This is a genomic window from Clostridium sp. BJN0013 (assembly GCF_040939125.1).
In the GTDB taxonomy this organism is placed as follows: Bacteria; Bacillota; Clostridia; order Clostridiales; family Clostridiaceae; genus Clostridium_B.
Window position 1 is genome coordinate 113,334 of sequence record NZ_CP162495.1, and the last position, 57,357, is coordinate 170,690.

The 57,357-nt window shown below is 39.1% G+C and carries 59 protein-coding genes, 2 tRNA genes, 1 other RNA gene, 3 pseudogenes and 1 CRISPR repeat array (1 of these 66 cut by a window edge); of the genes and pseudogenes, 33 read left to right on the forward strand and 32 right to left on the reverse strand.

The window, feature by feature from the left end; genetic code table 11:
* Nucleotides 1-22: transfer RNA gene (locus AB3K27_RS00735), tRNA-Ser, on the forward strand; it begins 67 nt to the left of the window's first position.
* A gap of 234 nt (nt 23-256) precedes the next feature.
* Here AB3K27_RS00735 and AB3K27_RS00740 read toward each other — a convergent pair.
* The 6 genes from AB3K27_RS00740 to AB3K27_RS00765 form a co-directional block, all read right to left on the reverse strand.
* The gene (locus AB3K27_RS00740) at nt 257-1,558 is read right to left on the reverse strand and encodes a tyrosine-type recombinase/integrase (protein ID WP_368489377.1); all 1,302 of its coding nucleotides are present in this window, start codon (nt 1,556-1,558) and stop codon (nt 257-259) included.
* Between the two features lie 3 nt (nt 1,559-1,561).
* The gene (locus AB3K27_RS00745; protein WP_368489378.1) at nt 1,562-1,789 is read right to left on the reverse strand and encodes a DNA-binding protein; all 228 of its coding nucleotides are present in this window, start codon (nt 1,787-1,789) and stop codon (nt 1,562-1,564) included.
* Between the two features lie 408 nt (nt 1,790-2,197).
* Nucleotides 2,198-2,449, reverse strand: coding sequence for a helix-turn-helix domain-containing protein (locus AB3K27_RS00750; protein WP_368489379.1), 252 nt, complete (start codon nt 2,447-2,449; stop codon nt 2,198-2,200).
* A complete protein-coding gene (locus AB3K27_RS00755; RefSeq protein WP_368489380.1) occupies nt 2,442-2,873 on the reverse strand; it encodes an RNA polymerase sigma factor in 432 nt (143 codons plus the stop codon). The genes AB3K27_RS00750 and AB3K27_RS00755 overlap by 8 nt, the downstream gene beginning before the upstream one ends.
* Nucleotides 2,874-3,390: 517 nt before the next feature.
* A complete protein-coding gene (locus tag AB3K27_RS00760; RefSeq protein ID WP_368489381.1) occupies nt 3,391-3,579 on the reverse strand; it encodes a cysteine-rich KTR domain-containing protein in 189 nt (62 codons plus the stop codon).
* Between the two features lie 9 nt (nt 3,580-3,588).
* Nucleotides 3,589-4,038: a MarR family winged helix-turn-helix transcriptional regulator gene (locus AB3K27_RS00765; protein ID WP_368489382.1), complete on the reverse strand. Its 450-nt coding sequence runs from the start codon at nt 4,036-4,038 to the stop codon at nt 3,589-3,591.
* A gap of 85 nt (nt 4,039-4,123) precedes the next feature.
* Between AB3K27_RS00765 and AB3K27_RS00770 the strand changes: the two genes are divergently transcribed.
* The 8 genes from AB3K27_RS00770 to AB3K27_RS00805 all read left to right on the forward strand — a co-directional run bounded on the left by AB3K27_RS00770 (nt 4,124) and on the right by AB3K27_RS00805 (nt 9,558).
* Nucleotides 4,124-4,630, forward strand: coding sequence for an N-acetyltransferase family protein (locus AB3K27_RS00770; RefSeq protein WP_368489383.1), 507 nt, complete (start codon nt 4,124-4,126; stop codon nt 4,628-4,630).
* 150 nt (nt 4,631-4,780) lie between these two features.
* Nucleotides 4,781-5,134, forward strand: a complete 354-nt coding sequence (locus AB3K27_RS00775) for a helix-turn-helix domain-containing protein (protein WP_368489384.1) — start codon at nt 4,781-4,783, stop codon at nt 5,132-5,134.
* Between the two features lie 229 nt (nt 5,135-5,363).
* A complete protein-coding gene (mobC, locus tag AB3K27_RS00780) occupies nt 5,364-5,693 on the forward strand; it encodes a plasmid mobilization relaxosome protein MobC (RefSeq protein ID WP_368489385.1) in 330 nt (109 codons plus the stop codon).
* Nucleotides 5,654-7,006, forward strand: coding sequence for a relaxase/mobilization nuclease domain-containing protein (locus tag AB3K27_RS00785; protein ID WP_368489386.1), 1,353 nt, complete (start codon nt 5,654-5,656; stop codon nt 7,004-7,006). The genes mobC and AB3K27_RS00785 overlap by 40 nt, the downstream gene beginning before the upstream one ends.
* Nucleotides 7,007-7,081: 75 nt before the next feature.
* A complete protein-coding gene (locus AB3K27_RS00790) occupies nt 7,082-7,315 on the forward strand; it encodes a helix-turn-helix domain-containing protein (protein WP_368489387.1) in 234 nt (77 codons plus the stop codon).
* Between the two features lie 4 nt (nt 7,316-7,319).
* Nucleotides 7,320-7,688, forward strand: a complete 369-nt coding sequence (locus tag AB3K27_RS00795; protein WP_368489388.1) for a DUF6050 family protein — start codon at nt 7,320-7,322, stop codon at nt 7,686-7,688.
* 10 nt (nt 7,689-7,698) lie between these two features.
* Complete coding sequence (locus tag AB3K27_RS00800; protein WP_368489389.1) at nt 7,699-8,169, forward strand: DUF6650 family protein; 471 nt, start codon at nt 7,699-7,701, stop codon at nt 8,167-8,169.
* A 93-nt stretch (nt 8,170-8,262) separates the two neighbouring features.
* Nucleotides 8,263-9,558, forward strand: a complete 1,296-nt coding sequence (locus tag AB3K27_RS00805; RefSeq protein WP_368489390.1) for a hypothetical protein — start codon at nt 8,263-8,265, stop codon at nt 9,556-9,558.
* A gap of 174 nt (nt 9,559-9,732) precedes the next feature.
* Here AB3K27_RS00805 and AB3K27_RS00810 read toward each other — a convergent pair whose 3' ends face one another.
* The 22 genes from AB3K27_RS00810 to AB3K27_RS00915 all read right to left on the reverse strand — a co-directional run bounded on the left by AB3K27_RS00810 (nt 9,733) and on the right by AB3K27_RS00915 (nt 31,090).
* The gene (locus tag AB3K27_RS00810) at nt 9,733-10,098 is read right to left on the reverse strand and encodes a cysteine-rich VLP domain-containing protein (protein WP_368489391.1); all 366 of its coding nucleotides are present in this window, start codon (nt 10,096-10,098) and stop codon (nt 9,733-9,735) included.
* Nucleotides 10,095-10,301 (reverse strand): transposon-transfer assisting family protein, encoded by a 207-nt coding sequence (locus AB3K27_RS00815; protein ID WP_368489392.1) that lies wholly within the window; start codon nt 10,299-10,301, stop codon nt 10,095-10,097. The genes AB3K27_RS00810 and AB3K27_RS00815 overlap by 4 nt, the downstream gene beginning before the upstream one ends.
* A gap of 2 nt (nt 10,302-10,303) precedes the next feature.
* Complete coding sequence (locus tag AB3K27_RS00820; protein ID WP_368489393.1) at nt 10,304-13,873, reverse strand: YodL domain-containing protein; 3,570 nt, start codon at nt 13,871-13,873, stop codon at nt 10,304-10,306.
* 125 nt (nt 13,874-13,998) lie between these two features.
* Complete coding sequence (locus AB3K27_RS00825; protein ID WP_368489394.1) at nt 13,999-16,113, reverse strand: DNA topoisomerase 3; 2,115 nt, start codon at nt 16,111-16,113, stop codon at nt 13,999-14,001.
* Nucleotides 16,114-16,197: 84 nt separating this feature from the next.
* Nucleotides 16,198-16,443 carry a hypothetical protein gene (locus tag AB3K27_RS00830; RefSeq protein WP_368489395.1) on the reverse strand — a complete coding sequence of 82 codons (246 nt, stop codon included), beginning with the start codon at nt 16,441-16,443 and terminating at the stop codon, nt 16,198-16,200.
* Nucleotides 16,444-16,463: 20 nt separating this feature from the next.
* Complete coding sequence (locus AB3K27_RS00835; RefSeq protein ID WP_368489396.1) at nt 16,464-16,949, reverse strand: hypothetical protein; 486 nt, start codon at nt 16,947-16,949, stop codon at nt 16,464-16,466.
* A 49-nt stretch (nt 16,950-16,998) separates the two neighbouring features.
* Nucleotides 16,999-17,175: a hypothetical protein gene (locus AB3K27_RS00840; RefSeq protein WP_368489397.1), complete on the reverse strand. Its 177-nt coding sequence runs from the start codon at nt 17,173-17,175 to the stop codon at nt 16,999-17,001.
* Nucleotides 17,172-17,810: a DUF4366 domain-containing protein gene (locus tag AB3K27_RS00845; protein ID WP_368489398.1), complete on the reverse strand. Its 639-nt coding sequence runs from the start codon at nt 17,808-17,810 to the stop codon at nt 17,172-17,174. The genes AB3K27_RS00840 and AB3K27_RS00845 overlap by 4 nt, the downstream gene beginning before the upstream one ends.
* Entirely contained in the window at nt 17,800-18,057 is a 258-nt protein-coding gene (locus AB3K27_RS00850; protein WP_368489399.1) for a DUF4315 family protein, read from the reverse strand. Before AB3K27_RS00850 ends, AB3K27_RS00845 begins: the two co-directional genes overlap by 11 nt.
* A gap of 31 nt (nt 18,058-18,088) precedes the next feature.
* On the reverse strand, nt 18,089-20,146 hold the full coding sequence (locus AB3K27_RS00855; protein WP_368491138.1) for a CD1108 family mobile element protein: 2,058 nt from the start codon (nt 20,144-20,146) through the stop codon (nt 18,089-18,091).
* A 107-nt stretch (nt 20,147-20,253) separates the two neighbouring features.
* On the reverse strand, nt 20,254-21,414 hold the full coding sequence (locus AB3K27_RS00860) for a helix-turn-helix domain-containing protein (RefSeq protein ID WP_368489400.1): 1,161 nt from the start codon (nt 21,412-21,414) through the stop codon (nt 20,254-20,256).
* 74 nt (nt 21,415-21,488) lie between these two features.
* Entirely contained in the window at nt 21,489-22,433 is a 945-nt protein-coding gene (locus AB3K27_RS00865) for a site-specific DNA-methyltransferase (protein ID WP_368489401.1), read from the reverse strand.
* Entirely contained in the window at nt 22,430-24,829 is a 2,400-nt protein-coding gene (locus AB3K27_RS00870; protein WP_368489402.1) for a VirB4-like conjugal transfer ATPase, CD1110 family, read from the reverse strand. The genes AB3K27_RS00865 and AB3K27_RS00870 overlap by 4 nt, the downstream gene beginning before the upstream one ends.
* Nucleotides 24,795-25,181, reverse strand: a complete 387-nt coding sequence (locus AB3K27_RS00875) for a PrgI family protein (RefSeq protein ID WP_368489403.1) — start codon at nt 25,179-25,181, stop codon at nt 24,795-24,797. The genes AB3K27_RS00870 and AB3K27_RS00875 overlap by 35 nt, the downstream gene beginning before the upstream one ends.
* 26 nt (nt 25,182-25,207) lie before the next feature.
* A complete protein-coding gene (locus AB3K27_RS00880) occupies nt 25,208-26,077 on the reverse strand; it encodes a VirB6/TrbL-like conjugal transfer protein, CD1112 family (protein ID WP_368489404.1) in 870 nt (289 codons plus the stop codon).
* 16 nt (nt 26,078-26,093) lie between these two features.
* A complete protein-coding gene (locus AB3K27_RS00885) occupies nt 26,094-26,309 on the reverse strand; it encodes a Maff2 family mobile element protein (RefSeq protein WP_006773673.1) in 216 nt (71 codons plus the stop codon).
* A 194-nt stretch (nt 26,310-26,503) separates the two neighbouring features.
* The gene (locus AB3K27_RS00890) at nt 26,504-28,291 is read right to left on the reverse strand and encodes a VirD4-like conjugal transfer protein, CD1115 family (RefSeq protein WP_368489405.1); all 1,788 of its coding nucleotides are present in this window, start codon (nt 28,289-28,291) and stop codon (nt 26,504-26,506) included.
* On the reverse strand, nt 28,288-28,770 hold the full coding sequence (locus AB3K27_RS00895) for a PcfB family protein (RefSeq protein ID WP_368489406.1): 483 nt from the start codon (nt 28,768-28,770) through the stop codon (nt 28,288-28,290). Before AB3K27_RS00895 ends, AB3K27_RS00890 begins: the two co-directional genes overlap by 4 nt.
* A gap of 41 nt (nt 28,771-28,811) precedes the next feature.
* Nucleotides 28,812-29,024, reverse strand: a complete 213-nt coding sequence (locus AB3K27_RS00900; protein ID WP_368489407.1) for a DUF5348 domain-containing protein — start codon at nt 29,022-29,024, stop codon at nt 28,812-28,814.
* Between the two features lie 14 nt (nt 29,025-29,038).
* A complete protein-coding gene (locus AB3K27_RS00905) occupies nt 29,039-29,941 on the reverse strand; it encodes a DUF6017 domain-containing protein (RefSeq protein ID WP_368489408.1) in 903 nt (300 codons plus the stop codon).
* A gap of 211 nt (nt 29,942-30,152) precedes the next feature.
* Nucleotides 30,153-30,512: a hypothetical protein gene (locus tag AB3K27_RS00910; protein ID WP_368489409.1), complete on the reverse strand. Its 360-nt coding sequence runs from the start codon at nt 30,510-30,512 to the stop codon at nt 30,153-30,155.
* 368 nt (nt 30,513-30,880) lie between these two features.
* Nucleotides 30,881-31,090, reverse strand: a complete 210-nt coding sequence (locus tag AB3K27_RS00915) for a hypothetical protein (RefSeq protein WP_368489410.1) — start codon at nt 31,088-31,090, stop codon at nt 30,881-30,883.
* Between the two features lie 288 nt (nt 31,091-31,378).
* Here AB3K27_RS00915 and AB3K27_RS00920 point away from each other — a divergent pair.
* From AB3K27_RS00920 to AB3K27_RS00950, 7 genes and pseudogenes are all read left to right on the forward strand, one after another.
* A pseudogene (locus AB3K27_RS00920) lies at nt 31,379-31,555 on the forward strand (XkdW family protein); the annotation flags it as partial.
* Nucleotides 31,555-31,710 carry an XkdX family protein gene (locus AB3K27_RS00925; protein WP_368489411.1) on the forward strand — a complete coding sequence of 52 codons (156 nt, stop codon included), beginning with the start codon at nt 31,555-31,557 and terminating at the stop codon, nt 31,708-31,710. The pseudogene AB3K27_RS00920 and the gene AB3K27_RS00925, both read left to right, overlap by 1 nt.
* Nucleotides 31,711-32,026: 316 nt before the next feature.
* Entirely contained in the window at nt 32,027-32,251 is a 225-nt protein-coding gene (locus tag AB3K27_RS00930) for a BhlA/UviB family holin-like peptide (RefSeq protein WP_368489412.1), read from the forward strand.
* A gap of 711 nt (nt 32,252-32,962) precedes the next feature.
* Nucleotides 32,963-33,343: a hypothetical protein gene (locus tag AB3K27_RS00935; protein ID WP_368489413.1), complete on the forward strand. Its 381-nt coding sequence runs from the start codon at nt 32,963-32,965 to the stop codon at nt 33,341-33,343.
* Between the two features lie 188 nt (nt 33,344-33,531).
* The gene (locus AB3K27_RS00940) at nt 33,532-33,675 is read left to right on the forward strand and encodes a hypothetical protein (RefSeq protein WP_368489414.1); all 144 of its coding nucleotides are present in this window, start codon (nt 33,532-33,534) and stop codon (nt 33,673-33,675) included.
* A 52-nt stretch (nt 33,676-33,727) separates the two neighbouring features.
* Complete coding sequence (locus AB3K27_RS00945) at nt 33,728-34,111, forward strand: hypothetical protein (protein WP_368489415.1); 384 nt, start codon at nt 33,728-33,730, stop codon at nt 34,109-34,111.
* Between the two features lie 6 nt (nt 34,112-34,117).
* Entirely contained in the window at nt 34,118-34,246 is a 129-nt protein-coding gene (locus tag AB3K27_RS00950; RefSeq protein WP_368489416.1) for a hypothetical protein, read from the forward strand.
* Between the two features lie 860 nt (nt 34,247-35,106).
* Here the strand turns inward: AB3K27_RS00950 and AB3K27_RS00955 are convergent.
* Nucleotides 35,107-35,286, reverse strand: a complete 180-nt coding sequence (locus tag AB3K27_RS00955) for a hypothetical protein (protein WP_368489417.1) — start codon at nt 35,284-35,286, stop codon at nt 35,107-35,109.
* A gap of 207 nt (nt 35,287-35,493) precedes the next feature.
* Here AB3K27_RS00955 and AB3K27_RS00960 point away from each other — a divergent pair, with 207 nt between their 5' ends.
* Complete coding sequence (locus AB3K27_RS00960; protein WP_368489418.1) at nt 35,494-35,676, forward strand: hypothetical protein; 183 nt, start codon at nt 35,494-35,496, stop codon at nt 35,674-35,676.
* 578 nt (nt 35,677-36,254) lie between these two features.
* Nucleotides 36,255-37,663: a CRISPR direct-repeat array (repeat unit 30 nt; unit sequence GTTGAACCTTAACATGGGATGTATTTAAAT).
* A 40-nt stretch (nt 37,664-37,703) separates the two neighbouring features.
* On the opposite strand, the gene AB3K27_RS00965 is transcribed toward AB3K27_RS00960, so the two are convergent.
* The gene (locus AB3K27_RS00965) at nt 37,704-37,889 is read right to left on the reverse strand and encodes a hypothetical protein (RefSeq protein WP_368489419.1); all 186 of its coding nucleotides are present in this window, start codon (nt 37,887-37,889) and stop codon (nt 37,704-37,706) included.
* 27 nt (nt 37,890-37,916) lie between these two features.
* Nucleotides 37,917-38,462 carry an RBBP9/YdeN family alpha/beta hydrolase gene (locus tag AB3K27_RS00970; protein WP_368489420.1) on the reverse strand — a complete coding sequence of 182 codons (546 nt, stop codon included), beginning with the start codon at nt 38,460-38,462 and terminating at the stop codon, nt 37,917-37,919.
* A gap of 250 nt (nt 38,463-38,712) precedes the next feature.
* Between AB3K27_RS00970 and AB3K27_RS00975 the strand changes: the two genes are divergently transcribed.
* The 7 genes and pseudogenes from AB3K27_RS00975 to AB3K27_RS01005 all read left to right on the forward strand — a co-directional run bounded on the left by AB3K27_RS00975 (nt 38,713) and on the right by AB3K27_RS01005 (nt 45,727).
* Complete coding sequence (locus AB3K27_RS00975; protein ID WP_368489421.1) at nt 38,713-39,084, forward strand: four-helix bundle copper-binding protein; 372 nt, start codon at nt 38,713-38,715, stop codon at nt 39,082-39,084.
* Nucleotides 39,085-39,757: 673 nt separating this feature from the next.
* Nucleotides 39,758-40,941, forward strand: a pseudogene (locus AB3K27_RS00980) (Na+/H+ antiporter NhaC family protein).
* Nucleotides 40,942-41,873: 932 nt separating this feature from the next.
* Nucleotides 41,874-42,167, forward strand: coding sequence for a transposase (locus AB3K27_RS00985; protein WP_368489422.1), 294 nt, complete (start codon nt 41,874-41,876; stop codon nt 42,165-42,167).
* Between the two features lie 11 nt (nt 42,168-42,178).
* Entirely contained in the window at nt 42,179-42,775 is a 597-nt protein-coding gene (locus tag AB3K27_RS00990) for an IS3 family transposase (RefSeq protein ID WP_368491139.1), read from the forward strand.
* 525 nt (nt 42,776-43,300) lie between these two features.
* Nucleotides 43,301-44,782, forward strand: coding sequence for a group II intron reverse transcriptase/maturase (ltrA, locus tag AB3K27_RS00995; protein WP_368488991.1), 1,482 nt, complete (start codon nt 43,301-43,303; stop codon nt 44,780-44,782).
* Nucleotides 44,783-44,930: 148 nt separating this feature from the next.
* Nucleotides 44,931-45,164 carry an IS3 family transposase gene (locus AB3K27_RS01000; RefSeq protein WP_368489423.1) on the forward strand — a complete coding sequence of 78 codons (234 nt, stop codon included), beginning with the start codon at nt 44,931-44,933 and terminating at the stop codon, nt 45,162-45,164.
* 371 nt (nt 45,165-45,535) lie between these two features.
* On the forward strand, nt 45,536-45,727 hold the full coding sequence (locus tag AB3K27_RS01005; protein ID WP_368489424.1) for a hypothetical protein: 192 nt from the start codon (nt 45,536-45,538) through the stop codon (nt 45,725-45,727).
* Nucleotides 45,728-46,023: 296 nt separating this feature from the next.
* Here AB3K27_RS01005 and AB3K27_RS01010 read toward each other — a convergent pair whose 3' ends face one another.
* Nucleotides 46,024-46,428 carry a hypothetical protein gene (locus tag AB3K27_RS01010; RefSeq protein ID WP_368489425.1) on the reverse strand — a complete coding sequence of 135 codons (405 nt, stop codon included), beginning with the start codon at nt 46,426-46,428 and terminating at the stop codon, nt 46,024-46,026.
* A 270-nt stretch (nt 46,429-46,698) separates the two neighbouring features.
* On the opposite strand from AB3K27_RS01010, the gene AB3K27_RS01015 reads away from it, so the two are divergent.
* The 9 genes and pseudogenes from AB3K27_RS01015 (at nt 46,699) to AB3K27_RS01055 (ending at nt 57,321) form a co-directional block, all read left to right on the forward strand.
* A complete protein-coding gene (locus tag AB3K27_RS01015) occupies nt 46,699-46,875 on the forward strand; it encodes a hypothetical protein (RefSeq protein ID WP_368489426.1) in 177 nt (58 codons plus the stop codon).
* A 444-nt stretch (nt 46,876-47,319) separates the two neighbouring features.
* Entirely contained in the window at nt 47,320-47,550 is a 231-nt protein-coding gene (locus AB3K27_RS01020; RefSeq protein WP_368491306.1) for a hypothetical protein, read from the forward strand.
* 367 nt (nt 47,551-47,917) lie between these two features.
* Nucleotides 47,918-50,482 (forward strand): PAS domain S-box protein, encoded by a 2,565-nt coding sequence (locus tag AB3K27_RS01025; protein ID WP_368489427.1) that lies wholly within the window; start codon nt 47,918-47,920, stop codon nt 50,480-50,482.
* A gap of 203 nt (nt 50,483-50,685) precedes the next feature.
* Nucleotides 50,686-50,895: pseudogene (locus tag AB3K27_RS01030) on the forward strand (transposase family protein); the annotation flags it as partial.
* A 744-nt stretch (nt 50,896-51,639) separates the two neighbouring features.
* Nucleotides 51,640-53,067 carry a [FeFe] hydrogenase H-cluster radical SAM maturase HydG gene (gene hydG / locus AB3K27_RS01035; protein ID WP_368489428.1) on the forward strand — a complete coding sequence of 476 codons (1,428 nt, stop codon included), beginning with the start codon at nt 51,640-51,642 and terminating at the stop codon, nt 53,065-53,067.
* A gap of 1,575 nt (nt 53,068-54,642) precedes the next feature.
* Nucleotides 54,643-54,732: transfer RNA gene (locus tag AB3K27_RS01040), tRNA-Ser, on the forward strand.
* A gap of 11 nt (nt 54,733-54,743) precedes the next feature.
* Nucleotides 54,744-55,009: signal recognition particle sRNA large type (ffs, locus tag AB3K27_RS01045), an RNA gene on the forward strand.
* Nucleotides 55,010-55,085: 76 nt separating this feature from the next.
* The gene (dnaX, locus tag AB3K27_RS01050; RefSeq protein WP_368489429.1) at nt 55,086-56,747 is read left to right on the forward strand and encodes a DNA polymerase III subunit gamma/tau; all 1,662 of its coding nucleotides are present in this window, start codon (nt 55,086-55,088) and stop codon (nt 56,745-56,747) included.
* A gap of 229 nt (nt 56,748-56,976) precedes the next feature.
* On the forward strand, nt 56,977-57,321 hold the full coding sequence (locus tag AB3K27_RS01055) for a YbaB/EbfC family nucleoid-associated protein (RefSeq protein WP_368489430.1): 345 nt from the start codon (nt 56,977-56,979) through the stop codon (nt 57,319-57,321).
* Nucleotides 57,322-57,357: the final 36 nt, after the last annotated feature.

The window sequence follows — 57,357 nt, forward strand, 5'->3', positions numbered from 1 at the left end:
TCGAATCCCACCGCTTCCGCCAACAACAATCCCGCGTAAATCAAGGGTTTACGCGGGTTTTCTTATGCCTTTTTCTGGTGCCCGGTTTGGCTTATAACGGCTAAAATGGTGCCGGTGGTGCTCTGATTTGTGGTGCCCGGCTCGTTTTCCGTTATACACTCTATACACGGAAAATGTATGCCGTGGTGCCCTAATGGTGCCCGGAACTCCTAAAAACATATAAAAAGCAGCGTGGAGCTATAAAAAGATACATCTGTCATAGCTCCATTTCGCTGCTTTTCTTTTTCTCTTTAGGAACTGCTTCTTTACTTCTTTTTTCTTTTCCTGTGTTGGGCTTTCGTGGCTGTAATGCCTTATGGTAAGTTTCTAGTACCGTTTTCTTACGCTCAATCCGCACATCAACATACTGTGCTGTAACAGCTTCAAGGTTGGTAGAAATACCAAGCGACATACCGATACCTTTCAGCGTATGCCCCAATATCTCGCCTACCGTGTAGAAATCGCCTGTTAGCTGGTGCATATTGGTCGCTGCCGTGTGTCTTAAATCGTGGAAACGAATGTGCGGCATTTCAAGGTGACGGATAAGCTGACCGAAGTTAGCTGACATTCTATCACGTCGGTACGGAGAACCGTCCGGCTTTGCGATAAACAATTTGTTGTCATAGTATTCCCCGCCGCCCGCAGTAATCAAATCCTTTTGCCTATAAAGCAAATCAAACTGCCGCAGGAAATACGGCAGCGTTTCTTCTGTAATAGGCAAAATACGGTCGTTGGATTTGGTCGGTGCCATTTCTGTTATGATTTTCGTACCGGGCGGTACTTGGAAAGGCATTTGCTCGACAACGCCAAACTGCATTTTGTCGAGGTCAATGTTAGTTGTCCGCAGTCCGATAATCTCACTCATACGCAGACCATACATTCCTGCCAGCACAACAGGCATTTCCCATTCCGTACCAACTACATTACTCATAAATTTTTGCATTTGTTCTATGGTGTACGGGTCGGGCGTTTTCCCTTGCTTTCCAAACTTTGTAATAATATCGCGGGCAGGATTATGTTCGATATAGTGATACTTCCGTGCGTGTTCCATTGATACACTTAAAATACGCTGTGCATAACGGACGGTACTATGAGATAGCCCTTTGTCAAAAAGCTGCTGAAACATATGGTCAAGCATGGCCGGAGTGAGTTGATTAAGCTGCACATGGCCGATATACGGCAGGATATGGTTTTTGATGTGGCTTTTATATCCTGCAAAGGTACTCGGACGCAAATTTGCCTTGCCGTGATTTTCTACCCATTCTTCCAAGTATTCTTTTACAGTCTGCTTGCCTTGTGAAGCAACGATAGGAGTATATACAGGGTTTGCAAGTTTCGTTTTCATTTCCGCTTCATGCTGTGTCGCTTCTTTTTTCGTGGCAAACCCCTTTTTGGAATAGGTCTTTTTCCCCTCCGGCGAATTGTATTTTATATTTACGTCGTAGACTGTACCGGGCTTGCCCGTCAATACGCCGTTGCCATCACGTTTATTTTGTACTTTTCTTGCTGATACTGCCATAGCTTACCCCTCCTTTGCAACAGGGGGATTAACGGGTCGTTTTGCTCTTTCGTACCAATTCCAAATAGCAGCGTCAGCAATCAGGCGGCGATTGCCATTTTGGATATACTCCAGTTCTCCGCTATCCATAAGCTCACGCAATTTATTTTCACCTATACCGCTAATCCGGCTCATTTGTTCCACCGTTTTCAGCATAGGAAGTAATTGCGGTTGATTTTCCTTTTTCGCCATAGAAATACCCCCTTTCATAAAATTGGCTAAAAGGTTGCATTTATAAAGAGGCTTTAATCGGACGGTTTTAGCAAAACCTCACGGGAATTTCACCCCTGCATGGTTCTCATGCAGCCCTATTCATTGCCTGCGACGCTTTGAACGCTCGGACTATGGCTATAAGGGAGTATCATTGTACCTTTTTGCACGTCGTCGCCCGCAAGCCGCTACACTTGCTTTGAATTGTGGTGTTGTTCGCTCTCTCTGGAATAGAGGTCATGGCGCACCCAACCTATGGCTCGGCACAAAAAGAACGTATCCGATTTGCCTTATACTGCGTCGGCATTTTCTTCCGTCGCTTTCTTTGTCAAAGAGCAAAAGCAAGGTGAGGTTTTACACTCTGCGGAAAGGGGGCGCAGCTTGCTTAACTCAAACCTTGAATGAAAGGACAGCCCGCATCAGCTTTGACCGCAAGCGGTCGCGTATGTCCTCGTCTATGCCGTAATAGATATTGCCGCGTTCGTCGCGGAGCTTCCGCATAGACAAAGTGGCTATGTAGCTTTCGTAATGCTGTACGACAATCTTCATAGCTTCCGGGTCGCCCTTTGTTGCAGCTATGATTACCGGGTAGGGTAACAAGCCGCGTTCGTCGTTTTCGGTGTTACCAATCATTTCAATCATAGGCGCGTTCCTCCAAATAGCGTTTTAGAAGCTCAAAAGAGCTTGTCCGTCTGTACTGTACGGTGCTGCGCGGAATTGCGTGCAACTTTGCAATTTCCGCGTCGCTCATTTCAAAGAAGTAATACAGTAAGACGGCGTTGCGTTTTTCTTCCGGCAAGCTGTACAGGGCTTCGGCAAGCAGCTTTGCGGTGATTTCCTTTCCCGCCACGCAAAAGGATTGTTCAGCTTCATCATCCGCAAAATAGCGGTCATAGGTGAAAAGCTGATTTTCCTCCTGTGCGGACAGGTCAGAAAAAGTCACTTCGCGTAGCTGCTGCCGCTTCGTGTCCCTGTGGGCGTTGACTGCTTCGTTTTTCAACGCCCGTTTGCAATAGCCGTTAAAGGCGCAACGGATTTGCCATTGGGTACGAACAGGTTCATTCATGGTACTCACCTCCTTTCGCAACCGCGAAAGCGGGTGATGATTTCCCCTTTCGTAAACCCTCAACACCGGGCATTTTGGAAATGCCGGAAATGTTGGCTGTTTTTTCAAAAAAACTTTTGAGAAAAACGCAAAAAAGCTCGGCTGCATAAAGCGACCGAGCAAAAGGGAATTATTGGCATTTATATGGTGATGTGTGTGTTCATGTTGATGGTTAGAATATCCCGTTAGTGGATAAAGACTTTTTTTGACAAGTAGAATGGTATCAAATTATGTAGAAGGCAAATAAACACGGCGGCATCCTCCTTTTGCCGCCGTGTTCTTAAAAAAGGGCAAATTTAATACACCCTCCGCTATCTAATTTTTTGAAAAGAAAACGGCGGCTTTGATTTATTTCAAAACCGCCATCGAACGGATATGTACTACATTACCGCCAAACAACGGTCTTGTATTTGCTGCCGCGTAGCACGATACAGTCACAATAAAAGAAAGAGCCGACAACTGCGATTTCCATTCACGGTTATTGGCTCTGCGTCTTAGCGTCTGGCTCTTTGATAACTGACATATTTAGTTGTCGTACATTGATTAGCGTTTCCTGTTTGCACTTTGGACAGAATAGCGGGAAGTTTTCAAGTATTGTGTCTCCACGTATCCTAATGCGAGTTTTATTTTTGCAGACAGGACATAATAACCATCTACTTTGCTCCATGTCTGTACCTCAATAATTCTCATTTTCATTTCTTTTGCTACTTACAGCTTTGGATAACATGCGTATAAATATATTTTTTTCTTCCATGTCTAATTTTTGCAACATATCCTCGAAAATTGCATATTCGATGTTGCGATGTTCATGTTGAGCTTGCAAACCTACTTCCGTTAATTCTAAATTGTAGGCTCGCTTATCCTCTTTGCATAGATTTCTTTTAACTAACCCCTTTGATTCAAGACGATTTATTGCACTTGTTAAGGTGCTTTTGGGAAGTTCTAATTGACTACTAATTTCCTTTAGCATACAGTTAGGGCGATTTTCTACAACTTGAAGAATACTTAATTCCACCATTGATACACCCAATATAGCTGGATATTTCCCGCTATTCATCTCCGCTTTCATACGCATACCTACTATATGCCATAAGTCATTTAGCTCTTTTACTTTATCTATTGACATAATTCCCTCCACATGGTACGATAATCGTACTATTATAGTACGACATTCGCACTAAAATGTCAACAGAAATAAGGCGGTGTTTTATATGGACTTTCAAGTTATTCGTGCAACTAAGGACAACGCTATTGAAATGGGCTTTGTTCATTCACAATCATGGCAAAAAGCATATAGAGGGATTATAGCAGATGAAATAGTAGATAGTTTTACTCCGGAAAAAAGAGCAGAAATATTTGCTGACGCTATTTCTACACGCCCCGAAGAATACTATCTATTTAGGGTTGATGGACGTCCTGCGGGGATAGCATCATTAAATAAGAGCCATGAAGAAAATGCTCCTGACTATATAGGTGAGATTTATTCAATATACTTTCATCCTGAGTTTTGGGGAACCTCTGCTACACATAAGGGATTGCAATTTTGTGTAGAGCGGCTAAAATTACTGGGATATACTCAAGTCAAAATATGGGTATTAAAAGACAACTTTCGTGCACGCAGTTTCTATGAAAAAAATGGTTTTTATTTTGACGGTTTTGAACAAGAAATAAATATAGGTAAACCATTAGTAGAAATACGTTATTCAAAGAAAATATAGTATTTCCCTAATCTAATCTTTTACCGGGCAGTTAAAATTGCCCGGTATTTTTGTTGTTCAAATTTATGCTCTATTACAATCAATCATATGATATGTGTACTCATATCTAAAAGAAAAGGTGAACAGTAAAATGTAGTAGGGTGAAATATTATGAAGCGAGAAGTCAAGAAATACGATTTTAAGGCTTTCGGTCAAGCCATAAAAGCAGCACGAAATGCAAAAGGAATATCGAGAAACCAATTAGCAGACCAAATGCACATTGCCCCTCGATACATTGCGTCCATTGAGAATAGCGGACAGCACCCAAGCCTGCAAATCTTTTATGAGCTTGTTATCCTTTTGGACATATCGGTAGACCAATTCTTTTTTCCAGACAAGGAAATGGACAAATCCACGCAGCGCAGACAGCTTGAAAGCCTGCTTGACGATATGAGCGACAAGGGATTGCGGATAGTTACCGCTACGGCGAAAGAGATTAAGGAAGTCGAAACAGAGGACGAATAAACGTCTACAACACAACTGAATAGGATTGAGAAGCGTTGCAGCCGATACGGTTCGCAGCGTTTTTCTTTTGCGCTCGTTTGGCAAATTTGCACTTTCAGTTGTTGTAGGTAGTGAAAGGAAAGTTTCTTAGCAAGCATAGGAAGCGGGTACCCGCTTCCGTATTTTGCCCTGCAAAATGCTTGTTGGGAAGTATCCCAAACCCTCTAAAAACGGAAAGGAGCGGCGGCGTATGAACGGACGAAAAAGGACAGTGCAAATCAAGTTTCGTGTGACGGAAGAAGAACGCACATTGATAGAGGAAAAAATGAAGCTCATACCCACCCGCAATATGGCGGCGTATCTGCGGAAAATGGCAATCGACGGGTATATCATTCAGATAGACCATAGCGACATAAAGGCAATGACAGCAGAGATACAGAAAATCGGGGTCAATGTCAATCAGATAGCAAAGCGCGTTAATGCGACGGGCAGCGCATACCAAGAGGACATAGAGGAAATCAAGGGGGTGCTTAACGAGATATGGCGGTTACAAAGATTAAACCTATTAAAAGAACGTTAAGCAAAGCCCTTGACTATATCCAAAACCCGGACAAGACAGACGGAAAAATGCTTGTTTCCTCTTTCGGCTGTTCCTTTGAAACGGCAGACATTGAGTTCGGATTTACCCTTTCGCAAGCATTGGATAAAGGGAACAACCTCGCCCACCATTTGATACAAGCCTTTGAACCAGGGGAAGTGGATTATCAGACCGCCCATGAAATCGGACGGCAGCTTGCCGACGCTGTTACCAAAGGACAGCATGAGTATGTTTTGACGACGCATATTGACAAGGGTCACGTCCATAATCACATCATTTTCTGCGCGGTCAATTTCGTAGACCACCGCAAATACAATTCCAACAAACGCACCTATTACGGCATACGGAACATGAGCGACAAGCTGTGCCGGGAACATAACTTATCTGTTGTCGTTCCGGGCAAAGGAAGCAAGGGAAAAAGCTATGCGGAGTACCAAGCAGAAAAGACGGGTACGAGTTGGAAAGGAAAGCTGAAAATTGCGGTTGATACCCTTATCCCCCAAGTGTCCGATTTTGAAGAATTATTGAGCCGTTTGGAAGCGGCGGGTTATGAAATTAAGCAGGGAAAATATATATCATGCCGCGCACCCGGACAGGAACGGTTTACACGTTTGAAAACCCTCGGTGCAGACTATACAGAGGAAGCCCTAACAGAACGTATCAAGGGCAGACGTACCCGCACCACCAAAGCTCCACGGACAGAGAAAAAGGGCATTTCCCTGCTGATAGATATTGAAAACAGTATCAAGGTTCAGGAGAGCCGGGGTTATGAGCAATGGGCGAAAATCCACAATCTGAAACAGGCTGCTAAGACCATGAATTTCCTAACAGAAAATCGTATAGAGCAATATGCAGACTTGACCGCCAAAATTGCGGAAATTGCGGCAGAGAACGAACAGGCCGCTGACGCATTAAAGGCCGTCGAAACCCGGCTTGCGGACATGGCGGTGCTGATTAAGAATATCACTACCTACCAAAAGACAAAGCCCGCCTATGACGCATACCGTAAAGCAAAAAACAAAGAAAAATATCGCGCAGAGCATGAGAGTAATATTATCCTGTATGAAGCCGTAGCCAAAGCATTACGAGCGGCGCAGATCGGCGGCAAGCTGCCCAATGTTGCCGCCCTACAAACGGAATATGCAAAACTCCGAGAGCAGAAAGAAGCCCTATACGCTAATTATGGCAAACTGAAAAAACAGGTCAAGGAGTATGAAGTTATCAAACGGAACATAGACAGTATTTTGCGGCAGGACAGACAGCCGGAAAAAGGAAAGGAAACAGAACGGGGATAAGGCCCGTTTTATGGTAGAAATATAATAAAAAAAGTGGTAAAATATAGTTATCCAACAAAGACAGGAGTTTCCAGAATGACAGAAAGTAATATGCCGGATTACGGTACAATCCAAGCCGCCGTTGCGGGTGAAAAATGGGCGATTGGAAAGGTGCTTGACTGTTATTCCTGCGAATTAGATAAGCTCGCCACGGTTGAAAAAAAGCGGCCGAACGGAAGCGTAAAAAAGGAAATTGACGAGGATATGCGGCAAGCTCTTGCGCTGAAGCTCATAGAAGCTATCCCGCAATTTCTGTTAGAAAAGGGGTGACGATATGACACGCGGGAAGATATGGAAAGATTTTTTTAAGAAAACAGTTTTACCCGTCGTTATTGCATTGTTTTTATTCTTCATGTTCAAATCGATATTTACCAATAACGGCGAAACGAATTACTTTTATGTGTGGCTGTGCTGCGGTATTCCGTTCGGTATTCGCCGTATGTTCGTATGGCTTGTGCCGCATGGGTATGACTTAGGCGGTACGGTGGGAATTATCGCCCTCAACTTCATTTTGGGCGGTATCATTGGCGGCGTCATTCTAATATGGCGGCTTATTTGCGCTGTTTGGTACATACCCTTGACTGTGTACCGATTGTTGACGATAGGCAAAGGCAATACGATTGAAATTAAATTAGAAGAATGAGGATATACATATGAGATTTTCAGAATTATTAAACAGATTAACAGGCATTAGCTGTCCCGTTTTCGGAATTTCATGGAACCCTGTTGATACAGAAAGAAGTATCGCCAGAAGAATAATTGTTTTTCTCGAACCGCGCCGCGTTCTGTACTCCGCGTATGAGTACGAGTCGGTTTGTCCCTGTATTACTTCTGTAACAGAGATTAAAAACTATTTGACTTCTGAATTACAGCAAATCGACGAAAAGGGTGAGCTTAATTCCTATGTACGAGCAATGCGAAATGCTTGTAATAAGTTTCTAAGTAAATGCCCTGATAGCAAGAAGTTTCGTTGTTACGCTTGTGAAAGTGGAAACATTGATAACTGGATTTTTACGTCGGCCGTTGGTGAGTTGCGCGGCGTATTTGGTGTTATGATTGGACAAATTGCAAAAGCGTATGGTCTTGATGTTGAGGACGATTTGGCTCAAATAATACCAGATTAATTTAAGAGAAAAAAATATTGATAAGCATATGATGATTTATACTGTTGATTTGTCCGCAAAGTCAAAGAATTTTAGGTACATGGGAGGTTTGAAATGTGCAAATGTATATACTGTAATTCAGAAGATTTATCAGTTTCAGATATTATTTCATATGCTTTAACTGGCACTAAATTAACGAGAAGATTTGTTTGTCATAAACACAATGCTTTTACAAATGACAACTTTGAAAAAAGAGCAATTTCAAACCTCGACTTTTTTAGAAGTTCATTAGGATTATCGGATAGAAAAGGTGCTGAAATAAAATATAAGGCTAATGTTATCATAGACGGAATAACTATTCCCAACATTTCAGTCAGTGGAAGAAAGTCAATTTATGAGGATAAAAAACGGTTATTTCCAACAGAAGAAAACGGAAAAAAAGTTTTGGTAGGCAACATTGAAAAGCTCAAACAAAAAAAAGATGTTGTTACAGAAGAAATAAAACTATTGGATATGAGCGACGTAGTTGTGAGTGTTACATTTTCAATAGAGGAATTATTTGCTTCTGATGAAATGCTACATACTGTTGCTAAAATCGCATACGAATGGTTTTGTGCCGTTAATGAGATAAATGAGTTTGTTCCAGAATGTTATAAAGAGATTGTAGATAGTATTTTAATGGAGCAACCAATAAAGGATGTTGTTGAAATTGTTGTTGATGGAAATCTTGATTATGCTCTAAAAGATATTTGTCATTTGGGTAGTCATGGTTTGTTTGAATATGTTGATACAAATGGGTGTCGATATGTGATATATAATTTTTGGGGTATTATTTATTATAAAATCCGAATTTGTAATACGGGTTTTCCGAATACAGATATTTGCAACTGCTACAATCTCTATTTATATAATTTAGATGGCGATCAATCTCGAACGGTATTTGGAACAATGGGAAAATCAAATTTTATTTCTATGCCTGCACGAGAAGCGATAAAACAGTATCATAAAGTATATTCGCAAAAATTAGAACAGCTTGTAAAAACGATTGTGTTATCTCTTAGAAAAACCAAAGTATTAGTTGATGAATTGAGAAAAGCGCTTTATACATATAAACAACCGCCCCACGATTTCGCAAGACTTGTTGACTATGAAGATAATGACAGGGTAATGGCTATTCGAATAATATTTTTTTTGCTTGAACACGAGGACGAATATATATTTGACAAGACCTATAACGAAAATCTAAAGCAACTTTTAGGGATAGATGATACCCTGATTTTTGATGTTGAGGAAAATAAGACTTATGTAAAATATCTTTTAGATTTACATGAGAAGAGTGTTTTGAGCAGTAATATTGAAAATGGATTATCTCTATTTGATAGAATATTTGCGAATGAACAATCTAAATAAAAAACAACGGGGCGCGGCAGCCAATTCATGGCCACCGCGCCCCGTTGTTTTTATGGGTGCAGTTTTAAATATCAGTTACGGAGTAGAACGTCGTTTTTGAGGGGTTAGGTATAAACACCTCACTCTATGAAAAACAAGCTGAAAACACCGCATGATATAAGACTTATTTCGCCCCTATTGCGTAACAAGGGTGCGTCTTTTTCTCATGCGCTTGGCTGCTTGCCTGTTGGTAATTCGTTTGCGGCAATTTGGGCAATATTTCACGTTGTTTGAGCTTGACGCAAAGGGCGCGCCGCACACCAGGCACCGCCGTTTGTCCTCGGCGGCGTAAAGCTCTGTATATAATACTTTATCAAGGGGCAGAACGCCGTCGCGAAACCATTTGCAAAGCAGGGAATATGAAATAAGCTGCGGACATATATGCTCGTCCCCGTCGTCAAGCAATATACAATTCCCGCCAAAGCAGTTGCAGCACTCTTTTTTCACAAGGGCGTTTACCCGTCTGCTTTGGGGCGGCGTCAGCCGTTTTATTTTGCTCATACCTCGTCGGCAGCGAAAAAAACACATTTCGCAAACTCCATTTCGGTCATGCTTTCCACTTTCGCAAGGGTACGGGTGGCAAAGTCCTGCATTTTCCCGTCCATAAAGGGCAAGGCGGCTTTCATACTTACAATAACCCCCTGTCTGCTCCCTGTCATGTAAATGCTCAAAAGGTTTGTTTCCTCAACGGTAAATTTTTTCATGCTCATACCTCCAAATCGTGATTTTTCTGTTTTGCGGTTTTCTTCTGTGCTGCCCGTTCCTTATAAGCTTTTAGCTGCGCCCGGATAGAGGGCTTTTCTTCCGGCTTGCCGACGCGCTCCTTATCGGCTTTGATTGCATTTGCAAGGTCAATAAGGGAAATAGGTTCACCCGCTTTTGCTTTCTGCTCCAATTCTCCTACGGTGGGCGTCTGCGGTGTGTTGTTGATAATCCCGTCAAAATTGTTGTCGTTCTGCTCTACGGTATCCTCAATATGCTTCAAATAATTTTGGGGCTGCTCAACCGCTACGGCAAAAGCCCGTGTGCCATTCCCCATGATGTAATATTTTCCGTCCTCCGAATTGTGATGAATGCCATACCCGGCTTCTTTCATTTGTTCCATGCTCATAGAGGTTAAGCGGAAGCTGCCGCGCGGTGTTGTGATTTTCTCCCCGGTCAAAAATTCGTCCGGGGTCAGTTCTTTTTGCCGCTCTTGCAAAAACTCTGGTACTTGCCGATAGCCGAAACTGTCAACATAATGGGCGGCGTCCTGCCCGTTCTGATAAAGCACCACCACGTCGGAAACGGAAAGACTATGTCCCTTAAAATCTTTCGGGTGGTCGATATTGAAACGGATATAAATATCTTCAAGGGAAGTTCCCTGTGTAAGGGGCGCGGAATAGATAAGGTCATAGTTCGCCGGGTCAACCATGTTTCCCGCCGCTTGCAGACGGTCATAAGGCTCAAAGCGCAAATTCCGCGTTTCGTCGCCATGCTTTAACTGATAAATGGAATAAGTATCTTTGTCCTGCTCGGCTTCCTGCGTCGGCTGTTCAACGTCGTCGGTTTGCTGCTGTGCTTGCGGCGGTTCCTGCGGTTTTGCCTTTTCTGCCCGGATATGCGCTCTCTGTAATTCCGTAGGCTTTTCCCCGGTGAGGGGCTGAATGGCTTTTATATAATTTGCAGCAAAATAGGCATTATCGGTAAGCTGCCGCTGCCATGCTTCGGCGTTGGGTGACCAACGAAAACCGTTGTTTTTAAGCTCTGTCCGCGTCGCTTCGCCCGGCTTTTCCTCAAAAAAGATTTGCAGACGGTTGACTTCGGTATTGGCTTCTACCTTACCGCCCGCAAACTCCCAACCAACATAGCCGACGGTCTGTTTCTGCGATAAATCCTTTATACGGTTTTTCAAGCGTCGTATCTCTGCGCTGTTATTTGATAACGCCCATGTAGGATAGGGCTTGCCCTCAAGATGATAACCTTGCGCCATACTCGCTTTCAGTTTTTCAATGTTTTCCGGCGACAAATGAGGGCAGCCGTCAAGGGTTTTGTTCTTGCGGTAATAGGCGTTTACGGCTTTCATGGTTTCCTGTGATTGCTCCAAGCCCACAAGTTTGCTTTCCAACTTCTGAACGGCTTGCGGGTCGTCCGCGCTGATACCGCCCATGCCCGTACTGCGGATTTTGTCAAGCAATCCCTGTATTTCCTGCCATTCACCCCAATTTCTATCACGGGCGGCGTTCTGTTTTTCTTTCTGTCTAACGGGGAAATTACTGCCCCCCGCAATCAGGATAGAGGGAACGCGGGCGTCAATAGAAAATCGGCTATTCATGTTTGCTGCAAGTTTCCGGGAATAGGTATCAAGCAAGCTGTCGATTTTCTCATGGTATATAGGGTCAACTCGCTTTTTCTGCCGTTCTGCAAGCGCGGCGACTTCCTCTACATACTGCCGGTATTCAGCCGTTGCGCTGCCCGGTTTATAATCATAAAAGCTGTTTGCGTCTTTTGCGCGGCGGGCGGCTGTTTCGTTGATAGAGTAAAACTGAACGACGGGCTGTGTTTGTTGCTCCGCCGCAGGTTGCGGCTCATCGCTGCGTTGTTCAACCTTGTTTTGGGGCTGTCCGGTCTGTGGCGGCTCCGGTGTAATTTTTTGCTCCTGTTCCTCGGATTTTTCCGACATTGCTTGTTCCATATGCTGCTCCTTTTGGATTTCCGCAAAATGCCCGTCAATGGTGTCAATCAGCGTCGCGGCGGTACTGCGGATTGTTTCAAGAGAGCTTTTCAGTTCCGCAAGCTCACGCCCGCTGCTCCACCCGGCAACATATCCGAAAGAGTAGTCCGACGTATCAAGCCCGTAATACTGGCATACGGTATAAGCGACGCTTTCCGCTTGTACCTCGCGGGTACGACGGTCTGGACGTTCCGGCGCGTCCCGGTCGGTGTCATGTAGGGTTGCATGGGCGATTTCGTGAATGGCGGTTTTGATGTTCTGTAATTCACTCATGCCCTCATTGATTACAATGCGGCGTTCTTCATAATTGCAGCGGCCTTTGGTGCTGTCGTCCATACTCTCAAAGGTAATGTCAAAGGGAGAAGTTTTTTCAAGAGCCGCGAAAAAGTCTTTGTATTGCTTCACGTCGCCCATCAGCTCATTAACGGAAATATCGGACAATTCTTTACCCTCTGTTTGTGATACATCAAAAACAGATACCACCTTAAACGCAGGGATTTTGATTTCCTGTTCTTCGGTCACGGGCTTCCCGTCCTTATCAATAACGGGCTTGCGCGTTTCGGGGTCGATTTTTTCCATTTGCTTTTTAACGGTGAAGGGCGCGGGCGCAAGTATTTTGATTGCCTTTTCACCGGGTTTCACATGGCGGTCAAATTCCTTTTCCCATTGTCTGAATCCTTTTACAAGATTGCCGCCCTGCATGGCGATAAGCAGCGTATTGTTGAAGCTGTAATTATGAAATTTTGACATGGTACGCAGATATTCGACGTACCGTTCACTCTCAAACACGCCTGCGATACCCTGCTCCAAGCGGTCGGTTATCTCTTTCATTTTGTCGGCCGGATTTTCAGAAGTAAGGATTATCGGCATGACCGGGCGCAGCTCGGCGGGCAGCGTTGCCGCCATAGCGTCAAAATCCTCTTTTGCCGGGTTGCTGCGTTCTGCCCGTGGGAAACTCATAATACGGTATTCTTCCGGCACGTCGCGTCCGTCGTACCACTCCGTAAAGGTGTTTTTGTTGTTATAAATATAGCCCTGCTCGGTAAATCTGCCGCCCTCATTGATAGTAGCGTCGCGCCCATATTCTTCATACATGAGATACTTTTTTGCTTCTTCGGGCAGCTCCAAGCCGTCCAGCTCGTCAATAAGGTAATAGCCGTAATCTTCCTCGCTTTGGACGGTGGGATAAATCCAATAGCAATCAAGATTTTGTGCAAGGTTGATAAGGTCTTTGAGATTTCCGGCATACTCGCCATGCGTGACCGCCGCCGCAAATTTTTCCTTATCCTCGTCGCGCTGCATTTCAAGCAGCTTGCCTAAGTAGTTCAGTTCGTCTATACTGCCGCTTTGGATAACGGCAAGTGGCACATCAAAAGGGCAATCCTCGGTATTGGCAAAGCCATTGATAAAAAAATCCTGCGGGTTGTCTGCGGTAATACCGACGCGCCCCATAACGTCGTGAATCTGCTCCGCTGTGGCAGGCATGGAAAGCCACACGCCACCTGTTTCGCCCGTATCAAAACGGGTGCGGCTGTCTATTAAGACTGAAAATTGTTCGTTCATACATTAGCTCCTTTCGTTTCGGTTTCATAGAGGGTTTGGGAAACTTCCCAACAAGCAAAATTCCCGCCGTTCTCTGTGAGAAAAGGCGGGGATTTGACGGAAAGGGTACCCCTTTCCTATGCTTGCTACGAAAGTTCTTTGTCCCTCTGAATTGTAATGCGGTAGTTGACATATTTCCCGCCTGTGTCGGCTAAAAGCACCGTTCCGTCATAGGTTTTGCCTGTTTTTGGAGAATACAGCTTTTTCACTTTCACCCTGCCGTTTTTCAAAAGCTCGGCGGCAATCTTCGGCGTAAAGGCGGTTTTTCGTTCCTCAAAGAAGCGGTCATTTTTCCACATGACAAAGGCGCAATCCTTGTTTTCGCAGTAGTAATTTTTCTTGCCCTCATAGACATTGCCGCCGCAACGGGGGCATTTGCCGATAACGGGCTTTTCATTCTTGAAACGCTCCTTGTCCGTATCGGAAAGGGACGGATAGGCTTTCACAAGTTCCCGCGCCATTTCTTCAATGCCGCGCATAAAACTGTCCGGGTCGGCGGCTCCCTTTGCAATCTGCGTCAAGGAATTTTCCCACTCGGCGGTAAGCTGCGGAGAGGTCAGGCTATCCGGCAGCACATAAACAAGATTGCTCCCGTCTTTGGTGGGAATTAGCTGCTTACCTTTGCGCTGAACAAAGCCGGATTTTACTAACTTTTCAATAACGGCGGCGCGGGTGGCGGGTGTACCGAGCCCGCGGCGTTCCGTGTCCGGGTCGGTGTTCTCATTCCCGGCGCGTTCCATAGCGGAAAGTAAGGTTGCTTCATTGTGGGGTTTCGGCGGCGTTGTGTCATGGACTGTTACCTTTGCGGCGGGTCGGTCAAAGGTCTGTCCCTCGGTAAAAGGCGGCGCGTCAAGCTCCAATACCTCGTTGTCGTCCTCCGGGTCGGGCTTCGCTTTCAGCGTTGCCCGGTAACGGTGTTCAAGCTCTTTCCACCCGGCACAAAGTACCGTCTTGCCCTTTGCGATAAACTCCTTGTCAGCGCACCCAAAAACCGCCGTAACCGCTTCATAAATGTGCGGCTCGACGGCGGCAAAGAGCAGACGCGCCCCGGCAAGGATAAGGATATTTCTTTCGCTTTCCGGCAGTTCGGCAAGGTCGGTTTTTGCAAGCTCGGTTTTTGCAAGCTCGGCGGTGGGGATAATGGCGTGGTGGTCTGATACCTTTTTGCTGTCAAGCAGACGGGAAATGTCCGGCGTGAAGTTCACGCCCTGCATGAAAGGCAGCTTGCCGCAAAGCAGGGTGGCAATGCCCGCCGCCGTACCGCCCATGTCGTCGGTCAGAAATGCGCTGTCCGTTCGTGGATAAGTCAAAAGCCGTTTTTCATATAGGCTCTGTGCAAGGTCAAGGGTCTGTTTCGCGGTATAGCCATGAATACGGTTTGCTTCCCGCTGCAAACTCGTAAGGTCAAATAACCTCGGCGGGGCGACGGTTTTCTTTTCGCGGGTCAGAGAAAGGCAAACGGCCTGTGACACTTCGCAAGCCGTTTTGAGTGCTTCCGCTTCCTCGGCAGAGCGGATCCTCGCGCTTACCGATTCCGCACCGCCCATATCAAGCCGCACATGGTAGTATTTTTCTTTCTGAAAGCCCGTTATCGCTGCGTCCCGGTCTACAAGCATTTTCAGCGTTGGGGTCTGTACCCGTCCCACATTCAAGGTCTTGCTGTACAAGCAAGAGAAAAGTCGGGTGGCGTTGATACCGATAAGCCAATCCGCTTTTGCCCTGCATAGCGCAGACGCAAAGAGGGGGTCATACTCCCGCCCGTTTTTGAGCGTGTCAAAACCTTTTTTGATTGCTGCGTCCTCCATAGAGGAAATCCAAAGACGGCGCATGTTTTTTTTGCACCCTGCCACATGGTAGACGAAACGGAAAATTAGTTCACCCTCGCGCCCTGCGTCGCAAGCGTTGATAACCTCGGAAACGTCGGGGCGGCACATGAGGTCTTTTAGGATTTTGAATTGCTTTCGCTTGTCGGCCGCAACGGTGTATTTCCATTCCTGCGGCAGAATGGGTAAGGTTTCATAGCTCCATTTTTTGTACTGCTCCCCATAGGCGGCGGCTTCGGAAAGCCCCACTAAATGCCCGACGCACCAAGAAACAAGATAGCCCCCGCCCTCGATATACCCGTCCTTTTTTTCCTTTGCACCAAGAACGGCAGCGATAGTCTGGGCGACGCTGGGTTTTTCTGCAATGACTAACTTCATATAATTTTCCTCCTTTTGGGCATAGAAAAAGAGCAACCAGATTTTGATTGCTCTTTCCATATTACATTGATATTCCATTAAAGATTATCTGTCTTTTTCCGCACATTTCAAAATATATTCACGAATGCTCATATCTATAGGAATGATATTGTCGGGGTCATTATCTCCATAGACTGTAACGCTTCCTTTGTCACGTCCTACATGAATGTATACATCAAAATCATAATGGTAATTTCCTTTTGCTATTTCTTTCGCAAATTCCTTAGAAGCAATATACACAAGTGTTGTACTTGTATCATTGAATAGCTTCAGTTTTTCATTAGTTGTCATACAAATAAACCTCTCTTTTCTTAAAGTGTTTTCATTATTTGTTCAATGTTTATGTAATCAAAAATATTGTTAAAAGTTGAATAATCCACATAAAAACTTTTTCTTAGATGGTCTTTCTCAATACCTTTTAAACATTCTCGAATAGCTTCTTTTATTTCTGTATCAATGGGGTTGGAAACATAGAAATGAGTTCCATTTGCATGAATATCTTGGATAAAATGTTTTTGCTTGCTGTCTGCATAATATATCTTATCTAAAGAACGATATATATCAAACCATACATCATGTTTTGATACTGAGATTTTTATAAAACCAACAATTTGATTATATCTCCATAAACAATGAGGAAAGCATATAGCCGATATACCCGATTTTGCACTGTCATCAGTGTGTCCGCTATTGATAAATGTATTATACAAATTAGTTTTTTTATTATTCCAACGTTTATTAAATTCTTTTTCGCTCATAGAGTAAATCGGTATTTCAAATAAAGTTTTCTGTTCCATAATCCCACTTCCTTTCTAACCTTATCTTACCATAGTAATATAAGTAAGTCTATTTGGATTGTTTATTTGTAAGTATTTTAATACAGTACCCGACACAAGAATTTTGCTCCTTATAAGGGCAGCTTTCACAAGCCGGGGAATGAGAAACGGGCGGAGTATTTTCACGCCGCCCGTTTGGTTTTTTGGTCATCATCTTTTCATAAACACTGTCAGTAAACCATGTCATGGGGTGTCCTCCCCGTTGTCCTCACTTTCTTCCGTTTCGGGCTGTTCGTCCTCGTCGTATTCGTCAAAGTCAAAATCTTCAAGGTCAGTATCGCCCTTGACAGCTTGCTTCGGCTTTAAAATCTTAAAATAATAGAACGCGCCGCCAATCCCGGCAAAGAGCAGCAGCACCATGAGCAGTATACCGCCCGTATTGCTTTTTCCCTCTTTGGGCTGTTCCGGCTCCGGCTGCGGTGTCGGTTCGGGGGTAGGCTCTGTGGTGACTTCTGAATCTTGCGGTAGCTTATCTTCGTCTATGAGAGCCAGTAAGTCGGATTCGTCTACTTGATTGAGGAAATGGACGGTGTTTTCGCCCTGTGCTGCGTTGTCAATAATGATGTAAAAGTAATTGCCGCCTTTGCTTTTTACAACGATAAACTGCTTATCCTCGGCAGCGTCGCCCTCTATGTTGTCCACAAGGCTTATGTTGCCCTCTGGAGTAAGGGGCTGCGGCTCGGCGGTTTCTACAATTACGTTGCTGTCGTCAGTAGGAATGTTCTCACCACCGCTCGCATAGGCGGTAACAGAAAAGCCGCCCATAAGTACAAGAGCGGCGCAAAGGGCTGTCAGCGTTCTAAAAATTCTCTTATTCTTCATTCTCGGTGTCCTCCTGTTTGTCATAGTCTGCGGGAACGGCAGCAATGCCGGGGATAGGCTCGCCGGAAAGCATAGCAGTAAGCTCCTGCGGGGTCATGCGCATAGAGCGCACAAGCTGAACAATTTGCAGATTTTCAGCTTCCGTTTTTTGCGATTCAAGCCCTTTCAGCTTATTTTGATACTCTGTGATTTTCTCACGGGTCTTTTGGATTTCCCGGTCGATACGGTCAATTTTGGTATTTGCCATTGTGTGATACTCCTTTCAATTTCAAAAATTGTCAGTTCCAATTCATCAGCCCATAGCCTTTGATACAGGCATAGTCAAGGGAATAGCTCTTGATTTTGCAGGCGTCGCCGGAATTGCCCTCAACGGTGTAAACGCGGCTTCCGTCTGTGCCGATAACAAGCCCTACATGGTCTGCGCTCCCGTCTGAATCCCAATCGAAAAAGATAGCGTCACCGGGGGCTATGTTGCTGTAATTTCGGTCGCCCCATTGTTTGTGAGAGGTAAACCACGGAATCCCCTGCGACTGGCAAGCTGCAAAGCGCGGCTCGGATAAGCCCGCCTGCCCGTAGCACCAAGATACAAAACAAGCGCACCATTCGACGCGGCTGTTGAAGCCGTACCAGCTCCAATAGGGAGAACCGCCCACGTTGCCGACTTGCGATTTTGCAAGGTCTACAAGCTGCGGATTGCCGGGACGTGTGCCATTTACAAAATGAACGCCGCTTAAATCCTCGGACGGGCTTCCGTCTGGAGAGCCGCCGCCAAAAATCAAGGACTTATTGCCGCTTGTTTCAAGATACACGCGGTACATTTCAAGCTGCTCTGCCGTTAAAAGCTCCGGCACAAAAGAGGATATAGGCTTATTTGTCAGCTTGATATTGAGAATGTAATAGTTGTAGGGTACTTCAACGGTGTAAGTGTCTGTGTGGCTGTTCCCGTCTGCGTCCGTCCATGTATCGGTGCGGGTTTCTGTCCGATAGCGTACCTCCATGGTTTCGGTCAGCGTCAGCGTATACTGCCTGTCAAAAACGCGCTGCAATTCTGCCTGTGCGCTTTGTGGAGTGTAGCTCTGCAAAAGAGCGGTCAGATAGGAAGCCAGTTCATGCGGGTTATGCCCGATATTATCAAGGTCATAGCGGTATTCGTCATAGCCGGGGTTGTCACGCTCGATATTATCTATCCTGTTTTGCAGCTCATTTTCCTTTGCTGCGTAGCTGTTTTCCACTGCCACAAGGTCGCTGTCCTCCGACGTGTACGATGTACCAAGTATGCCGTTCAGTGTGCCGGAGAACATAGTGGAACAAGAGGACAGCCCCGTAAAAATCATAATAAACAGCAGCAGCGCGGCAATAGCAATTATCACGCCTGCCGGGTGCCGTGCTACAAATGCCACCGTGTTCCTTGTCTGCTCGGCGGTTTTCTTTGCCGCCTTGCGGATATTTTTCGCAGTGTTTACGCCGCCCGTTTTCGCTGCCTTTGCATACTGCCGCTTAATTTGCTGCTTCTGCCAAAGGCGGGAAACAGGATTGCTTTTAAGCTGCGGGTTGTCGTGCAGCGTCTTACGATACTGAAAATCCACGTTTGCCTTAAACGCCGCTTTTTCCGCTTTTGCTGCCGCCCGGTAAGGTTTCAGCTTGTGGCTGCGGTAGCCCTGCCGTATTTTCCGCGCCCCGTATTTTGCGCCGTACTCCGCTAATTCCTCGGTTTTGTGCGCTCCCTCAACGCCGGAATTGTCCTTTTCAACGGAATGTATCTTGTTGTGAATAAAAATACCCACTTCCTGCGCGGGGCGGGGCAACGGGTTTTTGTTGGAATTTCCGGGCATGGGCTTTTCCCGTTCCTCAAAGTGCAGACGGGTTTTGCCTTTGCCTGTGGCTTCATCAGAGGTGCGCTCCGTAACAAGTTTCTTTTTCTTCGGAATAGTCGCCTTTGCCGCGTCCAAGCGGTCAGCCGTTTTGTCGGATTTCTTGATATACCTTTCAAGCTCCGGGGTATGAAGTTCCTCGTCGGTAAATTGCAGACGGGACGATTTCGTTTGTGCGGCGGCTTCCCGCTGCGCCCTCTGTACCGCCTTTTTTGACGCTTTGCGGGTATGCGCCGCGTCTATGCGGTGAAAAAGCTGCGCGGTGGCTCCCGTGTCCTGCCTATGGGAAAGTCCGGGCGCAGGGAGTAAATGGGCGGTGTCAGAAGATACCGGGTCAAGCTGCGCTGCGTCCTGTTTGGCTTGCTGTTCTGGCGTTTTCTGAAAATCCGCATCCTGCTCCCGTTTGCTTACACGCTCGGTTTCGCCTGTTGTTTCGTTTTGTTTCATCAGCCCATCGTGGGTCATTTTCTGCGTAATTTTGTCACGGGGCTTTAGTGGATTTTTGATATATAACACCTCCTTTTTGGCATAAAAAAACGCCACTCGAAAGTGACGTTTAGATTGTAGTTGATTTAGTTTTCTACTTCAAAACAGCCGGATTTACTAAATCCAAAAGCATTTGATAACGAGTCAAAAACGGGTTCTAATGCTGTACGAATTGGAATGTCTTCTGTACATATTCCGTCTAAAGAGTTTACAATATTTCTATCGAGAGGTAATGAAGATTCCCCCCACCCAGCAGAAGCAATATAATCTTTTCCGTTAAGGATAGTAGCGAAAATGTGCCACGGCTTCGGTATACCTAATTTGTCCAAAAGACTACCATACTCGGACAACGCCTTGATTATGGTTCCTTGTGTTTCTAACCAATTATAAACCTCTTTACTTCTGTAATTTGAAATAAGTCTTATTTCTACTGCTTCGACTATACCGCTATGAAACACTTGTGTATAGGAGTTTATAGCTTTGGTCTTATATTCGCTCGCGTAAATGCAATAGCCATCAGCATTGTAACGGTAATCCCACCCGCTCCCAGAGATAGGCCGAAATAATCTATTGCCACTTAGCTTTTCCAAATCAACTCTATTTCCGAGTTCAAAGCCCCATTCGGGAACGATATGAAATACGATTTTTGCGTCATTTCCTAAATCACCGACACATTCATTTGCTAATATCATTGAAATTCTATCCTTACGGAATTGACGGATTTTATCTTGTAATCCATTTGCGTATAGAAATTCCTTGCGCAAATCGTCAATATCCATGTATGTAATTCCATTGGCATAGCGCATGAAAAATTCATCCTTGCTTCCGTCCCAATAACTGTGGGGACGAGCATAGCTTTTGGGAACAGAAATAACTATTGCAATGTTGCTATCATCTAATTCAACAGGTACACATTCCACACCATGTAAGTGCGGTCTAATACGAGATAAAACGAGTTGCCGAAAAGAGGATAACCAATTATCAAACTCGTTTAAGGAAAATCCTGCCCCACTTAATTTGGTGGGTAACCTGTTTTCGTCCTCCTGCATACCTACGATGATAGTACCTCCGTTTGTATTTGCAAAAGCGGCAAGTTCTTTCATAAATTTGTCCTTGTTCTTGTCTGTCATTTTACCGTCTGCAAACGAATAATCTTTGTATTCTAATTCCTTGTTCTCAAATACCTTGTTGTCAATAAGCTCTTGCAAATGCTGTTTACCTATTTTCTTCATATCGAATAGTGGCATATAAAACGGCCTCCTTGCTTTGTTTTTTACTATTATATCACATAAGCAACATTGGAAAGCAGCTATGATTTTAATTATTCACCTCCAATCCGCGCCCTTGCAAGGGTGCAATACTCGGCATTGAGTTCAATCCCGATATAGTGACGGTCAAGGGTTTTCGCTGCAAGCCCCGTTGTGCCGCTTCCAAAGAACGGGTCAAGGACAATGCCGCCTTTCGGACAGCCCGCCAAAATGCACGTTTCCGCTAACTTCGGGGGAAAGGCAGCAAAATGACCGCCCTTGTAGGGTACGGTATTGATAAGCCAAACGTCACGCTTGTTGCGTATCGTGGGGATAAATGCGTCGTCATAATAGCCGCCTTTTCTTGCCCTGTTGATACCCTGCACCTTGCCCTGTCCGGGTACTTCCCCGGCATATTTGTGATTTGCGCCGCGCCCGGATTTGTACCGCGCCGCCGTTGTAGGGGCTATGGGTTCGGCAATGGCGGCGGCGTCATAGAAATACTTCTTTGACTTCGTAAGTAAAAAAACGTGTTCATGGCAGCGGCTCGGACGGTCTTTGACACTTTCGGGCATGGGGTTGTTTTTCTGCCAAATAATATCGCTGCGTAAATACCACCCGTCAGAGCGCAGGGCAAAAGCAAGCAGCCACGGAATACCAATTAAGTCCTTTTGCTTGCAGCCTGTCGTTTGACGGGCAAGGGATAGTGATTGTCCGTTTCTGCCTTTGGGATTTTTCAGGTCGGAGTAGCCGCCCTTGCTGCCTGTTCCGCAATAGGTGTCTGCAATGTTCAGCCAGAACGTACCGTCTGAACGGAGTACCCGGCGCAATTCCCGGAAAACCGCAACAAGCCTTTCAATGTACTGTTCTGGCGTGTCCTCGCGTCCAATCTGAGCGTCAATCCCATAATCCCGCAAGGCATAATAGGGCGGTGACGTTACGGCACAATGGACGCTTTCGCCGGGAAGCTCTTTTAAGGCAGGCAGCACGTCCCGGTTGATAATTGCGTCTGTTTTCATGCGCCCCTCACTTCCTCCGGCTTTGTCGTCATTACCAGGTACAGCTCGGTATTCTGTGGGAAGCGGTCTACAAAGGGTAATACCACGTTGCCGTAAAAAATAAGCCCCTCGCCTGCTTCGGTATGGGTAACGTATTTCATTTGCTGCGGAGAAATGTTAAGCTGCTTTGCAAGGATAGCCCGGTCGCCGGCGGCTTGATTGAGCATAAGAAAAAAATCGCTGTTTTCAAAGATGTTTTCTACTTCGCGGCTGCTCAAAAGGTCTTTGACATTTTGTGTGATTGCCGTCGGTATGCCGCCCCATTTTCTAAAACGCTTCCAAATTTCCACGCTGTAAGCGGCAGTCTGTTCCTCTTTTAAAAGTAAATGAAATTCGTCCATGTAATAGCGCGTTGCCTTATGCTCGGCGCGGTTGACAGTCACTCGGTTCCATACCTGGTCTTGTACAATGAGCATACCTAACTTTTTTAGCTGCTTTCCAAGCTGCTTAATATCAAAGCAGACAAGGCGGTTTGAAAGCTCCACGTTAGTACGGTGGTTAAAGACATTCAAGCTGCCGGAAACATAAAGCTCCAATGCCGACGCGATACGCGCCGCTTCCGGCTCCGGTTTCTTCAAAAGCTCGTCGTAAAGGTCGCCCAAAATAGGCATTTTTTCCGGGTCGGGGTCAGCAAGAAACGGACGGTAAACGTTGCGGACAGCCCGGTCAATGACTGTTTTGTCCACGGGCTGCAAGCCCTCTTTCCCACCAATGACCAGCTCACAAAGGGAAAGGATAAAGTCGCTTTTCAGAGCAAGGGGGCTGTCGTCCTCGCTGTAATTCAAGTTAATATCCATAGGGTTGACGTACTGTGTGCTTGTGGGCGAAATGCGGATAACCTGTCCGTGAAGTCTTTGCACAAGGGGATAATACTCGGCTTCCGGGTCGCAGATAATAATATCGTCGTCGGTAACGAGAAAAGCATTTGTGATTTCCCGCTTTGCCGCAAAAGATTTACCGCTTCCCGGCGTTCCCAAGATAAGCCCGTTCGGGTTTTTCAGTTTCTTTCGGTCACATAAAATCATGTTGTTGGAAAGTGCGTTCAGTCCATAATAAAGTGCTGCGCCCTCTTGAAAAAGCTCCTGTGTGATGAACGGGATAAAAATTGCGGTACTGCTCGTTGTCAAGCCCCTTTGAATAGGGATAAGATTTTCCCCAATAGGGACGCTTGATAGAAAGCCCGCTTCCTGCAAGTAGTCAAGACGGGTCAAAGCGCAGTTGTATTTTTGCGCGATACCCTTAACGGCGAACACGTCATTTTCAAGTTTGCGCTTCGTGTCTGCCATGTTCGCCACAAGGAACGTAAGTAAAAACATGCGCTCATTCCTGCTCTGTAAATCCTGCAAGAGATTTTTCGCTTCGCTGCCGAATGTGGCAAGGTCGGACGGGATAATATCCATGTCATACCCGCTGCGGACAGCCTTTTTCTGTTCCTCAATTTTCATTTTGTCAAGGTCGGTAATTTTGCGCTTAATGGTCTTGATTGCTTCGCTCTGGTCGATACTGCGGATATGCAGATTGACGATAACGCCCGTTTCAAGGTCGAGAATATCCGCAAGCATACGGTCATTGAGTTCTGGCGCAAGGATTTCAAGGAAGCTCGCCGCACCGATTTTCTTACCCATGCGGAATATGCGCCCTTCGCCAAAACGGAAAGAGGACGGAGCGATAAAGTCCTTTGTAGACAGCCCGGACGGGGCAAGCCAAGAATAATCAAAGGAAAAAGGTTCTCCCTCCGGGTGGAATACGCCATGCAGCATTTTCAGTCGTTCATAGCCCGTCATGGGGTGAGCGGATACGCCAAGCACCTTAAAATTGTTGAGTACGTCGGTTTCAATACGGGCAAGCCGCGCCTTTGCTGTGGCAAGGTTATCCGCTTCAATGGAAAAGGTAATCGCCTTGTGCTTGACAATCCCGTTATTGCCTTTTTCAAGCTGATTTTTTAGCATAGCCGCGTACTCGGCGCGAATGGAGTTGAAAGCGTCCTCCTGCGGGGGAATGTCGATAGCCTTTTCTGCTTCGATTCGCTGCGTCCCTTGATTGATAAAGGAAAGCTGCACCGATACGGAAGCGTCAAAGTAATTTAGAAAATCGCACCAGTTTTCAAAAATGGCGGTCTTGTCGTCTGCCTGTGCAAGCTGATAGTTAATATCTTCAAACACAATGCTCTTGCTGTATTTCTTTTCCGTTACCCGGCAAATCCCGTTCGGGTACATGGTAAGATAGGGAATGGTTTGCTGCGCCGTATGCGCTTTTCCGTCACCCTTTGCCTTTTGGATAATGGTGGCAATCTGTTTTTTCTCGGCGCGGGTCAGCTTGCGCTTATTTCCTGTGGATTTTGTTTTTGCCGTTGACAATAGCCAATACCTCCTTTTCAAGTTTTCTCTGCCGTTCCAAAACGGCGTAAAAGTTTTCCGTCTGATACGGGCGTTCTTTGGGTCGGATAAATTTTGTCTGAATGATGTTTTTTGCCACGACTTCAAGGGGTTGCCCGTGTTTCTCATACATGGCAATGAGGAAGCAGGGCAACATGACAACAATCATTACAAACGCCGCAAAGCTCGTTCCTGTGCTGTCTTTGAGTAAAAAGAAAAGCGGCAGTCCGATTAGGAGCGCCGCCGAAAAGCAGATAATTTGCCGCTTCGTCAGGTTGAGAGCGACTTTTGTTTTAATACGGGATAGGTCTTTGGGTACGGGTACATACGCCATAAAATACCTCCTTTCGGGTCAGCCTGCTAATGGGCTGAGAAAATTGATTTTGCAAGTGCGCCGGATTTGAACAGGGAAAAGCAGAGGATAACGGTATAGGCTGCAAGGGAAAATATCGCGCTGTGCAGATTGTCCGCTATTATCATGTCGTTTACCAAAACCGCATAAATGCCGACGCATATCATAATTAAAAAGCCTTGAAAGCCAAGAGCAAACAGGCTTTTAAGGTAGTTGTTTCCTATCTGCCCCCACTCCCGGTTTGTCATGGTTGCAAACGGAATCGGGGATACGGAACAATAAAGGTAAATTTCTATCATACGCCCGTACAGGATTACCGTTATCAGCACCGACATGATTTTCATGCAAAGGCTGACAAGCGACGTTTCCATAACGAGCAACAGCAGTTCGGGGATTTCCATAGTGTCAAGCCCGGATTGCATGGACGAAAGCGCGGCGGCAACATCAATATTTGTGTTGCCGCCGATTACGCCCGCCGTACCCGATACGACGTGCTGCGCCATATCGAACACCGCCATAGTGATAGTAAAGGTATTGGTAACGAGAAACACCGCTACCCACGCCTTAAAAAACCACTTAAAGAACATAAACGTATCTATGTCGTGCATGTTGTTCTTTTCCGTTACCATGCTGATAAGCTCGTAGCATAGAACGTAGGTTATCACAAGCCCCGCAATGGGTACGATTACATTTTCCGAAAGGGTCTGAATCATGGAAAAAATATTCGCGTTCCAAGCCTGCGGGGTCTTGCCTACCTCGGCGGCGATTGTACCGACTTTTTCATTTACGTCCCCGAACATAGTTGACAGATTCCCGTTAATGGCTCCGATAAGGATTTCCTTTATCCATTCGTTAATCGCGTCAAGTATGCTCTGCATAGGCGTTTACCCGCCCTTAACCGAACAGGCCGGAGAGCAAAGGCACAAGGGTTGCACCAATCAAAGCAACGCCGCCGCCCGCCATGAGCTGCTTCATACCTTGCGATTTTGCACCGGGATTGTCGTTGCCGTAGCCCTCCAAAAGATTGATAACACCCCAAATTCCCAAGCCCGCGCCCAACGCGATTACAAGGGTTTGCAAAACGCCTACTGCCGAATTAAAAAATGCCATAAATGACCTCTCTTTCTGCCGCTTTTGCGGCTCACATATTTTTTGATTTCGTTTTCGGGTACAAAAAAGCGATAGTCCATAGACTACCGCAAGAGAAAATACCGCCGCGTAATGGCGGCTATCGTTATGAAATTGTAGTAGGAGCGCGTGCCATGTAGCCCATGTTTGCAGTTTTAATTGTAATACCACCTCCTTTATGGCTCTGCGTCCTCCTGCAAATCGGCTTCGTCGATTTCGTAGTAGTCAAAAACCTCGTCCGGCTTTACGATTGCAGGGCGGCGTCTTAAATGCTTTTCCATGTCAAAAGCGTTTTTCGCGTCTGCGTCGGAAAGGTATTGATAGTTCGGGTGCCGGGTTATATCGTACTTATCAGAGAAAAACGGGCGTACACCGCGTAGCTGTAAAATACACTTTCCTCCGTCCATAACGGCGATTTCGTCTTGCGTCATAAGCTCCTTTCCCAATTTCTGATAATTCAGTCCGTGGGAAACTTCCCGCCCTCTGTTTTCGGACGTGTTGAAGCTGTCTATCGTTTCCTTTCCTAAGATTTCCGATATTTCTTTCAAGGTGGTTTTCTCTTTACCGCCCAAGAAAAGCGTAGTGTCGCAGTTGCCGATTATGGTATCGGCGTTATCCTTGTAAATGGCTTTTAGCTGTGACTGGCTTTGCAAAATAATAGAAGCCGATATTTCCCGGCTTCGTATGGTGGCTATGAGCTTTTCAAACTTTGGTATCTGCCCGATATTCGCAAATTCATCTAACAGGCAGCGAACATGAACGGGCAGCCGCCCGCCGTAAACGTCGTCGGCTTTGTCGCATAGCAGATTGAAAAGCTGTGTGTAAAGAATGGAAACAACAAAGTTAAAGGTGTCGTCAGTGTCGGAGATAATGACGAAAAGGGCCGTTTTGCGGTCGCCTATGGTGTCAAGCTCCATTTCGTCGGTTTCCATTAGCTCCCGCAGTTCCCGTATGTCAAATGGGGCTAACCTTGCGCCGCAGGAAATGAGGATCGATTTTGCGGTTTTGCCTGCCGCAAGTTTATATTTCTTGTACTGCTTTAAGGCAAAGTGTTCCGGGTCTTTCTGCTCCAAACGCTCAAACATGAGGTCAACTGGATTTTGAAAATCCTCGTCGTCCTCACGGGCTTCCGACGCATTTATCATTTCAAGCAGGGTTGTAAAGTTCTTTTCATTCTCCGGGGCTTCATACCAGATATAGCCGATTAAGGCGGTGTAATAGAGCTTTTCCGCTTTCACCCAAAAATCCTCTGCCGATTTCTCCCCGTCGCCTTTCGTGTTGGCGATTATGGTATTTACCAATTTCAAAATGTCCTTTTCACTCCGCAGATAGGCAAAGGGGTTGTACCGCATGGATTTCTTGAAATTGATTGTATTAAGCACCTTGATTTTGTACCCGCCCCGTTGTAAGAGCTTGCCGCACTCGATTAAAACCGTTCCTTTGGGGTCGGTTACAACGTAGCTGCTGTGCATTTGCATAAGGTTAGGCTTGACGAAAAAACGGGTTTTTCCGCTGCCGCTGCCGCCGATTACAAGCACGTTTTTATTTCGTGCGTACTTCGGCTGCTTCGGGCGGCTGCTCATCATCAGCCGTTCGGTCTGGGTCAGAATGACGTTGTTTTCAAATACCGGGTCAACATAGGGCTTTATATCTGCTGCACCGCCCCAACGGGCAGAACCGTATTCTATTCCCTTGCGGTACTTTTTTGCGTTCCTGCCTTTGATGTATACGGCAAGCCGGATTATTGCCGCTACCGCAATGCCAACAAGTAAATCCAACGGGTCAAAACTCGGCAAGGCATTTGCAAAGGCAGCGGCGAAACCGTCCCCGATAGAAAGCAGCTTGCCGGAGAGGTCAGCTCCCGGTGCAAGCCGGAAAGCCTGTGCTGCTTTATCAAAGAGATACACAAAGAGCAGATAAGGCATGTTGGGGATAATCAGCTTTTTCCAGTTGATATTGCTCATAGCTCAATCCCCCTGTCCTTTTTGTTCATCTTGACGCGCTCGGAGTTCCTTGCCGCCGCCTTTTCTTTCATGGTGGAAAGCAGCTTGCGGATAGAGGGTTTTTTATGCTCGGTCAGCTTTTTTGCGGAAAACTCCTTAAAGGCTGCGGTCAGTGCGTCGGCGTCCCGTCCCTTGAAAAACACAAGGTAACGGGGCGGGCTTTCGGTATTGTCCTTTTTCAAGGCAAAGTCAATCCCGTACTTTTTCGCGGTACCCTCAAAGGCTTTGATATTCCCGTCTGTGATTTCAATGTTGGAAACGCCCGCATTCTGCTTTACAAGCTGCTTTAGGGTCTGCTTGCCGTGGGGCGTCGCCTGTTTTTCAAGCTGCTTTTTCATCTGCAAAAGCATGAATTTCATAGCTTTTTGCAGCAGCTTTGCAGATAGCTTTGTTGCCTTTATGGATATGGCAATGGTCTTTTCGTTTACTTCATCTTGCATTTACCGTCCTCCTTTCACGGTATGGCGGCGGTTTTGGGTATTTATATCCGCACCCGCAGCCCGTTCAAATCCTCGGTGCGGATACCCACAAGATACCAGTTTTCAGCCATTTCAATGCGGGTCGGTTTCCATTTGCCGCCTGTGAAAATCTCGAAACATTCTCCGCAATGCAGCCCGCCGTAATAATCGGCAAGGTCAAAGCGAATGTCGTAACGGTCGGTCTGCTCGTCAAAAATCAATGCTCCCTGTTTCATAGTGGATACTCCTTTCAGATTTTGCCGCTTGCCATGTCGTGAGCGACAAGGGCGGTATAGTAGCTGTCAATGGTGGTCGGGGCGTTAAACAAAACTGCCCGTAGATACTGCTTGATGTTGCGTATTTTGGTGGTGTTCTCCCGCATACAGTCAAAGACAAATTGAATGTGACTGCTGTTCAGCTTCAAAAACTTAGATTTCACAAGCTCGGCGGGATAATCGTCCCCGGCAATGCGGATTGTCTTTCTTGCGGTGCATATGGTTTCAAGCATGAGGTCAACAATCTCATTCAGACGGTCATTGTCAATGTTAGGGTCTTGCAGAAGATAATCGTACTCGATATTGTCCTGTATGATTTCCCGGTATATCTCAATCGCGCTTTGGGTGGACGCTTCCTTTCCGTTCCTTTCCCCGTAAGGCAGGGGACTTAGGGAATGGATAGGAATAGAATCGGTACTTGATAAATCCGTATTTGATTTATCTTTTTTTAGTAAGTCAGTTCTTTGTATCTCTTTATTTAATTGCGTTGGATTTTCCAACGTAGGGTTATCCTGCGTAGGTTTTTCCAGTGTTGGATTATCCAATATTGGATTTTCCAATGTAGGTAAATCCGATATAGGCGGCTGCGGCTGCTCGTAAATCACATAATCCGCGCCCCGCAAGCGACCTTTTTCGTCGCGCTCCCTTGACCGCATGATATATCCGGCACGTTCAAGCTCCCGCACCGCTTCGCGTATTGCGTCAATTTTTTCCCGGTTGATATGGGATAGCCCTGCAAGGGTATAGTCCCAATCCTCCGGCAGGGATAGCATTTGAGATAGCATCCCCTTTGCTTTAAGGGTTAAATCCTTGTTTCGCAAGTGGTGGTTGCTCATAACGGTATAACCCTTGTTTCGTTCTACTCGGAAAACTGCCATTGCTTCATCAACTCCTTTGCTGTAGATTTGTCACGCAGTTAAAGGTCGATTTTGAGGGAAAAGGTATATTACCCTTGCCACGTCAGAAACGCACCTGCAAAGCCGCGTAAATCAAGGCTATTTTTGCCCCTACTGCGTAACATGAGAGCATAAAAAAAACGGCGTTCCTATCTTCCCAAAAGAGAATTAGTAAACGCCGCTATGTGCATGGTTATTTTGTTTCCGTTATATAGTCCTTAATAATCTCGCCAAAGTCTGCCATAAAAGAAAAGATAAAGTATTCCAAAACGGCGGGGTCTGCGTCCATAGGGTCGGCTTCCTCGGAAAACTGTAAGCCCATAAGTCCGTAAAACGTTTTGATAATCTTGAATAGTTTTCCCCGGTCGGCAGGCGTGTTCATGGAAACGAGAATGTCCGTAAGGCGGTTGATAGTTTCCATGTCGCCGCCCGTTGTCACCCATACCATTTCTGCGAATGGCTGCGTGATAGCTCCGGCAACAAGATTGATTTTATCCTTGTTGATTGCGCCGGACGGGAGTATAATAACTTTATTAGATAATATGTTTTTCATTGTGTCCTCCTTTTCTCAATGGTGCCCGTGGTGCCCAAATGGTGCTCGGACGTGAAAAATAGTGTTGTAAGAAGTTGTGGACACAAATAACATGAAATGAAAAAAGCCCGTATTTTCAGGCTTTACGGGGTACAAATGACGAGAAGATATGTGGAGATATAAAGGGTTTTTGCTCTTTCACGCCCCTCGAAATCAGGTAGTCCTCACGGGCTCGTGGGTTCGAATCCCACCGCTTCCGCCAAAAACAATCCCGCGTAAATCAAGTGTTTACGCGGGTTTTCTTATGCCTTTTTGTGGTGCCCGGTTTTGCTGATAACAGCTCAAATGGTGCCCGGAAATCCTAAAAACATATGAAAAGCAGCGTGGAGCTATAAAAAGATACGTCCGTCATATTTGTCTCTCAATGTTTTTGTAGCCCCAATAAGTTTATTTTTCTTATCTTTTGTACAAGATGTTCCAAGGGTTATCATCCAGCAGTAAGCTATACAAATGCATAAATATAAGGTTCTTGCATACTGGATATTACGTGTCCAGGTACCTTCTAAATTGAACCCACCAAATTTAAAATCTTTAAACATTTCTTCTATATCAAATCTTTTTTTATATTCTCTAATTGCAAAGGTCTGTTCTAAATAAGTTAAAGGAGGAGAGTAAAATGGCTTTAAAGATAATAATTACAAGAAAATCAGATGATATTATTACTAACATAGTAGATACAGCAACGATAGTAGAAAATGGATTAAAAGTAATAGATTCAACAGGGAATATATTATAGGATGTATTGGAGCATGTAACCAATATAACAATGTAGAAACCCCAGATACAATAATTCCTCAAAAAAATATACTACAGCAGAAGGGTTTGTTGTTAATCCAGATTATAAACCTTATATTCCTATAGAAGATCAGGTTTATAATTTAGGGCAACAATTAGCACAAGAGAAGTTATCTAATATCCAAAAAGATAACGTAATAAATGGCTTAGGTCAACAGGTGGCAGATTTAAAACTACAAATCATACAAATTCGAGGAAGTACAAATTAATGAATATAAATTTTACATCTTGGCAAATGGCTTTCAATTATAATTGGGTGGATGCTACAGCATTAAAGATAGCCGTAAAAACAGATGTTAATTTATTTGGAGAAATAACTCCCGAAGAATACAAACAAATCACTAATATAGCTTACGTATCATAATAAAATATGAAGGCAAAATAGGAGCTAGAGATAGCTTTTTTGTTTTGTCTGGAATGATTTTAGTAACCTTTATTTGATTTGTTAGTATTATAATAGTACATAAACAAAAGATAATAAAGAGGAGGAATTCTTATGTCATGCGGACATCATAGAGGTTGTGGCAATAGAAATGTAATAGTAATAATAATAATACTATTGTTATTATGTTCTGGACATGGATGGGGAAATCGTATCTGCTAAGGTATGGATATTAAGAGTTTTGGAGAAATCCAGAGCTCTTTTTTAGTGCTTAAAAATACTTACAAGGAGGCTTGGAATGGAAAATGAAATATTTAAGTTAGCAGTTAACCAGGGAATATGGGCAGCACTTTTTATAGTGTTGCTCTTTTATATTCTGAAAAAACAGGAACAACGTGACAAGAAGGCAGAAGGTAGGGAATCCAAATATCAAGACATTATAAGTAAACTTACAGATAAATTTAATATTTTGGAGGATGTCAAAAAAGATGTGGCAGAAGTAAAGGAAAAAATATTTAAATAGGAGGAAAAATCGTATGATTAAAGGAGTAGATATAAGTAATCGTGCGACTCGTTGCTACTTGAAAAGAGTAGCCTAATTAGCTGATTAAATTTAGAGATTAGAACTGTTATTGCGAAAAATCAAACGATAGGGTAACGCCTAGAAGGGTTTTCTCTAATATTCTGATTAGCGTTTTGGTGAGTAAACACCAGAGGGTTAAAAGTTCGGTGAAGACGGCTGAGAGTTCACCGTAAGATATAGAAACGTATCACGAAATGCGAACCAGAGGTGGTCGAGTGAATGGATAGGTCGGGAGTCTATAAAATATCTATGGTTAGGATGTTCTAAAAAGGAACTGACGAAATCTGGAATATAAGGGTCTAGATTATGAATACTTAGAAATGGGTATAACACAAATGTGTGGTAAGTGTGGACGAGTAAGATTGGTTACTATGAAAATCCATATAGTGTTAAAGGCACTATAAGACTTACAGGCTCAAACAGATGACCTAAAGATACATGAAAAGATAGCAATAATGGAACAAGGAAAGCAGTTAATGTATGACTTATCTTAATCTAAGTGAGAGTGGTGGTATGAAGCAGTGAAGTTTCTGTAATGGAAATAGAGTAATAGCCACTAGACAAATTGTTATTTGAAAACTAAATACTGAATAATTCAAGGTTCTGGTGTGACTAAGAGATATGAAATCCTCAGAAGGGAGAGTAATAGACTTGAAGGAAGGCTTATTAAAGAAGAAACAGAAACTAAGAAACAATGAATACTATGACATGCAGGACATATTTGATAGTCTGTATAAACAAAGTTGTAAAGATAATAGATTTACTAATCTAATGCAGTATATTGTCTTTGAACAAAATATTTTGCTAGCTTATAGGAATATCAAGCAAAATAAGGGTTCTGTCACTGCAGGGACAGATGGATTAAACATTGAATTTATTGAAAGTATGGGTATTGAAAAGTATATCAAATACATTCAAGGTAAATTTGAAAATTATAATCCTAAAAGTGTAAGACGTATAGAAATCTCTAAGAAGAACGGTAAAACTAGGCCTTTGGGGATAACTTGTATAGATGATAGAATAATACAGTAATGTATTAAACAAATTTTAGAACCAATATGTGAAGCCAAATTCTATAAACATAGTTATGGATTTAGACCTAATAGGTCTACAGACCAGGCTATAACTGAACTCCAGAAGAACTGGGAAAGGCCAACGGATGGTGTATTAAGAGCTGAGACTTGGAGTGTGTTTTTGAATAACTAAGGAGGTAAAATGGCATGGATGACTTACTAAAAAACAAACTTAAAGATGATTTAAAGGATTTACAAGAAATTTTAACTCATGATAAAGTTTCTATTGTTCAATTGAATTTTACATTAGGTAGGATTTCATTATTAAGGGAATTGATTACGGATAACTAGGAAGGAAGCTGAAAGGCTCCTTTTTAAATTATAAATTATGGAGGAATGTAAAATGGTAAATATAAATGATATTGTAGCAATAGGTGGAGTTTTAGTCGGTGTAATTGGAGTTATATTTGGATTAGTACCATATCTAAAGAAAAAAGGTATTAATACTGGGGAAGTTTTGTATACTACAGGAAATGTTTTAGAAGCTACAGAACCACTTATACAAGTGGCCAAAACAATTCCAGAATTAAGAGCCGGTGCAACCCTGGTGGATTTAATTCAAGATAAAGCTATATCTGCCGCAAAGATAGCTGAGCAATTAGGAGGTAAATTAAAGGATAATGAGGGAAAATTTAATTATGCCCGAAATACTGTATATTCAATACTTAAGGAGATTAACGTGGATCCAACAGACAACCAGAAAAAGTTAATCGATGATTTTATCTAGGAGGGTGTGAACGACCTTGGACATACTGCTTCTACAGAGTCGGAAAAGGATACACAGATTGCAAAGATACAACAAGATTTAGCAGTAGCACAAGCTGAAAATACTCAATTGAAGCAGACTATTGCTAGTATATAGAGCGCTGCAGGTGCTGTGCAGAATACGAATATCTCTACAGCTGTTGTAAATGCAGAAGATAAAATAACACAGAATACTTCTATTGCTCAAACTGAGTAGTAACAGTTCAAGAAATATTCAATGTCTCTTAATATTTCACACAGAAAAATATTAAGATAACATTGGAATAACACAGACATTATATATAGTTGTCACAATATACGATTATAATGTATTATACCTGTGTATAATAAATATTTGAGGTTTGGGAGCGACTAAATATAGTAGTCTTAATAGGCTACTATATTTTTTTGCTTACAGCTTATTTACACATATTGTAAAATAATATATCTTATATTTGTAAGGCTAATATCCTTATTTAATTCTTTACAACCGATATAATTCAATTTTTTTTCGAATCCACACTCCAAATAGTATGATTGATTAATGATCATACTATTTTTTTGACAGTATGTATCTTAATATTATATCGGATGCCATTACTAACTATAAATGAGCATGAGAAAGTTAGGGGATGGTATGAAGGGTTCTAATGTAAGTGAAGTGCAAGTTGGTAGGAGGAAGTTTAGTGAGTTGATTATAGCTAATTATTAGGAAGAGAGGAGAGTAAGCCTAGAGTAGTGTAAAAGCTATTCTAGGGGTTATTTTTATTTTTTTGTGTAATATCGTACACATATTTTTATTTGTTTGTATACGATATGTATATATGTTTTTGCTTATTTGTATAATATATTATACATGTTTTTATTTTTTGTATATAATATGTATACATTGTGATATAATATATGTATAAAAAGCCGTTTCGGTTTATATTTAGGAAAAGATTTTTAGTTAACTAAATGCACTCTCGCAAAGTGCATTTAGTTTTTTGAGTCTTTATCTTCAGCAGTTATAGAAATTTCATTTTCAGTCATCTTGCCAACTGAAGACTTACCTTTGATTTCAAGTCTATCTTTTAAATATGTTCCTACAATCACCATAGCTGTTAAGCATGATGATGTAATACATATAGATATTACTATGATCACAGTATCACTCATATTGTCACCCCCTCCGCTGTCAGATTAACCGAAACGACCTCTTTGAAAGAGATGAAACACTGGAGGGTGACTAACTAAAAACATATTCATTCTCTTAATGATATTATAGCATAATTATTTTTTTATATAAAATTGGAATATTGAGCAGGAATATACATATTATTGTAGAAGTACTTATATGTAATAATTGAAAGGGGAGAGAAATAAATGAAAGTCACAGGAATAATTCTTATTATTGTAGGAATTGCTGGAATAATAGTGGGTTGTGTTGTGCGCGGCAACATAGGAATAGCTGCTATAATAGGAGCTTTAGCAGGCTTAATATCAGGAATAGGATTTATTTTGGCAGACAAAAAGATTGAATTATTATCGAATAATAAGAGTTCTTAATTTATTCTATACTGGCGGAAAGAGATCAAATATATAATTACTCCTAAAAAAGATAAAAGCCCTGGACTAATCCCAGGGCTTTTATTCATGATAAAACTAATTTAGTGAGATAAGCATTTTCATGAGCATTAATCATTATATCCAATTCACTACATTTAAAACAAAAGAGATCTTTATGTCTAAAGCTATTTACATATATTGTAAAGTGGTATACTATATATTTATAACATTAATCTCCTAAGTTTATTATTCTTTATAACCTAAAACAATAAAAGCTCTGGAAATACCAGAGCTTTTGTTAATGATAAAATTGATTTAGTGAAATTAAAGTATTCTTATGACATTAAGCATTATACCCAACTCCAAACATTTTATATTTATTTTTCAAATATCCTTTAGTATTTTTCCAACCTCAAATAAGTAAAATATCATGTAAACTGTTGATATGTAATGATTCCAAGGTGTTTTTATTCTTATAAATACATAAAATAAAATCGCTTGGAAAAATTTTTATAAAATCCTTTATCTTCAATGCTTAAAGAGATATAATAAGAATAAGAAATGGCTATCTTACATTAGTTGAACCTTAACATGGGATGTATTTAAATTAAAACTGATGACGAAATGTTTAATAAGTTAAACTTGTTGAACCTTAACATGGGATGTATTTAAATAATGTTATATTCTTCATCTCGTTATCGTTCCAGCTTGTTGAACCTTAACATGGGATGTATTTAAATACTTAATTGTACCTTCAAAGGGCAAGCTATACTGTGTTGAACCTTAACATGGGATGTATTTAAATGAAAGATTCTAAAACATTGGCTTTATCGCCTACTATGTTGAACCTTAACATGGGATGTATTTAAATGTTTGAAAAAGCTAAAGAAATCATCCAAGCATATAAGTTGAACCTTAACATGGGATGTATTTAAATTTCCATTAAAACCCGTACCTATAGGATAAAATCTTAGTTGAACCTTAACATGGGATGTATTTAAATATGTTAATTGTATATTATTATAGACAAAAATATTTTGTTGAACCTTAACATGGGATGTATTTAAATTATCCATAAAGTTTATAACGTGTATCTCAAAGCCCTGTTGAACCTTAACATGGGATGTATTTAAATTTGTCTTTATCTTTTATTAAATTTGATAAGCTTGAGTTGAACCTTAACATGGGATGTATTTAAATTTTTTGGCAAAGATATTTAAGCTTATCAATGAACTTGTTGAACCTTAACATGGGATGTATTTAAATATTGCAAAAGGGGCCTAGGAAAGAAGAAGGAAGCACGTTGAACCTTAACATGGGATGTATTTAAATTAATCTGCAGTCTTTTGTGGCGTATATGTCCCATGTGTTGAACCTTAACATGGGATGTATTTAAATTAGTAGTTTCTTTGCCTTTTGCCCAATCCATATCTTGTTGAACCTTAACATGGGATGTATTTAAATTTTACTACACGTTTTTTACTCATATTATTTTCTTTGTTGAACCTTAACATGGGATGTATTTAAATATGGGAAAAGGACAAGAAAACAGGAGAAAGACTACGTTGAACCTTAACATGGGATGTATTTAAATTAGGCATTTAAAGGAATAATAACTTTTTATTAATCTGTTGAACCTTAACATGGGATGTATTTAAATAAAATATTTTTAGTTGCTGCTGCTCCATCCCATTTAAGTTGAACCTTAACATGGGATGTATTTAAATCTTGACTTCTTTGATTTTATAGTACTTTAGACCATGTTGAACCTTAACATGGGATGTATTTAAATAGTTCTTTGTTTGCCTTTTCTAGCTCCTGTGTCTTCGTTGAACCTTAACATGGGATGTATTTAAATTTTAAATTCCGTCCATTTTCTTCATTGGTTTTATGTTGAACCTTAACATGGGATGTATTTAAATCTTTTAAAAGAAGGAAAAGTAATTACTGAGGATTAGTTGAACATTAACAAGAGTTGTATTTAAATTTTTTATAAAGTCTCCCAATAAAAAAGAGAGCTAATGCTCTCAAATCTTTTTCCACGTATCATAGAACCATTCTATTCTCTTTCTACCGAATTGTCTTGCCACATCTTCTTTAACCCTTTTGTCATAGATATTTAAGTTTGGAGTATATATAGCTGTTGCCTCAAATACTTTCTCATACAGCAGATCGAACAATTCGTTATTAAACATATCCATACCCGTATACATAAAACTGTACCCCCTTTTTATTTCATTCTAGCTATTATTCAATTCAACCTCTTCTAACAGTTTTTGAAATAAATTGAAGCCTTCGCTCCAATCATCTATATTGGATTCACTGTTTATATGACCTTTTCTGCCAACAGATATTGTTTCAAAGCCCCACTGTTTACCTTTCTGTATACAAAACATAGGAGAAGAATACGGATCATTTTCGCTGTATACCAACATTCCCGGCACTTCTAAGTTAACTTCAGGCAAAGACCCAAAAGAAGCTAAAGACTTTGGAAATTGTTTGTCATTAGGATCTGGCGGAGCCACCAAGAAGACTGCATTCAAATATTTTCGTATTTTAGGTATGGCTTTTACGGTGAGTAAGCAACCAAGACTATGAGCAATCAATACTGTACCGCATTGATTGTCTCTTTCAAGGTTTTCTGTCAAGTTTTTTTCCCATTCATTATACACTGGATAATTCCATTCCTCCTGATTTACCCTTTCAAAACCATACCTTTTTTCCCAAATGCTCTGCCAATGCTCTGTTCCGGAATTATTAAGGCCAGGAACTAACTTTATATTCATTATTACCACCTCATCTATTTTATTTAAATAGTTTAAACCATCCAGAATATCTGTATTCCTTCTGTTAATTATTATTAATAGAGAATTAAGTAGCTTACTGTGTTGACTTAACTTAATGGTAATTATATCATATTAAAATGGTTCCAGGGCATTACCTTTTACTATGTTTACCCATCCTGTAAGTATACTTTCTAATGTTAAGGAGATAATAAATTTTGTAAAAACAATATTACTTATAGGAGGGAAAATTATGCCATCAACAATGAATATGCCAGTAGTATCACTTATGCCAGGGGGACATCCAAATCAATCTTGCATAGATGCATGTGCAAAATGTGCTCAAATATGCGAGGAGTGTTTCAATCTCTGTTTACAAGAAGCTGATGCAAAGGCAAGGATGAATTGTATAAAAACTCTTCAAGACTGTGCTGAAATTTGTTCAACAGCAGCATGTTATATGTCTAGAGAAAGTGGAAATGAAAAAGATATATGTAATCTTTGTGCTACTATTTGTGATAGATGTGCTTCTGAATGTGATATGTTTAAGGATCGGCATTGTCAAACTTGTGCAGAAACTTGTAGAATGTGTGCGGATGAATGTAGAAAAATGGTAAGCATGTAATAGTTTCATAGAATCTCTAGAAATGTTTTAGGAACCTATCCTTAAATAAGTTATTGTATTATATACGATAACCAAAGAAAAAGTCATACATAGAAGAATCTATAAATAAAGTATGATAATAAGCCTGTACCCTCCAAGATGCAGGCTTCATTTTTTTACTCATAGTTACCCAAGTGCAACCGTGTAAACCCCAACAATTCGTTAAAATACCTGCATATTCTACAATTTTTATGCTAAAAACTACTCTGTATTATATCTTAAATTGGAGAATAGCATATGACTGTTAGATGAGTATAATAGGAATATTCCGACAAAACACTACGGATATAATTTAAACTTAGCCTCTCACATTTAGTTTAGAATCATAAAGAGTAATTATAGATTTTTAGCAGACAATAATTATAATAAAGTCACATAAAGAAAAGGTGAAAAATATGAGTCAAGGCTTAATCTCATTGTTTATACCTATAATAGTTATCATTTTAGCTATGACTACAAAGAGAATTATATCCGTACTTGAGTAGGTATCTTAGCTGGAGGTATATTACTTGGCGGAGGAAATATAATTAATGGGTGTATTTTAGCTATTGAGCATTTAGTTAAAGTAACAGCTAATGAAGAAAGTGTATATATTATAATATTCTTATTTCTATTCGGAGCTTTTGGTGAAATAATGAAGCTGTCAGGTGGAATAAAAGGATTTTCAGAATTAGCTAATAAATACGTTAAAACAGAAAAGGGTGCTTTAGGTACTGTATGGTTGGTTACAATTTTTACCTTTATCGATTGCTGTTTTCATGCAATATCTACAGGAACAGTAGGCAAGGCATTAATAGAAAAAGTTAAAGGAAGTAAAGATAGGCTAGCAGTAGTGCTTAACGTAACGTCCTGCTTACTAATCATTTTAATTCCTTTTGGAACTACTTATGTTGGCTATATAATTGGAGTTATAAACTCTTCACTTAATAAATCAGGTTTAAAAATGTCAGCCTATAATCTTTATCTCAAGAGTATTCCCTTTAACTTTTATGCTATAGTTATGATATTTGTAAGTATTGGGATTACACTTTTTAACCTAAAATTTGATTCAGTAGTTAATAAAATGTCCAATGTAAAAGAAAGTGTGGAAGAAGGTCATGGGCATGAAGCGCATGAGCAATGTGAGTTTGAAGAAAAAGCACCACCTAGACCACTTAATCTAATATTTCCATTAGTATTTCTTATTGCAACTACTTTCTTTTTCTTTTGGTATACTGGAAAAGGAAAAGGTAAAGGATTTGCAGGAGCAATAATGAATGCAGAATTTGAAAAATCCATTTTACTTTCAGGTGTAATTACTATTGTGTCACTACAATATTTTACTTAATTCAAAAGGTACCCATAGAAGAAATCGAAGGTCATTTTCTTTCAGGTGGAAATGAAATGATGCCACCTATAATTGTTTTAGTTCTAAGCTGGGGATTATCTAATATTATGGAAAGTTTGGGTTTTGTAAAATTTATTACTAATGCTATTGGACCAAAAGTACATGCTATACTGATACCTGTCGTAATATTCTTAATAGGATGTGCGGCATCATACTTTATGGGTTCTGCTTGGGGTACATGGGCATTACTTATGCCGATAGCTATACCATTAGCAGTAACTACAAATTCAAATCTGCCTTTAGTTATAGGAGCTGTGCTGGCTGGTGGTTCATTAGGAGATAATGCCTCACCACTTGGAGAAACAGCAATACTTTCATCTACCATATCAGATGTTCCTCTTATGAAACATGTTAAGACAATTTTACCATATAGCATTGGTTCCGTAGTAGTTTCATCAATTTTATTTATATCATTTGCCCTTGTCCTTTAAAACCATAAGCAAAACTCCTATCAGCCTACATAAAAGATCAATAGGAGCCTCTTTATGCAAATTCTATTATTAATAACTAGTTTTATCTAAAACATTCGTGAAGTTATTCGTAAACAAGTTAAAATTAATCAATTGTTTATATCACAATATATTACACTTATGATGCAAGTCAAAAAATATAGTAGAGAAGAGAGTCTAATATTCCCCTTCTTCATATTTAATGAAAGAGAAATATATGCATAAATATTGTAAAATGCATGGAACAGTTAAGCACCAACAATAAAAATAAAGTTTTTATTGTTGGCGCTTTTGTTGGCAGAATTATATTTTTTATTTGGCGGGAGAAAATGGCGGGCTTTTAGGTGCAAAATGAAAAGCTCTCACTCTTTCGGTGGAAACTTTTTGTTTAAATTATTTATAGCTTGTTCCTGCATACCAGGTAATACATGAGAATAAGTATCTAAAGTTGTTTTTATACTGGAATGTCCAAGTCTTTTGCTTACAATTTTAGGATTAGTATTTTGTGAAAGTAAGTATGAATAATTTTATTCAATTTATGTTAAAATAGATTTCCCCAAAAGAAGAAACTAATATTATACTCTTCTGAAAAGGAATTGCTCAACTATGTTATTTTACTAGTTTTTAAGTAAACACATCTAAAACTGATATAGGGGGAGCTTAAGAGTATCCATAATATTCAAACATTGTTTAATAGATTTTAAGTACCTTATTGTGGCTATGTAGGGATGAAAATTATTTATCTTTAATAATGTAATTAGAAACCGTTCCTTTGATAGATTTATAAATATTATTTATTAATTTTTCGTATTCTGCGTCGTTAAGGCTACATGATATGTTTGGAGTATACCCGATTTGGTAGACACATAAAAAAGACTGTATAATAAACACATGGGAAAGGATGTGTCTAACAAATGGGTAAAAGAAGAGAGTTTTCTGTAGAATATAAAAAAGAAATAATAAAATTAATTACAGAACAAGGTAGAAAAGTGACTCACGTAGCAAGGGAAATCGGTGTTAGTGAATCAGCAGTTAGAAAATGGGTAAAGGAATATGGAACGCATGGGGATAACGCATTTCCTGGTAAAGGAAAGCTCCGATCAGAGGATGAAAAGTTAAGATTACTTAAAAAGAAAATGGCCGATTTAGAGGAGGAAAATGCCATATTAAAAAAAGCTATACGCATCTTCACAAAGCCCGAGAAATAAGATATAAATTCATTTGTGACAATAGTTCCGAATTTCATGTGGAGAAGATGTGTGAGGTACTGGATATTAAGAGGAGCTCTTACTACGCTTGGTTAAAAAGGCCTATTGCTAAAAGAAAAAAAGATAATGCTTTGCTTGCTATCGAGATAAAGAGAGTACATAAACAATCAAGTGAAACCTATGGTGCTAGAAGGATTACAGCGCAGCTTAAGAAAGATGGAGTAACTTGTGGGAAAAATAGAGTTTCAAGACTAATGAAAGAAAATAATATATCAAGCAAGCTAAAAAGAAAATATAAGGCAACCACCTATTCGGAACATAATTTTAATGTGGCTTCAAATTTATTAGAACAAAACTTTAAAGCTGAAGCGCCGAACAAGGTCTATGTGGGAGATATAACATATATAGGTACTGATGAAGGGTGGCTTTATCTAGCCACTGTCGTGGATTTGTTTAATAGAGAAGTAGTTGGATGGTCAATGGATTCCACTATGACTAGAAAACTCGTTATAGATGCATTTAATGCTGCTGTAGATAAAGAAAATCCGGAGGATGGGCTAATCTTTCACTCAGATAGAGGTGTACAGGTGCGACAAGAAGTCGCGTAATACATTGTCGTAAGACTGCCCCATCCATTCGGGGTAACTCTATCGTGACTAGCGTGAATGGTAACGTTTGGGTTAGAAAGCTCACGAGACAATGTGGAAGTTCGAGTAGCCTAAGCTGGGACAACTGCTAGAGTAAGAATGCTATGGAGAACGTAAAGTGAATCATTGTAGGAATCGTTACGCTGGAGAAAGCGAAATAGGCTGAAACGCTTTGACCAAAATGGTAAGGAGTCGAGCAAAGGCCAACTGTTAAACCAATGCGAATGGATAAAGAACTCCCGGTTTAAAGATGACTCCTAAGGCATTTACAATTATGTATTATGTGGAACTTGGTAAACCCTATATGTTCCTCCATCGAGAGGTATCTAACCGTAAGGGGCGAAATGACATAGAGGGCAGAAGAAAAGGATAAAAAGCGAATGCTGATTTTGTAATGAAAACAGATAAGGGTTCAAAATTTGCCCTAATTCGAAAGAGTGCAGACTTATCCTATGGTATTTCTTAGCAGGAAAGGAGTATATATTTATGAATTTTAGTAATTCAACGACGGATAAAACCGAGAGACTAAAAGACACGAAATCACTTGAATTTCAATGGGAAACAATTGACTGGAAACAAGTTGAATTCGATGTTAATAGACTACAAACCCGAATCGCTAAGGCAACAAAAAAAGGGGACAATAATAAAGCCAAAAGATTACAATACTTATTAACCCACTCTTTTTCAGCTAAGGCTTATGCTGTAAGAAAAGTAACAACAAATAAAGGGAAGAATACGTCTGGAGTAGACAAAAAACTATGGTCTACCTCTGCTTCGAAGATGAAAGCTGTGCTTTCACTTACTGACAAAAACTATAAAGCAAAACCTTTAAGACGAGTATACATCGAAAAGAAAGGTAAAAAACAGAAACGTCCATTAGGTATACCAACAATGTATGATAGAGCAATGCAAACATTATATGCACTAGCGCTTGAGCCAATCGCAGAAACAAAAGGTGATTCCATTTCCTTTGGATTCCGCCGTGGACGAAGTGCAAAAGATGCCTGTGAGCAGATATTTTGTGTATTAGCTAGAAAGTGTTCTCCGACATGGATACTTGAAGGCGATATTAAAGGTTGCTTTGATAACATTAACCATGAATGGTTACAAAACAATATACCAATGGATAAAATTATTATGAAGCAGTTCCTAAAATCGGGATATATATATGAAGAAAAGCTGTTCCCAACGGAAACAGGGTCGCCACAAGGCGGTGCAATCTCAAGTATATATGCAAATATGACATTAGATGGACTCGAAAAAGTGATTCAAGATAAATATCATAGAAATTCAAAAGGTAAAATAGAAAATCATTACAGAGCCAAAACTAAAGTGAACTTGATTCGGTATGCTGATGATTTTGTTATTACTGCAAACTCAAAAGAAATTGCTGAAGAACTTAAAACTACTGTTAGTCAATTCCTCCAATCAAGAGGTCTAACACTATCAGAAGAAAAGACTACAATCACACATATCGACAAAGGGTTTGACTTTCTTGGCTGGACATTTAAGAAATACAGTGGGAAATTAATAGTTAAACCTTCTAAAAGTTCTATTAAAAACATAATTAGGAGATGTTCCACAATAATCCTTAAGGAGGGGAAAGCTAGCACCCAATCTGACTTAATAAGAAGGCTTAATCAAGTCATAAGAGGTTGGACAAATTATCACAAACACGTGGTTGCTAGTAAAGCCTTTTCAAATATTAACAACACCCTTTATCACTTACTACAGCAATGGGCAAAACATAGACACCCAAATAAGAACAAATGGTGGAGACTAAATAAATACTGGCATGAAAAAGGTTGGAAAAGATGGCTTTTCAAGACGGACGAGTACAGTCTAATTAATTTGAGACGGATTAAAATCGTCAGATATCCAAAATTGCAGATCATAAAAACACCTTTCTTAGACAAGGACTATTTTGATAAAAGAAAGATAAAACTGCATACATTTGTTGCTGCCTGAAAGGGTGAAGAAATGCTTGAGCCGTATGAGCGGGAAACTCTCACGTACGGTTCTTAGATGAGGGAAAGGGAGCAGTCTCTTTTTCTTAATCGATTATGCTTCGTATGACTATCAGAATTTATTAAGAGAAAAAGGCTTTCTCCAAAGTATGAGTGCCAAAGGCTGTTGCTATGACAATGCTTGTGCTGAGACGTTTTTTGCATCGTTAAAAAAGGATAAGCTATATAGACGAAAATTTAAAACCAGAGATGAAGCTAGAATGGTTATTGTTGAATATATAGAGCTATTCTATAATGCAAAGAGGTTACATTCAACCTTGGGATATAATTCACCAAAAGAATATAAAAAGGACTATTACCTTAAATTAAAATTAGCCTCTTAATCAGCTATATATTGGGTAGGTGACTACCTGCTATAGCTTGCTAACATTTCAATTAATTACAATATTAAACATAGAAATATTTAATCTAAAATATTAAGAAAACGAAAGAAAGTCGTACATTTCATGTGTCTATTTTATTCAGAACACTCCAGTTTTTTACAAGTTGTTTTTGAATCATTTTTTTAAGTTTCTGTCTTTTTTAATGCTTTCTTAAATATTCATATTAACCTCCTATAATTTTATTATAGCATAAATGTAATAAAGGGTATTAAAAGGTAAAATAGCCACTGTCAAAAAGTTTCAGGCAAAAATATTTACATAAATCCCATATTTTAAACGTACTATTTTCAACGTTTTTAAAGCTTTATTATATGCTTGATAAACTAGGCATAGAAATGGATGGTAATGTAAAGGCTATAGTTTCCGGGGTAATTGAAAGCAAAGTATATGAACTCGAAAGCCAGGAAGAAAAAAAGCCAGCACATCGAACTGCGGCTCAAACTCAAATATTACAGCTTCAAATTCAAGCTTCACAACTCCAAAGCGACAAGATACAATTATAACAGGAAAATGAAAAATTGAAGAGAAAGATTGCCGATATACAGAGTACTGTGGCTTATGCAAGATGCAGCAACTACGGAAAATATGACAAAAGGTAAAAGTGACTTAAATGGTACAGAAGTAGTTTATTAGTGGCCTTAGTAGGCCACTATATTTTTACCTAAGATTGTAAAGAGTGCTTAATTGCACTTTTTATAATTGGGAATGTACAACAATACTTTTGTAAGAAATATTCGTACAGTTATATTATCTTTTTATTTAGTTTCTTTATTATAAATGATTTAAATACTTCTAAACTTTATATTTGATGCATCATATGGTGCATAAGTGACATTTCAATAATTTTACTTAAATATTCTCTTGCTTGACTTATTGACATGCTGCAGTTTGTTAATGTCTTTAACATACCAGGATGGTGCATCTCAAACATTCTTACAATTTCTTGTGTATCTGATTTTATTTTTTCAATATCTTTTTTTGATATGTCCATCATATCTGGTATTTCCTGTTTCATATCTGATTTCTTCTTCTCAGGTGGTATTGTGTTTCCTTTATTAATTTTGTTTTCTTCAAATTTTTCTTTCTCTTTAAACAAAGGTTTAGGTTCCTTGCGCATTACAGGTGGATATATATTTCTATTAACCATTATACAATAGCAACACATTGGTATCGTTTCTAATGGTGGGTAGATGTATTTATACATAAAAACCTCCAACAAAATTTTTCTTATAATAGTATACTATTCAAAAAACTGTTATTTGGAATGTTTACATTTGGATTTTTTCCAATGCAGTTTTTAACCTTAAAAGCAAATTTATCTATTCTAATTCTACTAGAGGTTTTTCTGAGGGACTTTATTTTTAAAAAAATTCAAATGTATTTTCAAGCTATTTGATATCTCCATTATATAATTAATAGTGTTTTTTAAAACACAAGAAAATCTAATGGTTATGGAAGTAACTCGATGGTCAGTATGATGAATATTAGTCATAGAGCTCTTTTAAAATGGGGGTATTCCCATATTTTACCTTCTTTAGATGTAAGTGTTATTGGATATTGGTTGTGGCGCGGTGGAGCAAATCTTCTATTATTTCTAAAGCGTTGTCCCAAGGGAAAAGTATGTGGCGTTGACTATATTTCAATAAGATGATATGTTGTTAGTAAGTTAGTTTATTCTAATTTACTAACACATTAATAACCTTCTACTCAAATACTACCATTGCTAATATTCTCATTTTTTTCAGAATTAAAGTAATATCCGTATTGGATAGTGAAAATAATAATAAGTATGAAGTTGTAAAAAGCTAATGCTTCATTTTGCTGGGAAATAAATAGTGGTCGTGATATTGAAAAACTATTTTTACATATTCAATACGTTAGTGAATGGAATTATTTTAACTACTCGTTTGCGTTGGGTTATACTAGGATTATTAAGTCTTATATCGGGTTTTAATAAAAATTTTGCTACAAGAGTTATTTATGTAAAATCATTAAAAAAATTTGATCTATAAATATTTAAAGGATATTTTTAAATTGCTTTTTCAAAAATAATCACATTATAGAAAATCAGAACAGGACATGGTATACTTTTCTTATGGTAAGGTATTATATAGGATGTCTTGTAGTATATGATTTTTGGGGATTGGAAAAGAAGTATGTATTAGTTAAATTATCAAGTGATTCTGAGGTTCAGGTGGAGTTTATTTATAAGAAATACTTTTTTCCATATGAACCTTCAGTTCAGCCTCCGACATTACAGGAAGCTATACTTATGATAGCTAAATTGGTTGGATTTCTTGGTCGTAAAAGCGATGGCCAGGCGTAAAGGTTATATGGTGTGGTTTAATGCATCTTAATGATATTGCACAAGATTGGCTTGCAGCTCGTTTGCCAATTTCTTACCAATAATGTGTGCAATGTATAGTTGAAGAAGCTGGGGGTGTTAACTAATTGCTGCCTTCGAATAAAAATAAATATTAAGAATTTGGCAATTTGTTCAAATGGAATAATTTTTAATATATTAATAAAATTAAAACGTCAAAGTACTCTAAAAATTGAAGAGGATGTTGAAAAATAAAAGGGGAAAGGAGTATGCTAAAACTAAAAACATTGCAAAATTTAATGTTGTAGATAGAATTAGATAGGATTGATAAAGTTTTATAAGGTTTTGGCAAAAGGTAAATAATGTTATTATGGATTATAATTTATACCAGTCAATTATAGAAAATTCATTTCTGGCATTTGCTTATCATAAAGTTATCCTTGACCAAGAAAATCGCCCTTATAATTATCTATTTCTTGAGATAAATCCTGCGTTTCAGAAGATGATTGGGCTTAAAGCTTCTGATATTATTGGCAAACAGGTGACGGAGGTAATTCCAGGAATTAAAGATGAAGATTTTAATTATGTGGGTATTTGTGGTGATATTGCTGTAAATGGAGGGACACGGGAATTTGAAAGATATGTATCATGTTTGAAGGGAGGGTATAAGATTAAGATTTATTCCCCTAAAAAATATTATTTTTGGATAAATATGATTAGTATTGAAGAGAAACATGTGAAAGCAGACCGGTATAAAATATTTCCAGAAATATTAAAAGAAAATGAGCTTTATTGGATTATAGATAATCTTCCATTTTCACTTAGTATCTTAAGTCTTGAAGGAACAATACTTTATGTTAATAGAAAAGGATTAGAACTTTTTGAACTGGATAAGAGAGATATACCAGATAGAGGCGAAACTTTTTTTATTTGGGCAAATCCAGAAGATAAAAAACAATGGGTAAAGATTGTAAGAGAAAAAAAAGTTGTAAATAATTTTGAAACAAAACTTAAGACTAAAAGTGGAAAATATTTTTGGGCTATGGTCAGTGGAATAATTATAAAATATAAAAATAATTTGTATATTCTATTTACTCAATATGATATTACTCAGCGCAAAAGGATGGAAGCTGTCTTAAGAAGAAGTGAGGAAGAATATAGGTTGTTTTTTGATAATGCAGCTGAAGCTATTGTAGTTTTTCAAGATGGACATTTAAAAGTATGTAATAAAGTGGCATCAGAAATATCTGGATATACAATGGAGGAGCTTTTGTCAATTTGTTTTTTAAAGATAATTTATCCACTTGATAGGAAACCAGTTAAAAAAAATTATGTTAAACATTTAAAAAGCAAAAATGATGATTATACTTATAGCTATAGATTGTTACGAAAAGACTGTAATATTCGTTGGATAGAAATGAAATCTATTAAAATTAAGTGGCATGGAAAATTAGCTACATTAAATTTTATAAATGATATTACAGAACGTAAACAGGTAGAAAATGCATTAAGGTTAAGTGAGGAAAAGTATAGAATTATAGCAGAATTTGCTTCTGATGTAATATGGGTTTTTAATTATATTAAATACAAATTTGTATATATTAGTCCTGCTGTGTTTCATATGAGAGGATTTACTACGGAAGAGGCTATGAATCAAAGTCTTGAGGATGCCGTAACCCCCGAATTTTCGCATATATTAAGGAAAATACTTTCTCAAAGAATTAAGGCATTTTTAAAAAATCCTGAATATTCCAATACTTATATCGATGAATTACGTCAACCTTGTAAAAATGGAGAGATCATATGGACTGAAATGTCTACAAAATTTAGATATAATTCTCAAAAAGAAATCGAAATTGTGGGAGTTAGTCGCAATATTGATGAGAGAAAAAAAGCAGAACAGCAGGTATTACATTTAAGTTATTACGATCAACTTACAGGACTGTATAATCGGCGGTTTTATGAGGAAGAGTTAAAAAGACTGGATAAAAGTGAAAATTATCCTATTACATTAGCTCTCGCTGATGTTAATGGGCTTAAACTCACCAATGATGCATTTGGACATCTTGTGGGGGACAAACTCCTTATTAGAATTTCACAAATTCTGAAAAAGGAATGTAGTTCTAATGATATTATCGCCAGAGTTGGTGGAGATGAGTTTGTTATTTTATTTCCTAAAACAGATCTAAAAACATCAGAAATGATTATTAAACGTATTAGAGAAAGTATGTCATTTGAAAGAGTACATAATAGCATTCTTTCTGTATCTTTTGGACTAGCTTCAAAAAATACAGAAGACCAGGATATTACTGATATTTTTATTGAGGCAGAAAACAATATGTATAGATATAAATTGTCTGAAAGCAATAGCATGCGTAATGAAACAATTAAAATTATAACTAATACATTGTATCAAAAATGTGAAATAGAACGCCAACATAGTAATAATGTCAGTAAAACTTGTGAAGCAATTGCAAGAGCCATGGGAATGAATGAAAATGATATTGCAGAACTTGCTACTGCAGGCCTGCTGCATGATATAGGGAAAATAGGGATTGATAGTAATATACTAAATAAATGTGATAAGTTGACTAAAGAAGAATGGTTGGATGTAAAACGTCATGCGGAAATTGGATTTCAAATTTTAAAATCCTCAAGTGAGTTTTCAAATATCTCAAAGTATGTTCTCTGTCATCATGAAAGGTTAGATGGCAATGGATATCCTAGAGGATTAAAGGGAGATGAAATTCCACTTCAAGCAAAAATCATAAGTATAGCGGATGCATATGATGCCATGACAAGCCAGAGAAATTACCGTGATAGTTTAGGAAAAAATGACGCTATTTGTGAAATTAAGAAAAATGTAGGTTCACAGTTTGATCATAAAATTGCAAGAATATTTGTAGAGAAAGTTTTAAAGGAAAAATGGGATTAACTCCTCATAAAAGTTATATAATACATCAGGGCAAATGCATGAATAAATAAACTGTAAAGAAATCTGAAATCATGGGTTTAAGACTTTCTTTAATTAATTATTATAGTATGATAATTCATATAAATTATATGAGGTATGAATGCTATGATAAAAAATAAAATGATAGATTATTTTGGAATTATAACAGATAGAGACAAAAAGCAAAAATTAAACATAATCTAACAGATATATTATTTATAGCTGTAGTTGGTACGTTGGCAAACTGCGATAGTTGGGTTGCCGTAGAAGATTTTGCAAATAACAGGAGCAGCTTTTTCAAAAAATATCTTACTTTGCCGTATAGGATACCTTTTCATGGTACCATGCAAAGAGTTTTTGAATGGATTGATCCAAAGGAATTCCAGAACTTTTAAAGCTTCTGCATATAAGTGGGTGCATTGTGGTACTTGATGTAATTTTTGATGAGGATTCTAATAGGAGCAGGAAAAAAATGGCCCTGAAAATTTATCACTACTTAGAAAATTTGCACTTAATATACTCAGAAATATAGAAACTGAAAAAACAATGAGTGATTCAAGAAAAAGAGCAAAGGCAATGACAGACGAAGCTTTTATTGATCTAGTTGTAAAACACACATTTTTAGCTTAATAAAATTGAGCCTGTTTTTGATGTCACGGGATATATCCTGAAATAAGGAGTATCTGGTTATTTGAAAATATTTTCTTTTGAGTTATGTTGAAAATTGTGAAAATTTAATATACTTGACACTTATTTTTTAATATAAATTTCTTAAATAATAAAATATTACTTTTCATGCGTTTGTCCTGTATAATACATTGTTTGACAAAGATAAAAATGTGTGTTAAAACTAAGTTAAGAAAATTATATTATTTTCTAATATATGCATTGTATTTGCTTGTATTAAAGTTACTTGGGGATACAAGGCTTGTTGATTACCTAACCGTAAGGTATTTTCCAGCGGAAAGGCGTGCATGTGGCATGTTTTAATTTTAGTTTTGTTTTTGCTAAGCTGCTCCCTTTCTGAATGAGTTTCAGGAAGGGAGTTTTTATTTAATGTAAGCGAATAATAATAGAAATTATAGATATAAATATTCAAAGGAATACTTGATAAAATTATTTTAGAAAGGGGTAAAAATATGTATAATGTAAAATCCATGGATTCTAATGAATTCATTGACGATGGAGAGGTTTTAGAATCAATTAATGAAGCCAAAAAGTTTGTTAAAGACAAAAATGAAATTAACAGGATTTTATTTAAGGCAAAAAAGTATAGAGGACTTACTCATAGAGAAGCGGCTGTTTTACTGGAGATTGATGATGATGAAACTCTTGAGAAAATGTATAAGATTGCAAAAGAGGTTAAGGAAAAAATTTATGGCAGGAGGATTGTATTATTTGCACCACTTTATTTATCAAGTTATTGCGTAAATAATTGTAAATATTGTGGCTATAGGTGTGCAAATAAAATTGGCAGACATCAGCTTTCACAAGATGAATTGAGGGAAGAGGTTAAGGCGTTGGAAACTATGGGACATAAAAGGCTCCTTCTTGAAGCAGGTGAGGATGATGAAAAATGTCCAATTGAATATATTTTAGAGTGTATAAAGACTATTTATAATGAAAAATTTGAAAATGGTGCTATTAGGAGGGTAAATGTAGATATTGCTGCTACAACTGAAGAAAACTATAAAAAATTAAAGGATGCAGGAATAGGAACGTATATTTTATTTCAGGAAACATATCACAAACCTACCTACCTTGATATGCATTCTGGACCAAAGCATAATTATGAGTGGCATACAGAAGCAATGGATAGGGCAATGGGAGGAGGTGGTATTGATGATGTAGGCATTGGTCCCCTATATGGTTTATATGATTACCACTATGAAACAGTAGCTCTTTTAATGCATGCTGAGCATTTGGAAGCAGTTCATGGTGTTGGACCACATACAATTTCTTTCCCTAGACTTTTACCTGCAGAAGGCGTAGATTATAGTAATTTTCCCCATTTGGTAAAAGATAGAGATTTTAAAAAAGTAGTGGCAACTATTCGTCTGGCAGTTCCTTATACAGGAATGATTCTTTCTACTAGGGAAAGTATTGACTTCCGTAAGGAACTTTTAGAAGTAGGTATTTCCCAGATGAGTGCAGGTTCTTGTGTAGGGGTAGGAGGATATGCTAAAAGAAAAACTGTAGATGAATATGGAGTGGAGGAAAAACCTCAGTTTAATTTAGCAGATCATAGAAAACCTATTGATGTAATTAAGGGACTTGTAAAAGATGGGTATGTTCCAAGTTATTGTACAGCCTGTTATCGTGCAGGTAGAACGGGAGATAGGTTTATGCCTCTAGCCAAGTCTGGCAACATAGGCAATTATTGTCTTCCAAATGCATTGTTAACCTTTGAGGAATATTTGAAAGATTATGCTGATGAGGAATTAAAAGATATGGGGCAAAAAATGATTGATAATGAAATTAAAAATGTTCCAAATGAAAAGCAGCGTGAAAAAGCTATAAATTATCTTAGTCGTATTAGAAATGGTGAAAGAGACTTGAGATTTTAAAACAATTAAATATGCTCTTAATTAGTAATAAATTGAAAACAAATAATATTCCGGTTTTTATTTTTAATATTTAAAGATTGATTTTATAAAAATAAATAGTATAATATTGGTTGTTCTGTTAAAGCATTTAGTTCTAAATTAAATACCTAACAGTACTTACGCAGAATGATTTAATCATAGAAAAATCAATAGCTTGAATATTAAACTACTATGTAAAAAGTTGTTGCTATAGGAATTACCATAATTTAATCATATAGTTAAAGATTATATTTGTAGTATATTTTAGACAGGGATATATTTTGGAAAATAGCAATAATTTCTTTAATAACATTTCTGTTAACAAATATGGAATTCATGATTTAATTATGGATTTAGTATACAAATTTAATTTTCATAAATTTTTATTTTCACAAAACAGCACCATTATATTTGTAACTTTTTGTATGGAAATAATTCTTCTGCTACATATATTGCACAAAAACTTCTATGGATATCCCATGATTCATTAACGAGATTATTACCATTAGTTTTTATAAATAATAACAATGTCATTATTTTATTTATCCAGTGTATACAGTCACAAACGGCTAAACTTCGCTTACAAATTTGGATTACAGGTCGAATATATCACATTCGATACCTGATATTTCTCAAAAGCATTATTAACTTTACTAAAAAAATGTAACTACCATTACGTGTGCATGCTTAAAAACAACCGTAAGGTAATTTACAAAAATAAGTTTAATTTTAATGTAAAAACTGTAAGTATGCTTTTCAATAAAAAGCAGTACAGATTTTATCCAGCTACAGGTCTTTATATCAAAGCTATAAGGGCTGATTTATCTGGTATCGGAACGTTACAGGTTAGCACTTGTCAAAAACGGCTATGGTGCACCTATAAAAAATACCAGATTTATTATAACTGATATGCTTGATACACCTGCACAGGATATTGTAAAAAATACTTATGTCGTTGAGATATAGAAGTATTTTTTAGAGACATTAAGCAATTTTTAAATTTTGAAAGGGTTCAAGTAAGAAGTCTTGAAAAGTTAGAGGGATATTTTTCTTTAGTATTTATATCCTTCATCTTTGTGCAGATACTACAATCAAAAAATAATCTTAACACAATTGGTGAAACTATCTGCTTCTTATAAGAATTTGTTCAAATAAAAATTAATAATGTTCTCTATATTATTAATTTAGCATCAAAAGATTCTAAAAGTAAACAGGTAAATGATGTTACAAATCCTATAGCAACAATCATCTGGAATAAATTAAGTGCTTTAACCCTTGATTTTTCAGTCTTTTTTTGTGTTGCGTAAGTACTGTAGGTAAATAGGTATAGGTATCTAAAATTTGTAATGAGGCTTAAATAGACTATATAATCCATATAAAGGTATTATAATTAAATATTGCCATAAAAGCATAGAAGAGGTAAAAATTTTTCGTTGACTGATAAATAAAAGGATGTTATAATATGACCTGTTACGAATAATAAACACATTTACTAAAAAGATAGTAAATGTAATATCATTTGAAACATTATAACGTATTTTCATGAGTAAACTTTGTGGAGAGATGTCCGAGTGGTTGAAGGAGCACGCCTGGAAAGCGTGTGTAGGGGAAACTCTACCGGGGGTTCGAATCCCCCTCTCTCCGCCATTTTAACTTTGTCGTGCTAGATGGGGAGTTAGCGGTGCCCTGTAACCTGCAATCCGCTATAGCAGGGTTGAATTCCTAGCTTAGACTTTAAAATGTGAGGTCTGCCCCATAAAAGTGGCGTTGAGAGCTTGGTCCCACGCAACAAAAACTCATGAACCCCGTCAGGTCCGGAAGGAAGCAGCGGTAAGTGAATATTTTTGTGTGCCGTGGATAAACCTGGTTTGAGTTAACTGTATGGGTAACGCTTGTGTTTTATTAGACGAAGCAAGGTGCACGACTTTAATAATTGCATTTAAAGATACCATGAAGGTGTCTTTTTTATTATATAAAATTATATATAAGAAGGTGACAATATGTCCTATACTGCCCTATATAGGGAGTGGAGACCTAAAAAATTTTCAGATGTAGTAGGTCAAGATCATATAACTGTTACATTAAAAAATCAAATATTAAATAATAGAGTAGCTCATGCCTATCTATTTTCGGGAACAAGGGGGACGGGAAAAACTTCAATGGCAAAAATATTGGCAAAGGCAGTAAATTGTTTAAATGTTCAACAGGGAGAACCTTGTAATGAGTGTGAAATGTGTAAAAAGATAAATCAAGGCATTTCAATGGATGTGATTGAGATGGATACAGCATCTAAAAGAAGGCTTGAAGATATAAAAGATGTAATAGAAAATGTAAAATATCCACCTCAGGAAGGTAAATACAAAGTATATATCATGGACGAAGTACATATGCTTACTCAAGAAGCTGTAAATGCATTCTTGAAAACTCTAGAAGAACCCCCCTTAAATGTAATTTTTATACTTGCAACTACAGATCCACAAAAACTTCCCGTAACTATACTTTCTAGATGTCAGAAATTTGATTTTAAAAGGATAAAAAGTGTAGAAATATTTAATAGACTTAGAGCTATAGTTAAAGAGGAGGGGATCTTTGCAGATGATAGAAGTTTAAATCTGATATCTAGGATATGTGATGGAGCTATGAGAGATGCATTAAGTGTGCTGGATCAGGCTATATCTATGGGAAGTGGAAAAGTTGAATATAATAGTGTTATTGATATGTTGGGTTTAGTTACAAATGAAAATTTATTCCGCCTTACAGATAGTATAATAGAAAAGAATATAGAATTGTCTATGAAAGTAATTGATGATATGATTTCAAGTGGAAAAGATATATATAATTTTATTAAAGAAATGATAGTACATTTAAGAAATTTATTAATGGTGAAAATTTCTAATAATCCAGAAGAGGTTTTAGATATATCAGAAGAAAATATAGAACTTTTAAAAGAACAGACCCAGAAAATACGTGTAGAGGAAATAATGAGGTATATAAATATATTTCAAGATGCTCAGGAGCAATCTAAGTGGGTTAAGCAAAGTAGAATTTATTTGGAACTTGCAGTAATAAAAATGTGTAAGATAGAATATGATACTTCCAAAGAAATAATGCTTTCTAGGTTAAATAAATTGGAAGAGGCCTTTAAACAAGGGGGAATGAAAGTTTATCATGAAAAAATACCGTCTAAGGAATTAGAGACAACTGGGAGAGTAATTAAGAAAAATAATATGATTGAAGAAATCAAAGATTACGATAATACAGAAAAAAATTTGATAAATAAGGAAACACAATCTATAATAGAAGAGAATGTATATTCAAAAATCACATTAGACATAGCAAAAAAAAGATGGAAAGATATACTTGAATTATTTAAAAGCAGACATCATATGGTATTATTTGCAGCACTTACTACAGGTAAAATAGTAAAATGTGAAAAAGGGGTAATAACCATAGAGTATAGTAAGGATTATGCCTTTCATAAGCAAAGATTAGAAAAACAAGAAAATATAAAAATAGTAGAGCAAATATTTTCAGAAATACTAAAGGAAAAGGTTACAGTTAAATATTCTATAGAAAGTGATGCGCAGGATAATAGTCCTTCAAGAGAACAGCTGTTAAAGGATACTTTTGGAGATGATATAATAGAAATACTTGATGAATAATATATGATGCAAAACTATAAACAGGATTTTATTAGGTGATTCAGAGGTTTAGATGAAGTTTACTCATAAGTAATGCTTTTCTCCATCTGAACCTTAGGAGAGCTTATAAAGGTCACAGCAGTGTTCATCCCCTACTTTAAAGGAGTTGAGGGTGTTAACTAATTGCTGCCTTCGGATAAAAATATGATATAATTAAATGGATATTAGTTAATTGAGGAGGAAATAGGCTATGGCAAGAGGAGGATTCCCTAACTTTGGTGGCGGGGGAAATATGAATAATTTAATGAAACAGGCTCAAAAGTTTCAAAAACAAATGGAGGATATGCAATCAGAGCTTGAAAATAAAGAGTTTTCTGCTACTGCCGGTGGAGAAGCCATAACAGTAGTAGTAAATGGAAAGAAGCAAATAGTAAGTATAAAGATTAAACCAGAGGCTGTTGATCCAGAAGATGTAGAAATGCTTGAAGATCTGGTTTTAACTGCATGTAATCAGGCATTAAAAAATGCAGAAGATCAAACTGCTGCTGAAATGAAAAAGCTAACTGGTGGACTTAATATTCCAGGAATGTTTTAAAATTTACGACCCCATCTTAAAAGATGGGGCTTTATA

Coding starts and splice junctions, on each gene's coding strand:
- AB3K27_RS00880 (WP_368489404.1), bottom strand. CDS start 26,077: ATGCAGAGCATACTTGACGCGATTAACGAATGGATAAAGGAAATCCTT.
- AB3K27_RS00755 (WP_368489380.1), bottom strand. CDS start 2,873: ATGAATGAACCTGTTCGTACCCAATGGCAAATCCGTTGCGCCTTTAAC.
- AB3K27_RS00775 (WP_368489384.1), top strand. CDS start 4,781: ATGAAGCGAGAAGTCAAGAAATACGATTTTAAGGCTTTCGGTCAAGCC.
- AB3K27_RS00910 (WP_368489409.1), bottom strand. CDS start 30,512: ATGAAAAACATATTATCTAATAAAGTTATTATACTCCCGTCCGGCGCA.
- AB3K27_RS00745 (WP_368489378.1), bottom strand. CDS start 1,789: ATGGCGAAAAAGGAAAATCAACCGCAATTACTTCCTATGCTGAAAACG.
- hydG (WP_368489428.1), top strand. CDS start 51,640: ATGTATAATGTAAAATCCATGGATTCTAATGAATTCATTGACGATGGA.
- AB3K27_RS00785 (WP_368489386.1), top strand. CDS start 5,654: ATGGCGGTTACAAAGATTAAACCTATTAAAAGAACGTTAAGCAAAGCC.
- AB3K27_RS00855 (WP_368491138.1), bottom strand. CDS start 20,146: ATGACCCACGATGGGCTGATGAAACAAAACGAAACAACAGGCGAAACC.
- AB3K27_RS00875 (WP_368489403.1), bottom strand. CDS start 25,181: ATGGCGTATGTACCCGTACCCAAAGACCTATCCCGTATTAAAACAAAA.
- AB3K27_RS00810 (WP_368489391.1), bottom strand. CDS start 10,098: ATGAGCAAAATAAAACGGCTGACGCCGCCCCAAAGCAGACGGGTAAAC.
- AB3K27_RS00840 (WP_368489397.1), bottom strand. CDS start 17,175: ATGACATGGTTTACTGACAGTGTTTATGAAAAGATGATGACCAAAAAA.
- AB3K27_RS00900 (WP_368489407.1), bottom strand. CDS start 29,024: ATGAAACAGGGAGCATTGATTTTTGACGAGCAGACCGACCGTTACGAC.
- AB3K27_RS00850 (WP_368489399.1), bottom strand. CDS start 18,057: ATGGCAAATACCAAAATTGACCGTATCGACCGGGAAATCCAAAAGACC.
- AB3K27_RS00930 (WP_368489412.1), top strand. CDS start 32,027: ATGGAAAATGAAATATTTAAGTTAGCAGTTAACCAGGGAATATGGGCA.
- AB3K27_RS00835 (WP_368489396.1), bottom strand. CDS start 16,949: ATGGAACAGAAAACTTTATTTGAAATACCGATTTACTCTATGAGCGAA.
- AB3K27_RS00955 (WP_368489417.1), bottom strand. CDS start 35,286: ATGAGTGATACTGTGATCATAGTAATATCTATATGTATTACATCATCA.
- AB3K27_RS00865 (WP_368489401.1), bottom strand. CDS start 22,433: ATGAAAACAGACGCAATTATCAACCGGGACGTGCTGCCTGCCTTAAAA.
- AB3K27_RS00915 (WP_368489410.1), bottom strand. CDS start 31,090: ATGTTTAAAGATTTTAAATTTGGTGGGTTCAATTTAGAAGGTACCTGG.
- mobC (WP_368489385.1), top strand. CDS start 5,364: ATGAACGGACGAAAAAGGACAGTGCAAATCAAGTTTCGTGTGACGGAA.
- AB3K27_RS01010 (WP_368489425.1), bottom strand. CDS start 46,428: ATGTATAAATACATCTACCCACCATTAGAAACGATACCAATGTGTTGC.
- AB3K27_RS00790 (WP_368489387.1), top strand. CDS start 7,082: ATGACAGAAAGTAATATGCCGGATTACGGTACAATCCAAGCCGCCGTT.
- AB3K27_RS01025 (WP_368489427.1), top strand. CDS start 47,918: ATGGATTATAATTTATACCAGTCAATTATAGAAAATTCATTTCTGGCA.
- AB3K27_RS01020 (WP_368491306.1), top strand. CDS start 47,320: ATGGTAAGGTATTATATAGGATGTCTTGTAGTATATGATTTTTGGGGA.
- AB3K27_RS01005 (WP_368489424.1), top strand. CDS start 45,536: ATGCTTGATAAACTAGGCATAGAAATGGATGGTAATGTAAAGGCTATA.
- AB3K27_RS00800 (WP_368489389.1), top strand. CDS start 7,699: ATGAGATTTTCAGAATTATTAAACAGATTAACAGGCATTAGCTGTCCC.
- AB3K27_RS00970 (WP_368489420.1), bottom strand. CDS start 38,462: ATGAATATAAAGTTAGTTCCTGGCCTTAATAATTCCGGAACAGAGCAT.
- AB3K27_RS00895 (WP_368489406.1), bottom strand. CDS start 28,770: ATGCAAGATGAAGTAAACGAAAAGACCATTGCCATATCCATAAAGGCA.
- AB3K27_RS00815 (WP_368489392.1), bottom strand. CDS start 10,301: ATGAAAAAATTTACCGTTGAGGAAACAAACCTTTTGAGCATTTACATG.
- AB3K27_RS01055 (WP_368489430.1), top strand. CDS start 56,977: ATGGCAAGAGGAGGATTCCCTAACTTTGGTGGCGGGGGAAATATGAAT.
- AB3K27_RS00940 (WP_368489414.1), top strand. CDS start 33,532: ATGGATGACTTACTAAAAAACAAACTTAAAGATGATTTAAAGGATTTA.
- AB3K27_RS00805 (WP_368489390.1), top strand. CDS start 8,263: ATGTGCAAATGTATATACTGTAATTCAGAAGATTTATCAGTTTCAGAT.
- AB3K27_RS00765 (WP_368489382.1), bottom strand. CDS start 4,038: ATGTCAATAGATAAAGTAAAAGAGCTAAATGACTTATGGCATATAGTA.
- AB3K27_RS00825 (WP_368489394.1), bottom strand. CDS start 16,113: ATGAAGTTAGTCATTGCAGAAAAACCCAGCGTCGCCCAGACTATCGCT.
- AB3K27_RS00845 (WP_368489398.1), bottom strand. CDS start 17,810: ATGAAGAATAAGAGAATTTTTAGAACGCTGACAGCCCTTTGCGCCGCT.
- AB3K27_RS01000 (WP_368489423.1), top strand. CDS start 44,931: ATGAGTGCCAAAGGCTGTTGCTATGACAATGCTTGTGCTGAGACGTTT.
- AB3K27_RS00985 (WP_368489422.1), top strand. CDS start 41,874: ATGGGTAAAAGAAGAGAGTTTTCTGTAGAATATAAAAAAGAAATAATA.
- AB3K27_RS00905 (WP_368489408.1), bottom strand. CDS start 29,941: ATGGCAGTTTTCCGAGTAGAACGAAACAAGGGTTATACCGTTATGAGC.
- AB3K27_RS00945 (WP_368489415.1), top strand. CDS start 33,728: ATGGTAAATATAAATGATATTGTAGCAATAGGTGGAGTTTTAGTCGGT.
- AB3K27_RS00820 (WP_368489393.1), bottom strand. CDS start 13,873: ATGAACGAACAATTTTCAGTCTTAATAGACAGCCGCACCCGTTTTGAT.
- AB3K27_RS00750 (WP_368489379.1), bottom strand. CDS start 2,449: ATGATTGAAATGATTGGTAACACCGAAAACGACGAACGCGGCTTGTTA.
- AB3K27_RS00960 (WP_368489418.1), top strand. CDS start 35,494: ATGAAAGTCACAGGAATAATTCTTATTATTGTAGGAATTGCTGGAATA.
- AB3K27_RS00860 (WP_368489400.1), bottom strand. CDS start 21,414: ATGCCACTATTCGATATGAAGAAAATAGGTAAACAGCATTTGCAAGAG.
- AB3K27_RS00890 (WP_368489405.1), bottom strand. CDS start 28,291: ATGAGCAATATCAACTGGAAAAAGCTGATTATCCCCAACATGCCTTAT.
- AB3K27_RS00760 (WP_368489381.1), bottom strand. CDS start 3,579: ATGGAGCAAAGTAGATGGTTATTATGTCCTGTCTGCAAAAATAAAACT.
- AB3K27_RS00975 (WP_368489421.1), top strand. CDS start 38,713: ATGCCATCAACAATGAATATGCCAGTAGTATCACTTATGCCAGGGGGA.
- AB3K27_RS00885 (WP_006773673.1), bottom strand. CDS start 26,309: ATGGCATTTTTTAATTCGGCAGTAGGCGTTTTGCAAACCCTTGTAATC.
- AB3K27_RS00740 (WP_368489377.1), bottom strand. CDS start 1,558: ATGGCAGTATCAGCAAGAAAAGTACAAAATAAACGTGATGGCAACGGC.
- AB3K27_RS00770 (WP_368489383.1), top strand. CDS start 4,124: ATGGACTTTCAAGTTATTCGTGCAACTAAGGACAACGCTATTGAAATG.
- AB3K27_RS01015 (WP_368489426.1), top strand. CDS start 46,699: ATGATGAATATTAGTCATAGAGCTCTTTTAAAATGGGGGTATTCCCAT.
- ltrA (WP_368488991.1), top strand. CDS start 43,301: ATGAATTTTAGTAATTCAACGACGGATAAAACCGAGAGACTAAAAGAC.
- AB3K27_RS00795 (WP_368489388.1), top strand. CDS start 7,320: ATGACACGCGGGAAGATATGGAAAGATTTTTTTAAGAAAACAGTTTTA.
- dnaX (WP_368489429.1), top strand. CDS start 55,086: ATGTCCTATACTGCCCTATATAGGGAGTGGAGACCTAAAAAATTTTCA.
- AB3K27_RS00830 (WP_368489395.1), bottom strand. CDS start 16,443: ATGACAACTAATGAAAAACTGAAGCTATTCAATGATACAAGTACAACA.
- AB3K27_RS00965 (WP_368489419.1), bottom strand. CDS start 37,889: ATGTATACGGGTATGGATATGTTTAATAACGAATTGTTCGATCTGCTG.
- AB3K27_RS00925 (WP_368489411.1), top strand. CDS start 31,555: ATGAATATAAATTTTACATCTTGGCAAATGGCTTTCAATTATAATTGG.